Here is a 56,644-nt window from a genome sequence, read left to right on the forward strand (position 1 = left end):
CGCCGCGGGTGGGACTTCGTGTCCACCGGGCGGGGCGATGTGCCGTGGGAGGAGTGCTTCCGGGCGCTCAACCACATCGGCTACGACGGCCCGATCTCCATCGAGTGGGAGGACGCGGGCATGGACCGGCTGCACGGCGCACCCGAGGCCCTCGCCTACATCCGCTCGCTGAACGCCATCACCCCACCGGACGCCGCCTTCGACGCCGCCTTCTCCTCCGAGAGCTGACCTCTCTCCCCAGCACTCGAGAGGCCGGGGCCGGGCGCACCATCGGGTGCGCCCGGCCCTCCTGCATGCTCACCCCCACGCCGCGACCACGTCGCCGGCGCCCCACGTCAGGCCGATGCCCTCCACCGAGGGATGGACTCCGGACAGCGACACCACCGCGAGGCCGCCCGCCTCCGCGTCGAAGCCCGGCACCTGCACCGCGTCGCGGCGCAGCGCGGCCAGGTCGTGACCGTCGAACGGGGTGCCGAGCCACTTGATCGAGCCCGCGAACAGCACCCGCCGCGCCACCGGTGCCCGGTCGGCGCCGACCAGGTCCACCTCCGGGGAGAAGCGGCGGTTCCACCATCCGCCGACGGCCTCCGCGTCCGGCCAGGGCAGTTCCCCCGACGCGGCGGCCATGCCCAGCGCCTGTCTGACGATCGGTTCGACGGCCCGCCCCCGCAGGCTCGCCCAGCGTCGCCGTACGAGTCCGAAGGCGAGATCGGGCCGTCCTCGATTCGAGTGTTGCGCCGCGGCGCGCAGCACGCCCAGGTACATCCGCAGGTTGTGATCGCGGATGCGGTACAGCGCCGGTTTTCCGGGCTGGACGGACAACGGCTCGTCCATCGCCAGGACGCGCTTCTCGCCGGTGAGCCTGCGCAGGAGAGGGGAGAGCGAACCGGACTGCAGCGGTCCCTCGCGCCCGCCCGCCGTCGCCGCGACGGCGGCGTGCGTCCTGTCGCCGCGGCCGACCGCTTCCAGCACCCGGCGGGCCTGGTCGGGCGAGGGGAATTCCGCGAGAAGGACGGATTCGGGCACGCCGAACAGGGCGGACGCCGGATCCTCGCACTCCTGCCGGATGAACTCCAGCGGGGGAGTGCCGTGCGGCCAGGCGCGCAGGATCCCGGGCAGGCCTCCGCTGGCGAGGTACGCGTCGATCGCGTCACCTCCGGTCAGGCCCAGCGCGCCGGCGGTCTCCGCGGGGTCGAGCGGGTCGAGCGCCATGGTGTCGGCGCGCCCGTAGAACGGCCGGTCGTAGGCGGTCAGCCGCTCCATCATGTGCAAGTCGCTGCCCAGCAGGAGCAGGAGAACGGGCTTGGCCGACAGGAGCCGGTCCCAGGCCGTCTGCAGCGCGCCGTCGAACAGGTCGTCCTGTTCCGCCAGCCAGGGCATCTCGTCGATGACGACGATCGACGGGGTCGGCGGGATCGTCGAGTGCAGCACGCGGAAGGCCTCCGGCCAGCTTCCGCTGGTCACGCGGACGACCTGCTCGGGGTCGGCGGGCAGGCACGACTCCTTGAGATCGGCGCAGAACTCCTCGACCGCCTCGACCGGCGACATCCCTTTGGTCGCGGTGAAGAACAGATACGGCACCCCGGCCTTGTCGCAGAACTCCTGCACGAGCCGGGACTTGCCGACCTGCCGGCGTCCCCTGATGGCCATGGCAGCGCCGGCACCCGTCCGGCGAATTCGGTCGAGGCGCTTGGCCAGGGCGGCCAGCTCCCGCCGCCGGCCGATGAAAGGAACCGCGCCCACCCTGCCCCTTATGTAGATGACATCTATGTAGATGCAATCTACACGCCTGGCCGTCCTGCGACGGTCCTAAACGGTGCGGCGGGGTGGGAGCAGGGCGTTGACGCGGTCGGAGTCGGGCCAGACGTAGGGGAGGTCGTCGGGATCTCCGGGGAACTTCGGGCCGTAGAACTCCGGGTCCTTGCGCAGCAGGGCCGAGCGGTGACTGAGGTGGAGGGCGGGGTCGCCGAGCCAGGGCGGCAGCTCGCCCGCCTCCGCGAGGGCCGCCTGGACGCGGGGCGCCTCGATGCCCCGGCAGTCGAGCAGTTCCCTGGTCATCGTCCCGGCGCAGGTGTCGGCGCGGCCCAGGCCGCACCAGGCCGACACGATCTCCAGCCCGTAGCGGACCAGCGCCTCCTCGTACCCGGCCCACATGTGCGCCACCGGATGGTGCCGCCAGCCGTACCCCGGGACGGTGAGCGTACGCAGGACCTGGAGGGCCTCGACCCGCTGTTTCCCGAGGCGGAGCGGGTCGAGGACGCGGGCGGTGGCCGCGAAGTCCGGGTACGGCAGGAACGTCTGCATGTCGCCGCTCGGGTTACCCCGGCCCGCCGGAGATATCCCCCGCGCCGGGGAGATCTCCGGCGGCCCGGTGGCGTCAGTCGAACAGCACGATCTGCCGGAGCACCTCGCCGCCGCGCAGGGCGTCGACGGCGTCGTTCAGGTCGCCGATCCGGATGCGGGAGCTGATCATGCTGTCGAGGTCGAGCTTGCCCGCCTTGTAGAGGTTCACGAAGCGCGGGAAGTCCCTGCGGACGTCGGCGTCGCCGTACAGCGAGCTGAGGAGGTTCTTGCCCTCGAACAGCAGGTTGAAGGCGGACAGCGGCACCATGTCGTCCATGGCGCCCGCGCCGACGACGATGACGTCGCCGCCGCGCCGCGTCGCCTGCCAGGCGGTCATGATGGCGGCCGACTTGCCGACCACCTCGAAGCCGTGGTCGAAGCCCTGGCCGCCGGTCAGCGTGCCGATGGCGTCCATGAGCTGGTCGGGGGTGCAGGCGTGGGTGGCGCCGACCTTCTTCGCGAGCGCGTGCTTGGACTCCAGCGGGTCGATCGCGAGGATCGTGGTCGCGCCGGAGATGCGGGCGCCCTGGATCACCGACAGGCCGACGCCGCCGCAGCCGACGACCGCGACGGTCGCGCCGGGGCGAACCTTCGCGGTGTTGAGCACCGCGCCGACGCCCGTCGTGATGCCGCAGCCGATCAGGGCCGCCGCCTCGTACGGCACGTCGGGGTCGACCTTGATCGCCCCCTGCCACGGCACGATGATCTCCTCGGCCCAGGTGCCGCACCCGGCCATGCCGAACGCCGGGGTCTGGCCGGCGAACAGGAAGCGCGGCTCGGTGAAGCTCTTCATCATGTACGTCATGCAGAGGTTCGGCTGACCGCCCACACAGCTCGGGCAGTCGCCGCACGCGGGCGTCCAGTTGATGATGACGTGGTCGCCCGGCTGGACGGTGGTCACGCCGTCGCCCACCTCGACGACCTCGCCCGCGCCCTCGTGACCGGGAATGATCGGGAGCGGCATGGGGAGCACGCCGGTGAGCACCGAGAGATCGGAGTGGCAGACGCCGGTGGCCCTCACCCGCACGCGGACGTCGCCCGGGCCCACCGGCGTCAGCGTGAAGTCGTCTCTGATGTCGAGCTTTTCGTCGCCGACCGCGTGGAGAAGCGCGCCGCGCATGGGGGACCTCCCGGTCTTTCAGGCTGGTCTTTCATGGTTGGGTGCCGCGCGTCACTCGTCCTCGAGCGACAGCGCGGCCTTGGGGCAGGACCGGACCGCGTGGCGGACCCGGTCGAGCAGTTCGGCGGGCGGCTCCGGCATCAGCACGTGGAGGTTGTCCTCGTCGTCGACCTCGAAGACCTCGGGTGCCAGGCCCATGCAGACGGCGTTGGCCTCACACACGTCGTAGTCGACCTTGATCTTCATGGCGTGTCCTCCTCCTGTGCGTCACGTCGCGCTGGAGTTCACGTTAAGGCCTGTCCCTTGTCGTGACCGACCCGTCGCCGCCGAGCTTGCGGTGATCCCAGGAGACGACGCGGGCCGGCTCGACCACGTAGGCCACGCGCTTGCGCGCGGTGTGCTCGACGTAGGCCCGCGCCTCGGGGGAGTCGACGGGCACGCCGGTCATCCGCCGGGTGACGTCCAGGCCGACCTCCAGGACGGCCGCCGGGTCGTCGATCAGCCGCGCCTTGCCGTAGACGAGCACGCCGCGCAACCGCGCGTACTCGTCCCCGGTCTCGACCAGGCAGCTCACCCGCGGGTCGCGCTCGATGTTGCGGGCCTTCTGCGACTTGGCGTACGTCCAGAACGTGACGCGGCCGTCGTCGAGTCCGTAGAACATCGTGACCAGGTGCGGCGTGCCGTCGGGGTTGATCGTGCCGAGCTGGAGTTTGCGGGCGTCCCGCAGGAGCTCGGCGATCTCTTCCTCGCTCATCGCGATGCGGGCGCGCTGGTTCACGAAGCAAAGTAGAACATGTTGCATCAGGGGGGACAAGGGGCAGTTCCGAACCTCGTTCGGCTTGTTGGGTAGGGTGCCCGGCATGGTGACCCCGATGCCCGACGACCTGCGCCGCGCCGCCGAACAGGCGCGCGGGTTCATGCCGCCCGCCGAGGGCGAGGCGCTGTACGAGACCGCCTGCGCGTACGGCTCCCGCGGGCCGATCTGCGAGGTCGGCACCTACTGCGGCAAGTCGGCGATCTATCTGGGCGCCGGGGCGCGCCGGGCGGGCACGGTGGTCTTCACGGTGGACCACCACCGGGGCTCCGAGGAGATCCAGCCGGGCTGGCCGCACCACGACCCCGAGCTGGTGGACCCGGAGACCGGGCGGATGGACTCGCTGCCGTTCTTCCGCGCCACCATCGCCGCCGCCGGCCTGGAGGACGAGGTGATCGCGGTCGTGGGCGCGTCGGCCACGGTCGCCCGCCACTGGTCCACTCCGCTGGCCGTGCTGTTCATCGACGGCGGCCACTCGGAGGAGCCGGTGACGGCCGACTACGAGGGATGGGCGCCGCAGGTGATGAAGGGCGGCGCGCTGGTCTTCCACGACATCTATCCCGACCCCGCCGACGGCGGGCAGGCGCCCTACCGGGTCTACCTGCGCGCGCTGGAGTCGGGCGCCTTCCGCGAGGTGCGGGTCGTCGGGTCGCTCCGCGTGCTGGAGCGCGTCTGACGGCGGACCCCGGCCGGGAGCCCGGATCGGCCGTGCGCGCCGTCCGGTCAGGCGCGGGCGCGCTCGCAGCCGCACTCGCCGGTGATGCGGGCCTCCCGGCCGCCGGCGTCGCGGAAGATCCCCGAGCCGGGGGTGGCGCGGGCGAGGGCGTCCGCGGCGAGCACCACCGCGGCGGCCGTGTATCCCGACCGCTCGTTGGGGAAGTGCCGCTGGTTCACGAACTGCCAGCCGGTCCAGTAGGAGCCGTCCTCGTGGCGCAGGTGCTGCATGTCGGCGAACACCGCCAGCGCGCGCTCCCGCAGCCCGGCCGCGTCGAGCGCGAGCACCAGTTCGCACGACTCCGCGCCGGTGACCCAGGGCTGGTCGGAGACGCAGCGCGCGCCGAGGCCGGGCACGACGAAGGTGTCCCACTCCCCGTCGAACCGCCGAGCCGCCGCGTCCCCGCGTACGGCGCCGCCGAGCACGGGGTAGTACCAGTCCATCGAGAACCGGCTCTTGTCGGCGAACGCCTCCGGGTGGCCGGCGATCACGTGGCCGAGCTGGTCGGCGGCGAGCTCCCAGTCGGGCTGCGGGTCGCCCAGCCGCTCGGCGAGCAGGGCCCCGCACCGCAGGCCCTGGTGGATGGACGAGCACCCGGTGAGCAGGGCGTAGTCCGCCGGGCGGCCCTCGGCGTCACGCTGCCAGAGGATCTCGCCGCGCGCGGTCTGCAGGCCGACGACGAAGTCGAGCGCCCGCGCCACCACCGGCCACATCGACCGGGCGAAGTCCTCGTCGCCGGTCACCAGCAGGTCGTGCCAGACCCCCACCGCGATGTACGCGGCGTGGTTGGACTCGCCGGCCGCCTCGGCGGGCTCGCCGTCGCGGACCTTCATGGGCCAGGAGCCGTCCGGGCGCTGGTGCCGTACGAGCCAGTCGTAGCCCTTGCGGGCCTCCTCGCGCAGCCCGGCCACGGTCAGCGCCATCAGGCACTCGATGTGGTTCCACGCGTCGATGTGGCCCTCGGGCCAGGGGACGCCGCCCTGGTCGTCCTGGACGGCGGCGATGCTCTCTGCCGTACGGACGACCTGCTCGGTGGTGATGATCCCTGGAACGTCCGGCACCCGCGTCATGCGGGCTTCCGGACGTAGACCACGACGCTCTTGCCGATCAGGGGGTTGAGCACGGCCTCGGCCAGCCGGGTCGCGAGGGGGCGCTTCATGATGTCCCAGACGAGAAGCTCGTGATAGGCCTTGGCCAGCGGGTGCTGGTCGTCGTTCACCCCGACCGCGCACTTGATCCACCAGTACGGCGAGTGCAGGCCGTGGGCGTAGTGGTGGCCGCCGACATCGAGTCCGGAGGACTTGAGCTTCGCCTGGAGCTCCGCCAACGTATAAATCCGGATATGTCCGCCGGGGGCGGTGTGGTAGTCCTCCGACAGGGCCCAGCAGATCCGCTCGGGCAGGAAGCTCGGCACCGTGATCGCGGCCCGGCCGCCCGGCTTCAGCACCCGTACGATCTCGCGCATCGCGGCCAAGTCGTCGGGGATGTGCTCCAGCACCTCGGCGGCGATGACGCGGTCGAACGACGCGTCGGGAAACGGCATGTGGAGGGCGTCGCCGACGACGGTGTCCCCGGTCGCGCCCGCCGGCACCTCGCCCTCCTTGTCCATCGCCGCGAACATGGCCGCCACGTTCTCCATCTCGGCGGCGTCCATGTCGAAGGCGACCACGTCGGCGCCCCGGCGCAGCACCTCGAAGGCGTGCCGGCCACCGCCGGCCCCGAGGTCGAGGACGCGGTCGCCCGGTCCGACGGGCAGCCGGTTGAAGTCGACGGTCAGCACTCGGTGCCTGCCTTTCGTGGGTTCTGGGAAGTCACCGCGAGGGGGTGTGGGCGGCGATGGCCTCGTGATAGGCCTCCACCGTGCGGCGGGCGACGACCGGCCACGCGTAGCGCTCCATGACGCGGTCGTAGCCGCGCCGGCCGAACTCCGCGCGCTCTCCGGGGGAGTCGAGCAGGCGGCGCAGCACGGCGGCCAGTTCCTCGGGGTCGCCCGGCGTGACCTGCACGGCCGCGTCGCCGACCACCTCGGGCAGGGCGCCCGTACGCGAGGCGACCAGCGGAGTGCCGCACGCCATGTGCTCGACGGCGGGCAGCGAGAACCCCTCGTAGAGCGAGGGGACCACCGCGACCTCGGAGGTGGCGATCAGCGTGGCCAGCTCCTCGTCCGGGATGCCGTGCACGAAACGCACACGGTCGTGCAGCGAGAGCTCGTTGACGAGCTGTTCCGTGGGTCCTCCGGGGGTGGGCCTGCTCACCACGGTGAGGTTGACCTCGCGCTCGGTGGCGAGCTTGGCGACCGCCCGCAGCAGGGTCGCCACGCCCTTCATGGGGGAGTCGGCGCTGGCCACGGCCACGATCGAGTTCTCCCGCTTCGGCAGTTCCGGCCGGGGGTGGAAGAACCGCGTGTCGACGCCGAGCGGGATCAGCCGCATGTTGGACTGCGGCACGTTGAAGTCGCGGTGGATATCGGCGAGCGACGACTCGCTGACGGTCAGGATCGGGCTCAGCCGGGGCGCCACGATGCTCTGCATGCGCACGAAGCCGTACCAGCGGCGCATCGACAGCCGCTTCCAGCCCTTGGCGGCCTTCAGCTCGATCCGCCGGTCCACGCTGATCGGGTGATGGATGGTGCCGACCACCGGGAACAGCCGCTGGATGCCGAGCAGTCCGTAGCCCAGGGTCTGGTTGTCCTGGACGACGTCGAAGTCGCCGCGCCGCCTCTTCAGCTCGCGGTAGGCCCGCAGGCTGAACGTCAGCGGCTCGGGGAAGCCGGCCGTCCACATCGTGGCGACCTCGAGCGCGTCGATCCAGTCGCGGTATTCGTCGCGCTTCGGCGTCCGGAACGGGTCCTCGTCGCGGTAGAGGTCCAGGCTCGGCACCTTGTTGAGGATCACGCCCTCGTCCAGCTCCGGGTAGGGCTGACCGGAGAAGACCTCCACGTGGTGGCCCAGAGCGACGAGCTCGCGGCTGATATGGCGCAGGTACACCCCCTGGCCGCCACAGGTTGGCTTGCTGCGGTAGGACAGCAGCGCGACTCGCAGCCTCTCCGCCAAGAGGCACCCCTTTCCAGCCGGTTTCCCGCCGTGCCCCCGTGGGGCTGCTGCCAGGAACACTACCATTTGACCTTAGATGGGGTAGGTGAGGTGGAAAGGGTCCTCGCGCGACTCTCACCCTGCCCGACCTGGGGTGTTAGCTTACCCGAACGAGATTCGGTGTAACCCGTTCTAGTGGTGCATCTATAGGCACGGCCGGGCAGGGCGGTACATTCGCCTCTCATAGGCCAAGTTGGGCGCTACGAGGAGGATCCGTTGGCCAGGCGTGCGCTGATCACCGGCATCACCGGTCAGGACGGCTCCTATCTCGCAGAACACCTGCTGAGCGAGGGATACGAGGTCTGGGGCCTGGTCCGGGGGCAGGCGAACCCCCGCGTCCCGCGCGTGCGCAGGCTCCTGCAGGACGTGCGGCTGGTCCGCGGCGACCTGCTCGACCAGGGATCGCTGATCTCGGCGGTGGAGAAGGTGCAGCCGGACGAGGTCTACAACCTCGGGGCCATCTCGTTCGTGCCCATGTCGTGGGAGCAGGCCGAGCTGACCGCCGAGGTGACCGGCATGGGCGTGCTCCGCGTGCTGGAGGCCATCCGCGTCTGCTCGGGGATCACCGCCTCGCGCGGCTCGTCGGCCGGGCAGATCCGCTTCTACCAGGCGTCGTCCTCGGAGATGTTCGGCCAGGTCAGGGAGACGCCGCAGACCGAGCGCACCCCCTTCCACCCGAGGTCGCCGTACGGCGTGGCCAAGGCGTACGGGCACTTCCTCACGCAGAACTACCGCGAGTCGTACGGGATGTTCGCGGTGTCGGGCATCCTGTTCAACCATGAGTCGCCCCGGCGGGGGGCCGAGTTCGTCACCCGCAAGGTCTCGCTCGGCGTCGCGCGGATCAAGCTGGGCATGGCCGCGGAACTGCGCCTGGGCAACCTGGAGGCGCGCCGCGACTGGGGGTACGCCGGCGACTTCGTCCGGGCGATGCACATGATGCTGTCGGCCGCCGAGCCCGAGGACTACGTCATCGGCACCGGGCGCACGCACTCGGTGCGCGAGCTGGTCGAGGCGGCGTTCGCCGCGGCCGGGCTGGACTGGGAGCAGTACGTCGTCTGCGACGCGTCCCTGCACCGGCCGGCGGAGGTCGACCTGCTGTGCGCGGACCCGAAGAAGGCCCGCACCCAGCTCGGCTGGGAGCCGACGGTGTCGTTCGAGGAACTCGTGGCCATGATGGTCGAGGCCGACCTGCGCCTGCTCGCCGACGGAGGCGACCCGGAACAGGACTCCTCCTGGGCCTGACCGGAGAAGGCCTACGGCGGATCGAGCGCCAGGCCGACCGCCTCCGCGACCTTGCCGATGCCATATTCCAGGCGGCGGAAATAGGTGGCCCTGGACAGGTGGAGGCGATGCGCGAGGAGGTCGTGGCCTCCGGCACGGCTGAAGTAGTAGAGGCGCAGGATCTCCCCGGCCTCGGCGTCCATGGCGGACGCCGACGACGCGAGCGCCTCCACGGCCTCCCGCAGGAGGACGGCCAGCGCGGGCGCCGGCCGAGGGCCTGAGGCGGCGGTTCGGGCCCGCGTGCGCAGGTCCCGCAACGCGGTGCGGACGAGTTCGGCCGCCTGGCCCGGTCCCTCGGCGCACGGGTCCCGCATCCGGAGCAGCCACGCGGGCAGGTTGCGTTCGGTGAACGTGCGGGCATAGAGGGCGCTCGGCCGGCCGCACCGGTAGAGGTCGTGCCGCGTGTCGCCCACGCGGCGCAGGCCGAAGCGCGCCGACATCTCCTGGTAGGGGATCCACGGCGTGGACACGACGAGCCGCCCGCCGGCGATTCCCGTAGTGAGGATGTGGCGGACGAGCGCGGGCTGGGCCCGGGCGGAGCGCGGCTCGACCGCCATCATGCCGACGACCGATCCTCCGAGGTTCAGCAGCATGTCCGCGTGCTGCTGGAGCAGCGGCTCCAGCGCCGGTGCTCCGCCGGGATCCAGCGGCATGAGGTTGACCATTCCCACCGCGTGGTCGTCGGTGTCCACCGCGAGATGGAAACCGTGGTCGGCGCCGGAGAGCCACAGCTCGCGCATCCGCTCGACCTGGCGTTCCGCCAGCCCCTCGTGCTCGCCCCACAACCGCATCAGGCGGCCGATCGCCTCGTCGTCGCCGTCGCCGGCGCGCCGGATCGAGAACTCGGCGCGCTCGTCGGCGTACAGGTCGCGGCGCGCGCGCCGGCTCCCCGACAGATAGAGGACCTGGTCGGCGAGCCGGGCCCGCAGCGGCGGATCGGCGGTGCGGGCCAGCTGGCGGTGCCGATGCTCGGCGGCCCGGGCGGCCAGCTCGTCGCGGCGGACCGGATGACGCCAGCGATAGGCGAGGTCGAAGAGCGTGCGGTAGGGCTCGGCGACGGTCAGCCCGTGACGGTCCGGGCGGATCACGCTCAGCCGCCTCAGCCGCGTGAATGCCTTGGGCGGCAGCCGGGTCAGGGCGGTGAGGAGATCCTCGTCCGCCCCGTCGACGACGGCCACGATCGGCAGCGCCTCGGGAGGGATGCCCCGGGACTCCACGCCCAGGCGGCGCAGCACCTCGGTGGCTGCCGCGTCGGCCAGCGCGCCCTCCGGCCCCGGTTCGCCGTCTCTGCGGATCGCCCGGCACAGCGAGTCGGCGACGAGCGGGATCCCGCCGCTGAGCCGTGCGACGAGGTCGGCGTGCGCCGGGCCGGTCACGCCGAGCGCGGCGGCCAGCCCGCGGATGTCCGCGGGCGACCACGGCCCGAGCTCGACCGTGACGAGCGGCCGGTGCGCCCATCCGGGCCGCGCGGCCAGGGGCAGCCGGCCGGCGATCACGAACCGGCCGTGACCGGCCCGGTCGACGAATCGCGCCGCCGCGCTCGCCCGGTGGTCGGTGTCGACCCCGTCGATGGCGAGCGGCGCGCGCCCACCACGACCGGTCTCGGGCGGTGTCCGGATCTCGGGCGGTTCGCGGTCGAGGTCCACGAATCCGCACGCCAGCGTCGCGAGCAGCCGGCTCTTGCCGGCCCCGAGCGGGCCCACGACGTTGACGATCGCCGCCCCGGGCCCGCCGTCCGCCTCGTCCAGCGCCCTGACGACACCACGGGCGGCCTCCTCGACGCCGCCCCGTACGGTGAGCCGGCGGGCGGGACCGAGGGGGTTGAGACCCGGTTGAGACTCCGCCGGGGACGAGCGCGGATACGTTCGGATCACATCGAACACGGAGAGGTGACCATGTTCAGTGTCCTCCGCGCACGTGCCGGTGCCGCCGCCGTCGCCATCGGCGCGATGAGCGTCCTCACGGTGACCGCCGGGCCCGCCCAGGCCGCCGTGAACCCGGCCAACTGCCAGTTCAGCTACAACCTGTCCATCGGGCGCGTTGCCGCCGACTGCTGGAACCCCACCGAGTCGGGGTGGTATATCCAGCTCACCTGCGAGCGCTTCAGGAACGGCAGCCATTACTACGCCAGGGGATCGATCGTCTACGGCAGCGGCGTGTCGGCCGCGCAGTGCGACGCGCACACGTCGGAGATCGCCGGCGTCGACATCGTCAACATCTGAGCCGGGGCTCACCTGGTCGCAGGCCCGCGGCTCTTCGGGCGACCGGGGGCCGCGGCGGACGACGTGCGGGAAGAGCGCATGAATCCCCCTTCGGGACACACACCCGCGATGCGGGGAGATGGGGCGGGAAGGGTGGTTCCAGCGCATCGTGAGCCGCCTGACACGCGCTGTCAAGATCTCCCGCCGCGCCACGCCGGGTCGAACCGGCCGGAGACGCGGTCAGGAGGGTGGCCGGGCCAGCAGGATTCCGGCGCCGAGGGGAACGGCGACGGATGGGATGCGGATCGGCATCTTCCTCTCGCCGATCTTGAATCCCTCCATTCCCCAGCTCACCGCGACCTCGCAGTCCCCGCCGGGACGGAGGGTCACCAGCCGCCCGTCGCGGATCGCCGCGCTCAGCAGCCCGATCGTGAACGTCAGGTCGACGGAGAACGTGATCGTGAGCACTTTGCGCTCGTCGGCGTAGACCTCGACATACGGGCGGTGCTCCGAGGTGATCGAGTGCGCGGCCAGGGAGACCGGCTCGATCTTCCCCTGGCGGCCGTTCTCGTGACTGCGCACCGCGGCGGCCCGCAGTTCGTGAGACTTCTGCCACCCGGCCGCCAGGACCGTCCCGAGAGTGATCCCATGGAGCAGGCCGGCGCCGGCCTCGGGCAGCTGAGCGACGAGTTGCCCGGCGAGGACCGGGGCGTCGCGGCAGATCGTGCTCATCACCTGGGGGTCGCGGACGACGCTTGCCGCCGCCGCCACCGCGCCGCGCGCGCTGTCGTAGAGCGCGAGGGCGGCCGTACCCGGATTCGGGTCGATGGTCAGGTTCATGACAGGCCTTCCCGGATCTCCTGCCGGCCCGGGTCCGGGACGACGTGAAGACGTACGGCCGGGCGGGGGCCGCGGCTCTCGTGGATCCGCACGTTCGGGGACGGGTCGGCGCGGGAGACGAGACGCACCTCCCGGCGGCGGTCGTGGTCCCGGTCAGGCGCGCGCCGGCCGCCCCGGGCCTTCCATCCGGCGAGGCCGAGGAGCGCGGCGGCGACCACGACGAGGGCGAGCCCTGGCGGCACACCGAAGTCGGAGCCCGTCTCCTCGCCGGAGAGCGCGGCCGTCGGCACCGCCTCAGGGCTCTCTTCGGGCGACTCCTCCGGCCGCGGCGACTCCGGTGGACTCGGTGAGGGGCTGTCGTCCGGGCTCGCCGATGGACTCACGGGTGGGCTCACCGGTGGGCTCACGAGGGACACGTCGCTCAGGACGACGTCGATGGCATCGCCGATGGTCAGCTCGCCTCCGCCGGGAGGGTTCTGGTCCTCGACGATCTGGTCGTCGCGCGCGTCGTCCGCTCCTCTGAGTGTCAGCCCCCGGTCCGCCGCCGTCTGCCGCGCCTCCTCGACCGTACGGCCGATGAGGTACGGCACCTCGGTCGAGCCGTCGAGGAGCAGGCTGACGGCCTGCCCGTAGGCGAGCCGCCCGCCGGGCGCGGGAGTCTGCTCGGAGACCTTCCACTCGCCGGTGGCCTCCGGCTGCCCGGTGGTCACGCCGAACCCGGCCTTCTCCGCTTCGGCGGTGGCCGCGGTCAGCGTCATCCCGGTCAGGTCGGGCACCTGCCCTTCCAGGTAAACGCGGACCCCCGTGATTTTGAATTCGATGCACGACAGCGTCTCCGCGCTGCTCACGAAACTCGTCCCGGGAGGAACGGGGTCGGGCACGGTCACGACCCCATAGCCGAAATGGTTGTGGAGCGTCTCGTACGCCTGCTCGTACGTCTGACCGGTCACGTTGGGCGGGGGTGGGCATTTCGCGGCCTGCGCCGGCGTGGCCCAGAACGCGGCGGCGGCCATGGCGAGGGCCACGATCAGGCGTACCGGCATCATCGTCTCCGGAACGAGTCGGGGTTGTCCGAAGGGAACGGATCTGGGTCGCCCGGACGGGACGCGCCAGGTTGTCCGAAGGGAACGGGGGCGGGTTTCCCGAATGACGGGCTTCTCTAAGAAATGTTGCGAAGAACCGCGGTCAGCTCGCCTGAGTATCCCCCTACTCATATGTGCAAGCGCAATTCCCCGGTCCGATGAGCGGACCGGGGGGTGCAGGTCCACGCCCAGCGCGAGGGCCGACCTCAGGACGTTGTGGTCACCGGGCACGTGCCGGGCGAGGTCGGCCACTCCACCTCGTGCGGCGCCTCGTCCGTGGTGATCTTCGTGACCGGCACGAGCAGCCATGGGGCGGGAAGGGTGGTTCCAGCGCATCGTGAGCCGCCTGACACGCGCTGCCGAGATCTCCCGCACCCTCGTCCGGCCGCTCGCGATTTGACATAAAACCTACCAATTGTGCATGCTTTCTCGCATGCGGCAATTCACGCCAGAGGTCGTGCTACCGGCGCGACGCGGGCACGAGCAGGCCGTGCTGGGCCTGCTGCGCGCGTACGGCCCGCTCAACCGGGGCGAGCTCAGCCGGCGGTGCGGCCTGTCGCGGACGACCCTGCACGACACGCTCAGCGGACTGCTGGCCGCGGGTGCGGTGGTCACCGCGACGCCGGACGAGGCGCCGCGCGGCCGGGGACGTCCCGCCGAGCGGCTGGCCCTCAACCCCGCGGCCGGTCAGGCCCTCGGCATCGACTTCTCCCGCCGCGCGGTGTACGTCGCGGCCGTCGGCGTGACGTACGAGATCGTGGGCACGGCGGGGGAGGCGCACGCGCCCGGCCTGCCGTGGCCCGACCGGGTGGCGCTCGCCGAGCGGCTCGTCCGCGGGCTGCTCGGCGGCGGGTTGTGGCGCAGGGCGCTCAAGGGCGTCGGCGTGGGCGTCGTGGGCCCGCTGACCGGGGCATGGGATGGGTCTCGGGACGGCGCCCTCTCCGGCGTCGCGGCTCTGCTCGGAGAGCGCTTCGGCGGGCCGGTGCTGCTGGACAACAACACCAGGCTCGCGGCGCTCGCCGAGTCGACGTTGGGCGCGGCCGCCGGTGACCAGGACGCGCTCTATCTGCGGCTGTCGTACGGCGTCGGCGGCGGCGTGGTGGCCGGAGGGGTGTTGCACCGCGGGGCCGACGGGGTGTCCGGGGAGATCGGGCACGTTCCGGTGGACCCGGCCGGGAGGTCCTGCGAGTGCGGCGGCACGGGATGCCTGGAGACCGTCGCCTCGATCAGGGCGGTGCTCGACGCGTATCGCGCCAGGGGCGGCCGGGGCGACGACCTGCCCGCGCTGAAGGCTGCGGTGGAGGCGCGCGACCCGATCGCCCTCGGCCTGCTGTCCGAGGTGGGCGGCCAGATCGGACGGGTGCTCGCCGCGCTGTCCAACGCGATCGGGCCCAGGGTGATCGTCGTCGGCGGCGAGCTGGCCGAGCTCGGCGCCCCGCTCCTGGAGCCCGTCCGAAAGGCCCTGGACGCGGGCGCGGTGCCGATCTCGCGCCATCGGCTGACCCTGCGCCGGGCGGCGCTCGGCGGCGTCGCGGGCGCGCTCGGCGGCGTCGCGTTGGCGCTCGGGGAGTCTCCGCTGCTGTCGCGCTACCCGGCCCCGGAGCCCGAGCCGGAGCCCGGCCCCGCGGCTTCACCCGCCGATTCACGGGCAGGCGGCCCTGCGGATTCGCCGGTCGGCCGGCGCGGCGGGCGGGGCGGGCCCTCACCTCGCCCCGCCGCCGGGTGGGGCGCGGCACAGGCCCGGCCGCGCCGGCCCCTGACTCCGCTGCCGTCGTTGCCGACCCTGCCGGTCAGTCGAGGGCGACGGGCAGCGTCTTGATGCCGTTGATGAAGTAGGACCTCAGCCGGCTGGCCTCGCCGGTCTGCCGGATGCCGGGCAGGCGCTCGGCCAGCACCTCGAAGAGCACCCGAAGCTCCAGCTTGGCCAGATGGTTGCCGAGGCAGAAGTGCGCGCCGCCGCCGCCGAAGCCGATCTGCGGGTTGGGGTCGCGGCCGATGTCGAACTCCTCGGGCCGCTCGAAGACCTCCTCGTCCCGGTTGGCCGCCGCGTAGAAGACCACCACCTTGTCGCCCTCGGCGATCTTCTGGCCGCGGATCTCGGTGTCCGCCGTGGCCGTACGCCGGAACAGGTTGACCGGGGACACCCAGCGGACGATCTCGTCGGCGGCCGTCCTGGCGAGAGAGGGGTCGTCCACCAGGCGCTTCCACTGGTCCGGGTGCTCGAAGAGGGTCAGCATGCCTCCGGACGCCGCGTTCCTCGTGGTCTCGTTGCCCGCCACGATCAGCAGCAGGACGAACAGGTCGAACTCGTCCTCGGTCAGCGTCTGCCCGTCCTCGTCGGGCTGCAGGAGCCTGGTGACGATGTCGTCGCGCGGCTCCTGCCTGCGTGCCGCGGCCAGCGTGTGGGCGTACGAGTAGACCTCGATGGCGGCGGCCTGCCCCTCGTCAGGGCTGGTGGAGTAGTCGGGGTCGTCGCTGCCGATCATGCGGTTGGACCACTCGAAGATCTTGTCCCGGTCCTCGACCGGCGCGCCGAGCAGCTCGCAGATCACGTACAGCGGGAGCGGCGCGGCGATGTCGCGTACGAAGTCGACCTCGGGCTTGTTCTGGACCTCGTCCACCAGAGCGTGGCAGATGTCCCTGATGTGCTCCTCCAGCCGCCCGATCTGGCGGGGGGTGAAGCCGCGGTTGACCAGCGAGCGGCGCCGGGTGTGGTCGGGCGGGTCCTGGTTGAGCATCATCAGCCGCTGGAACTCGCGCTGCTCCTCGGGCATCTCGTCGAACAGCGCCAGTTTCCGCGCCGAGGAGAAGAGGTCGGAGTGACGGGAGACGTGGACGACGTCCGCGTGCTTGGTGAGCGCCCAGAAGCCGGGCCAGTCGCCCTGTCCCTCGTGCCAGTAAACGGGCGCGTTGTCCCTGAGCCAGCGGAGCTGGTCGTGCGGCACTCCGCTGCGCGCGTAGCGGTCCTTGTCGACGAGGTCGATTTCCATGACATCACCTAATCGGGTTTGGCTGCCCTTGGTAAGAGGGACGATCGCCCTGCCGGCGCTCGGCGAGAGTGCGGTCACGCGTCAGTGATACTGAAACGTGTTCTATTACGGAGCCTTCGGCCCGTCAAGCGGCCCGCGGGTGACGGATCGCTGTGGCGGCCTTGTCGGTGGGCTCTGGTACGACTGGGCGCATGGGTGTGAGCGTCGAGGAGTTCCTGTCCATGCTGGACCGGTTGCCCGAGGTCGGCCAGGGCGAGGGCGGCGACTGGGTCTCGTTCAAGGTGCGCGGCAAGGGTTTCGCCTACCTGTGGGAGCGCACCGAGACGGTGGGCCTCAAGGCGACGATCGAGGAGCAGATCGCGCTGGTGGCCGAGCGGCCCGAGGTGTTCGAGCCGCAGTTCACCGCCGGGCGTTTCGGCTGGGTCGTGGTCCATCTGCCGAAGATCGACCCTGACGAGCTGTTCGAGCTGGTGACCGAGGCGTGGTGCCTGACGGCGCCGAAGTCCCTCGTCGAGGCGCACGAAGCCCGGCCGTGAGGCCGGCGGGCCACCGGCCGAGCAGGGGCCCTACGCCTCCTGGCCGTGCCATTCCCCCCGGCCGTGCCGTTCCTCCTGGCCGCGCCGCTCCTCCTCGCCGGCGCGGGGGCGGGTCTCGGCCGGGCGCTCGCCGAGCCGCCTGACGACCTCCGCGAGCTCGGCGCGGGTGTGGATGCCGAGCTTGCGGTAGATGCGGGCGAGGTGGGTGTCCACGGTCCGCTTGCTGATGGACAGCTCGGTCGCGACCTGGAGGTTGCTCATGCCGCGCAGGACCAGGTCGGTGACCCGTCTCTCCCCGGCCGTCAGGGGTGACGGGCCGTCGGCCTGCCCGCCGCGGGCCCGGCTGCCGATCGTGGCGAGGTTGCGCTCGGCGAGCGTGGCGAGCCGTACGGCGCCGCAGCCGTCGGCCAGGTCGTACGCCTCGCTGAGGGTGTCGTGGGCACGGCGCGTGTCCCCGGCGGCCCGCAGGGCGATGCCCAGGCGCACCATCGCCCGGATGCGCTCGATGCCACCGGGCCCGTCGAGCACGGACAGCGCCTCGACGAGCAGGTCGAGCCGGCGGGTGCCCTCGGCGGTCGTGCTCGCGGTGCTCAGCGCGCGGCCGATGCCGTCGGGCGCGCCCCAGGCCCGGGCCAGCTCGAGCTCCTCCTCGGCCAGGCGGTGGGCCGGCCCGCGCTGGCCGAGCCGCAGGTAGGCCAGCGCCGCCTGGCCGCGCCAGCCCGCGCACGCCGGGTTCACCACCCCCGCCGACAGCAGCTGCCGCCCGGCCTCGAGCAGGGCCGGCAGCCCCTCGCGCACGTCGCCCCTGGCGACCGCCACCCGGCCCTGAACCTCCAGCAGGGCCGCCTGCAGGAGGGGGTGCACCGGTTCGCGCGCGGTGACCTCGTCGAACAGCGCGTCGGCGACGTCGAGTTCGTCGCGTTCGAGGAGCACGCGGGCCATGCAGGACACGGCGGCGACGTGCAGCCCGGAGGCCTGCGAGCCGCGCGCGAAGTGGACGGCGTCGCGGGCGTGCGCCAGCGACGCGCGCAGCTCCCCCCTGCGATAGGCGATGTCCGACAGCAGCGTGACGGCGAGGGCCTGCCCGGTCATCGAGGCCCGCGCCCGCGCCTCCAAGGCCACCTGCTCCGACCAGTACGCCGCCTCGTCCACGCGGCCCGCCCACACCAGCGCCATGACCAGCGTCGGCGGGATCGGCCCGCCCCCGTCGAGGCAGCGCCGGACCAGGGTCAGCGTGCGGTCGAGGTGCCTGCCCCTGGCCGCGCCGGACAGCGCGGCGGAGGCGAGGTAGTCCTGCGCCCCCGCGCTGGTGGCGGCGCCGGGTTCGGCGTTGAGCTGCCGCATCGCCGCGCGCGAGCCGTATGACTGGCCGGTCAGCAGCGCCTGCGCGCCGAGCCGCAGCAGCACCTCGCGGTCGGGGAGTCCGCCGGGCGGATCGTCGTCGAAGCCCCGGGCGATGTCGCAGAAGTTCGCGGCGGCCTCGGGGGAGTTGAGCGTGAGCAGGGCTGAGGCGAAGGGGGCCAGGAAGTCCGCCCGCTCGCCGGTGTCGCCGGCGAGGGCGGTCACGGTGCGGAAGTGCCGCAGGCAGGCGGGGATGTCGAGGTGCACCTCGACGGCGCCCAGCTCGGCCGTCACCTGCAGGACGGCATGGTCCTTGGCCGTGGCGAGCGCGCGGTGGAGATAGCGGGTCGCGTCCTCCCAGGCGTTCTCGGAGACCGCCTCCCGCGCGGCCTCGCGCAGCACCGACACGGCCCACGGGTCGCCGGTGGGGCTCGCCGACAGCAGGTGCCGGGCCGACCGCTTGGGCGGCGAGCCGAGGCGGTGCAGCAGCGAGGCCGCCCGCCGGTGCATGTCGTCGCGCGTCCGGGGGTCCATGCGCGCGAGGATCGTCGACTGGACGAGGTCGTGGGTGAACCGCTGCGGGGGGCTGCCCTCCAGCAGGCCCGCCCCCGCGAGCGCGTGCCCCGCCTCCTCGGCCGCGACCGCGCCGTAGCCGGCCAGCATCGCCGCGGTCTCCAGCCCGGCGTACGGCGCGATGATGGCCAGGCTCTGCAGGAGAGCGAGGAGGGACGGATATCTGGCGCCGAGCCATTCCAGGACGGTCTCCGACAGGGCCGTCGCGCCGATCCGCATCACCCGGGGCAGCTCGGACCGGTGCGGCAGGACGTCGGCGGCGGCCAGCCGTCCCGCCGTCTCCAGCAGGAGCAGCGGATTGCCCTTGGTCAGCCGGTGGCAGGCCGCGACGATCTCGTCGTCCACCGGGGCGCCCAGCGCCGACTCCATGAGGGTGGCGGCGCATCTCCGGCACAGCGCAGAGGGCCGCAGCGACCGCGCGTACGGCAGTGCCAGGATGTCCCGGACCGCGTCGCCGGCGCTGCGGTCCTCCACGTCGCAGGTCAGGATCATCACGATGGGCAGGCCGTCGAGCCGCCTGGCGATGTAGGAGCACCACTGCGCCGACTGCGGGTCGGCGTGGTTGAGATCGTCGACCGCGATGACCAGCGGCTGTCCCGCGGTCAGCGAGCGGGTGGCCCGATAGAGGTCGTCGAGCAGCGTGGCGGGCACGGCGGGCGCGTTCCCGTCGTACGGCACCGCCGTCAGCGCGGGCGCGCGCACGCCTCCGTCGAGGACGGCGGCGGGGGCGCCGGGCTCGGCCCGTCCCGAGCCGCTCATCATCGGGTCGAACAACTGCCGGACGATGCCGAACGCGAAGCCGCGCTCGTCGGCGTGGCCCCGGGCGCTCAGCACGACCCCGCCCGGCCTGCGGGCCAGCGCCGCGTGCAGCAGCCGGGTCTTCCCGATCCCTCGCGTGCCCTGAATCACCAGTACGGCGGGCCTTCCTTCGCGAAGCCCCGCCAGTACCTCGTCGACGACCTCTAGCTCCTTGTCCCGGTGCAGTAGTACCGGCCGCCCTGAGGCCATCCCTACCCCCGGACCATGTACCGATTTTTCTCGACATACGGATCATGCCGGACAGGGCCAGCGGGTTGTCAATACTTGAAATCGGGATGAGTAAACACAATGGTACTGACCGGTGAAAGCAACATATCGTCATGATTTCCTGTCCGCCGGATAGGAAGATCGCCCTTCCGTTCCGGAACCCCTATGGCGTAGGGGATCCGGGCGACCGAATCATCACCGCAGGCCGGCGGTCAAGGCTCTGCGGGGCGATGCGCATACGTATTCCGCCGCGCCGCCCGCGATACGCATCACCGTACGCACAGGTCGTGATCCCGCTTTGTGCGCGCCCGTTGTACGTATGCGTCCGCGGGGAGATAAATACGTCTTTACTTTTTCCGTAAGGCAATGGAATTCTCCGCTCATCGGCTTAATCACGGAGTGAATGGCGGGGGGCATGGAACGGCCACGGCTCAAGGCGCACTTCACCACCGAAGTCCTCGACGACGCGAAAGTCTTCCTATTGGCGGAAGGCCAGCACTATCTCGTACGCGGCGCGGGCTCGGGCCGCGTACTTCCCTATCTCGACGGCCGGCACACGGTGATGGACATCGTCCAGGCCCTCGCCGGCGAACTGTCCCCGGCCCAGGCGGTGCTCGCCGTCCGGCGTTATGAGGTCGCCGGGCACCTGGTCGAGGGCCGACCGCCCCTGACCGACCCGGTGCTCGCTTTCTGGGACGCGCAGGGCGTCGATCCCGCGGCCGTCGTCACGGCCCTGGAGCAGACGACCTTCCGGATTTTCGCGGGCGCGGGCGTCGACCCCGGCCCGGTCGAGGCGCTGCTGCGCGAGCACGGGCTGCGCACCGCTCCGGACGGCGACGGCCCGGTCGTGGCGGTGGTGGACGACTACCTCGACCCGGGCCTGGAGAAGCTCAACGCCGAGTGCCTGGCGGCCGGCCGGCCCTGGGTGCTGGTCAGGCCGACCGGCACGGTGGCCTGGCTGGGACCGCTGTTCCAGCCGGGGGAGACGGGCTGCTGGGCCTGCATGTCCCAGCGGATCGAGGGCAACCGGCAGGTCGAGCGCTACCTCGCGGGCAAGCGGGGCGACGGGCGGCCGACGCATCCGGTCCGCGAGTCCCTGCCGGGCGGCGCGGCGGCGGTGGGCGGGCTGCTCGCGGCCGAGCTCGCGCGGGCCGCCGCCACCGGCAGTCCCTCGACCCTGCAGGGCAAGATGATCACCATCGACCTGCGCGCGCTCACCAGCGCCGAGCACCAGCTGATCCGGCTGCCGCAGTGCCCGGTGTGCGGCGACCCGTCGCTGATCCGCGATCGCGAGCCGAAGGTGGCGCTGGCCGCGCGGACCGCCCGGCACGCGACCGACGGCGGCTACCGGGTCGAGCAGCCCTCGGCGACGTACGCCCGGCTGGAGCGGCACATCAGCCCCTACCTGGGCGCGGTCACCCGGCTGCGGCCGTGGGCCGACGAGGACAACGGCGTGACCTACAGCTTCACCGCCGGTCACAACTTCGCCATGCTCGGCGACAACATGGACCTGCTGCGCCGCAACCTGCGCGGACAGAGCGGCGGCAAGGGCCGGACCGAGATCCAGGCCAAGGTCAGCGCCCTGTGCGAGGCGATCGAGCGCTACTCGGGCGTGTGGCGAGGCGAGGAGCCGGTGCTCAAGGCGGCCTACGCCGACCTCGACGAGGGTCTCGCGGTCCACCCGGCCGACCTGCTGCTGTTCTCCGACACGCAGTACGGCCACCGGGACGCCTGGAACAGCGACCCCTCGCACCGGCTGCACCTGGTGCCCGAGAGGTTCCGCACGGACCTGCCGCTCGACTGGTCGCGGGCCTGGTCGCTGACCGCCGACGAGGAGCGGCTGATCCCCGCCGGCTACGCCTGGTACGGACATCCCGACCTGGAACGCCACTTCTACTGCGTCGGCGACTCCAACGGCAACGCCTCCGGCAACACGCTGGAGGAGGCGATCCTCCAGGGGTTCTGCGAGGTCGTGGAGCGGGACGCCGTCGCGCTGTGGTGGTACAACCGGGCCCGGCGGCCCGCCTTCGACCTCGACTCGCTCAACGACCCGTACATCGACACGTTGCGCGAGTTCTACGCCGACATGGGCCGCAGCCTGTGGCTGCTCGACCTGACCAGCGACCTCGGCGTCCCGGCCTTCGCCGGCGTCTCCCACCGCCTCGACCACCCGGTGCAGGACATCATCGTGGGCTTCGGCGCCCACCTCGATCCCCGGATCGCCGCGCTGCGGACGCTGACCGAGGTCAACCAGTTCCTCCCGTCCGTACGCCGCAGGGACGAGAACGGCGAGACGATCTACCACGACGACGACATCGCGACGCTCCGCTGGTGGAAGGAGACCACGCTCGACAGCGACCCCTGGCTGCTGCCCGACCCCGCGCAGCGCCCCCGCACGCTCGCGGACTACCGGGTGCCCGAGGGCGCCGACCTCGCGGCGGACGTCGAGACCTGCGTCGCCAGGGCCGCCGGGTGCGGCCTGGAGGTGATCGTCCTCGACCAGACGCGGCCGGATCTGGAGCTCAGCGTCGCCCGGGTGCTGGTCCCGGGCATGCGGCACTTCTGGCGCCGGCTTGGCCCGGGCCGCCTGTACGACGTCCCCGTGGCCCTCGGCTGGCGGACGGAACCGGCTCTGGAGGAGGAGCTCAACCCCACCAGCGTCTTCTTCTGACCCGATAGGGGGAGCAATGCACACCGTTCAGGTGCGGCTGCGCCGCGACGCCGGCCTGTCCGAACCGGAGAAGACGCCGGGGGCGGTCACCCTGGCCACGCCGTTCGGCCCCGCCACGCTGCGGGGCCTGCCACCGGGCGCGGTCGCCGCGCTGCGCGTCCTCGCCCGCGGCGGCGCGACCGAGGACGAGCTGGCCGAAACCGTCACCGAGCACGACGGCGAGGGCGGGCTGCTGCGCTGGCACCTGCTGCTGCGCAAGCTGTCGGCCGGGGCGTTGCTGGAGCGGGCCGTCCTGGTGCCGTTCGGCGGGAAGGTGGTGCCGTCCGGCGGGGAGGTGGTGCCGTCCGGCGGCGAGCCGGTGGCCGTGCTGCGCCCGTACGGCGGCGGCCCGCTGCGCCCGGCCGCGCCGCTCGCCGCCGACGCCCGCGTGCGCCTGTCGAGGTTCGCCGTCGCGGCGCCTGAGGACGGCAGGCTCGTGGTGCGCGCACCCCGCAGCCCCCTCGGGGTCGAACTCGCCCCGGCCGCCGCACCGCTGCTCGGCCTGCTCGCGGACTGGACGGTCCCGGCCGGCCTCGCCTGCCCGGGCCTGCCGGACGAGACCACGGCGGCGGTGCTCGGCCTGTTCGCCGACGCCGGGCTGCTGGTGCGGCCGACGCCGGAGGGGGAGGACCCCGAGCGCGGCGCCGCCCCGCTCGCCCAGTGGTCGCCGGCCGACCTGTGGCTGCACACCCGCACCAGGGAACCCCGGACGACCGGGCGCTACGGCGGCACCTATCCCCTGCGGGGCGTGCAGGATCCGCTGCCGGTGGCGCCGCCGGCCTTCGCCGGTGACCGGATCGCCCTGGAGCCGCCGGACCTGGACGCGATCGCGAAGACCGAGGCGAGCCTGACCGAGGTGCTCGAGGCCCGCCGCTCGATCCGCGAGCACGACGCCGCCGACCCGATCACCCTCGATCGCCTGGGCGAGCTCCTCTACCGCACGATGCGCCAGCGGCGCACCTTCACGGGGGAGGACGGCCAGGAGCTGGCCGACCGGCCCTACCCGTCCGGCGGCGCCGTCCACGAGCTGGAGGTCTACCCCCTCGTCGTCTCCTGCGAGGGCCTGGAACCCGGCTTATGGCACTACGCCGCCCACGCGCACGTGCTGGAACGGGTGGCCGATCCCGGCCCGGCGACCCGCACGCTGCTCGACCGCGCCAAGGCGGCGGCCATGATGACCGAGGACCCCCAGGTCCTGCTGATCGTGACCGCCCGCTTCGGGCGGGTGATGTGGAAGTACGAGACCATCGCGTACTCGCTGATCCTCAAGCACGTGGGCGTGCTCTACCAGACCTTCTACCTGGTGGCCACGGCCATGGGCCTGGCGGTCTGCGGGCTCGGCGGCGGGGACGCCGCGGAGTTCGCCGCGGCCAGCGGGCTCGACCCGCACGCGGAGGGCAGCGTGGGCGAGCTCCTGCTCGGCAGCAGGCGGGGCGGCGCGGCGGGGACGCCGCCGGGATGGTCTCCGGAGGTGCCGGCATGAAGTTCCGGCTGAAGGCCCTGCAGCGGATGCGGGAGCCCGACGAGCTCGACTCCCCGACCTTGCTCGCCTCCCCGCGCGGCTGGATCGCCACGTTCGTCGTGCTCATCGTGGTCGTCGCCGCGGGGGTGTGGTCGTTCGTCGGCCGGCTGCCGGTCACCGTCACCGCCAAGGGGCTGCTGACCCATCCTGCGGGCACCGCCCAGCTGCAGAGCCCGTACACCGGGACCGTGCGGAACCTGATGGTGAGTCCCGGCCTGCGGGTGGTGCGCGGGCAGGCGGTCGCGGAGGTCCTGCGGGCCGACGGCACCGTGCGCACCGTGAGCAGCCCGTTCAGCGGCGAGGTCGTCACCACCTCGGCGAGCGAGGGCGCGATGGTCCGCGAGGGCGACAGGCTGCTCGCGATGGAGAGGACCGACGCCCCCCGCGACCGCCTGGTCGCGATGCTGTTCGTGCCGGGCGACCACGCGCTCGGCATCGCCCCCGGCCGTACGGTCGACCTCGCGGTCTCCAACGCCCCGCCCGGCGTGTTCGGGCTGCTGCGCGGCAGGGTGACCTCGATCAGCCCCTACCCGCTGATGGCGGAGGGCGTCTCCGCCCTGGTCGGCGGGGACCTCGCGGCGCGCGGCTACCTCACCGCGGAGCCGCCCCGCCTGGTGATCGTCGACCTCCTCTCCGACCCCAGGACCACCTCCGGATACTCCTGGACGACCGAGACCGGCCCCCCGATGGAGCTGCAGTCGCAGGTCACGGTGACGGGCACCGTCACGCTCAGCAGCCAGACGCCCTTCAACCTGCTCCTCGGACGCTGAGAAGGAGACGGATGAGCCAGGTCACGGCCCCCCGCGCCGACGCCGCACCGTCCGGCGCCCCGCGCCGGAGCGCTCCCCGCAAACGGGGCGGCCGGCGCGGGAGCACGCCGACCGTCATCCAGATGGAGGCCGTCGAGTGCGGAGCCGCCGCCCTCGCCATGGTCCTCGGCCACTACGGCAAGTTCGTGCCTCTGGAGGAGCTGCGGGCGGCCTGCGCGGTGTCCAGGGACGGCGCGAAGGCGTCCAGCGTGATCGCCGCCGCCCGCAAGTACGGTCTGGAGGCCAAGGGCTTCCAGATGGAGCTGGACGACCTGCGCGACATCGTCAAACCGGCGATCATCTTCTGGGCGTTCCAGCACTTCATGGTCGTCGAGGGCATCCGCACCCGCTTCGGCAGGCCGGTGGTGGCGGTCAACGACCCCGCGAGCGGCCCGCGCGTGCTCGACTGGGACGAGTTCGACTCGGGCTTCACCGGCATCGTGCTGACCTTCGAGCCCGGGCCCGGGTTCCGGCCCGGCGGCCGGCCCACCCGGGTGGCCGAGGCGCTGCTGTCGCGCCGCATGCCCTCCGGCCGGGCGCTGCCGCTGGTGCTGCTGGCCAGCCTGCTGCTGGTCGTGCCCGGGATCATCGCGCCGGCGTTCAGCCGGGTGTTCATCGACCACATCCTCACCGGCCGCGACCCGGGATTCATCCTGCCGCTGCTGCTGGCGATGTCGGTGACCGCCCTGGCGATGTTCGTGCTGACCTCGGTCCAGCGGCACTACCTGCTGCGGATGGAGATACGGCTGGGGCTGGTCAGCTCCGCCCGGTTCTTCCGCCATCTGTTACGCCTGCCGGTGGAGTTCTTCCTGCAACGCAGGCCCGCCGAGGTCGCGAGGCGGGTGTCGGCCAACGACATGGTCGCCGAGATCCTGTCCAGGGACCTGGCGATCACCGTCGTCAACCTCGTGCTCGTGCTCTTCTACGCGGTCGTCCTGATCCGCTACGACCTGCTGCTCGGCCTCATCGGCGTGGGCATGGCGCTGCTCAACATCCTCGTGCTGCGGCAGGTGTCCAGAGCCAGGACCGACGCGGTGGCCGCGCTGCGGGCCGATCTCGGCAACCTCACGTCGGCCACCTTCAACACCCTGCAGCTCGTGGAGACCGTCAAGGCCACCGGCGCCGAGCCCAGCGCGTTCCAGCGATGGGCGGGCTTCCTGGCCAAGGCCGTGACCGCCCGGCAGCGGCTGGGCGTGCCCAGCGCGGTCATCACGGTCGTGCCCCCGCTGCTCGCCGGGGTCAACAGCGGGCTCATCCTGCTCGTCGGCGGCCTGAGGGTGGTGGACGGCGCGGTCAGCGTCGGCCTGCTTGTGGCCTTCCAGAGCCTGCTCGGCTCGCTGTCGCGGCCGGTCACCCAGCTCACGAACCTCGGCGGGCGTCTGCAGGACATCTCGGCCGACATCACCCGGCTGTACGACGTGGAACGCCACCCCCGCTCGCCCGTCTTCGACCGGCCGGACAGGCCCGCGGGCAGCCGGCTCGACGGGGCGATCACCTTCGAGCAGGTGACGTTCGGGTACAACCCGCTGGCCAAGGCGGTCATCAAGGACGTGTCGTTCTCGGTGGTGCCCGGCCGGCGGGTGGCGATCGTCGGGAGCTCGGGGAGCGGGAAGTCGACCGTCGGCCGGCTCGTGGCGGGGCTCTACCGGCCGGCGTCGGGCCGGGTGCTGCTCGACGGGCGCGACCGCGAGGAGATCTCCAGGACCGAGCTGGCGGCCTCGGTCGCGTACGTGGACCAGGACATCTCGCTGTTCGAGGGCACAGTGCGCGACAACCTCACGCTGTGGAGCGACGACGTCTCCGACGAGGTCGTCACCGCCGCGCTGCACGACGCGGCCATCTTCGACGTCATCTCCGCCCGGCCCGGCGGGCTCAACAGCCGGGTGCGCGAGGGCGGGCGCAACTTCAGCGGCGGGCAGCGCCAGCGGCTGGAGCTGGCCAGGGCGCTCGCCGGGCAGCCGACCCTGCTCGTCCTCGACGAGGCGACCAGCGCGCTCGACCCGGAGACCGAGCGGGTGATCGCCGACAACCTGCGCCGCCGGGGATGCGCCTGCCTGATCATCGCCCATCGGCTGTCGACCGTACGGGACGCCGACGAGATCCTCGTGCTGCACCAGGGCGAGGTGGTGGAGCGCGGCACGCACGAGGACCTCGTGCGCCTCGGCGGCCACTACGCGCGGCTGATAGAGAACGCCCAGCCGGGCGGTGAGGGGATGGACCAATGAGCGTCCCGACAGTGACGCCGGCCTCGACGTTCTCGCCGTTCTTCACCGACGCGGCCACGCCCATCGACTACTCCGCCGACCGCTTGCTCGTGCTGGCCGACCTGCGCGAGGTGCTGCTGGTCGAGCGCGGCGCGGTCGACCTGTTCGCCGTACGCCTCGAGAACGGCAGGCCGGTCGGCAGATGGAACTACCTGTGCCGGGTGCGGCAGGGCGCGCTGGTGCTCGGCTCGCCGCGCGGCCCCAGGCACAGCATCGTCGGGCGGCCGGTGCTCGGCGCCCGCGTGTCGAGCCTGCCGCTGGCCCGGCTTGAGGGCCTGTCGGCCCGGCGCGTCGACGGCCCGTCCGAGTCGGGGAAGGTGGTCCGCGGCCTGCCCACCCGCGAGTACGGCATGGCGGTGCGCGAGTTCGTGCGGGGCCTGGAGGCCGGTGTGGTGGCGCTCGCCGCGTCGATGCGCGACACGCTGCCCCCGCGCGACTTCGTCCCGCTGTCGCCGAACGAGCCCACCGTCGTCCGCGAGGGCGAGGCCGTCCGGTCCGTCGACGGACTCCGGTGGATCACCGTCGAGGACGGTGTCGTCGAGATGCCGGAGGGCGTCGCCGGTCAGCTCAGCGCCGGCGCCGAGGTCTGCGTCACCGAGCGGGACTGGCTGATGGCGCTGGGCCCGGCCCGGCTGCGCGCCCGGTCGACCCTCGACCTGCTGGGCGCGGGCGAGCTGTGGCACCGGTGGGTCGAGTACACCACCCGCTTCCTCTACATGATCGACCGGCGGATCGAACGCCGGAACTCGACCGAGTTGAGGGCACTGACGAGCCGGGCCGAGCGGGGCGGGGACGTGCTGCGCAGCACCGCCCGCGGGTTCGACACGCTGGTGCGCGACACCGAGGCGCGGGTCCGCCTCGCCGACGTGGCGGGCGACCCGCCGGCGCTGGCCGCCGCGCGCCTGGTGGCCTCGCACGCCGGCTTCTCGGTGGTCGCGCCCCCGCCGGGAGGGGCGCACGGCGGCCGGACCGACCCGCTCCAGGCCATCGCGCTCGCCTCGGGCGTGCGCACCCGCCGGATCAGGCTCGACGATCGCTGGTGGCGGCGGGACATCGGGCCGATGGTGGGCTACCGCTCCTCCGACGGGGAGCCGGTGGCGCTGCTGCCCATCGGGTCGCACTACGTCATGGCCGCGCCGGGGGAGGAACGCGTCACCCCGGTCACCCCGGCGGTGGCCGCCACGCTGACCCGGCACGCCGACGTGCTGTACGAGCCGCTGCCGCCGGCCGTCACCGGGGTGGGCGGGCTGTTGCGGTTCGGCCTGGCCAAGAACCGCAAGGACCTGTGGACCCTGCTCAGCCTTGGGACGCTGGTGGCCTGCATCGGCCTGCTGGTGCCCGCCATGACCGGTCTCGTGCTCGGCACGTACGTGGCCAGGGCCGAGCGCGAGATGATCGTGCAGGGCGCGCTGCTGGTGATCGCGGGCTCGCTCGTGGCGGCCTCGCTCTCCGTGGTGCAGAACTTCGCCGCGCTGCGCATCGAGGGCAGATCGTCGGCCCGCCTGCAGGCGGGCGCCTGGATGCGGCTGCTGTCGCTGCCGGCGACGTTCTTCACCAACTACTCCACGGCAGAGCTGGGCACCACGGTCCTCGGCGTCAGCGTGGTGCAGGAGACGCTGTCCGGCGTCATGACGACGGCGGCCCTCGGCCTGTTCGCCGGCCTGGCCAACCTCGTGCTCGTCTACTTCTACGACGTGCGGCTGGCGCTGATCGCGACGGCGCTCGTGCTGGTGGGGGTGCTCGTGTGCGCGGTCGCGGGCTACTTCGAGGTGCGGCTGCAACGCCGGCTCTACACCCATGAGCAGCGGCTGTCGTCGCGGGTCTTCCAGCTCCTGACGGCCGTGCCGAAGCTGCGGGTGGCGGCGGCCGAGGAGCGGGGCTTCGGGGTCTGGGCGGCGGAGTTCCTCAAGGCGCGCAGCATCGGCGTGTCGGCCCGCCGGGTGCAGAACCTCGTCACGACCTTCAACGCCGGATTCCCGCTGGTCGCGTCGGTCATCGTGTTCGCCGTGGTGGCCGGGCCGATGCTCGGGGACGTGACCGTTCCCGCGTTCCTGGCGTTCTTCGCCGCGTTCAACCTGCTGCTGGCCTCGGTGCTGCAGTTCACCGGCGCGGCGATCACCGCGATGAGCGTGGTGCCCATGTTGGAGCGGCTGCGGCCGATCCTTGCGGCCGAGCCGGAGGAGCACACGGGCAAGGCCGACCCCGGCGAGCTATCGGGCCGGATCGAGCTGTCGCGGGTGTCGTTCCGGTACGGCGAGGACGGGCCGCTCGTGCTGGACGGGGTGGACCTGTCGGTCGAGCCCGGCGAGTTCGTCGCGATCGTCGGCCCGACCGGCAGCGGCAAGTCGACGATCCTGCGGCTGCTGCTGGGCTTCGAGTCGCCGAGCTCGGGAACGGTGCTGTACGACGGCCAGGACCTGGGCGAGCTGGACATCGGCGCGGTGCGCCGCCAGTGCGGGGTCGTCCTGCAGAACAGCTCGCTGCTCGCCGGTGACATCAAGGCCAACATCACCGGCAGCACCGACCACACGATCGACGACGCCTGGGACGCCGCCGCCATGGCGGGGATCGCCGACGACATCGCGAACATGCCGATGGGCATGCACACGGTGCTGTCGGAGGGCACCAACACGTTGTCGGGCGGGCAGCGGCAGCGCATCATGATCGCGCGCGCCCTCGTCTCGCATCCCCGCATCGTGCTGTTCGACGAGGCGACCAGCGCGCTGGACAACCCCACCCAGAAGATCGTCACGGAGAGCACCCGCCAGCTCAACGCCACCCGGATCGTGATCGCCCACCGGCTTTCGACGATCACGGACGCCGACAAGATCGTGGTGCTCGAGCGCGGGCGCATCGTCCAGCAGGGCAGATACCACGAGCTGCTGGAGGACGCCGACGGGCTGTTCGCCCGCCTGGCCCGCCGCCAGATCTGAGGGCCTCTGCTGCGGATCAGGCGGATCAGAGAGCACGGAAACGAGAACCGCCGGCGGACCGTCTCCCGGTCCGCCGGCGGTTCTCGCGTGCTCAGTAGCGCGGTCTGCGGCTCAGCACGATTCCGGCGATGAGGAACACCAGGCCGAGCCCGCCGTACACGAAGGCGTGGGTGGTGGCGGGCGGCTTCACGCTGGCGTTGGCGACGGCCAGCCCGAGGCCCACGATGCCGCTGATGTAACAGAAGATCGCGACGAAGATCTTCCAGAAGGGGCTCATGACGTACTCCGTTCGGATGCGGCGGAACCGCCCGGTGCGGTCCCGGCGACGACGAGGCCGAGCAACATGACCCAGGCGTCGGGGTCGGCGCGGAAACGCCGCCACCGGTCGGCCGCCAGGGCGAGCTCGGGCAGGGTCAGGGCCCCGGCGGCGACCAGCGGCGCCAGCCGCTCCGGGCCCAGGTGGGCGGCGAACGCCTCGGTGGGGCGGTCGTCGTTGGTCGTGGCGAACGGGCGCAGCACCACGTCGCCGAAGCCCGCCCGGCGCAGGAGCCGGGTGAGCTTGCGCCCGATCAGCCGGTCGCCGCCGGCCTGCTGCTGCGCGCCGGTCATGCGGTTGTGGACGCCGGCCATCTCGGGATACATCGGGTCGGCCAGGCCCCACAGCATCGCGTCCACCTCGATCACGACCAGCCGCCCGCCCGGCCGCAGCACCCGCAGCGCCTCGGCCACCACGGCGGCCGGGTCGGCCACGTGCTGCAGTACGTAGCGGAGCAGGACCGTGCCCACGGATCCGTCCGCCAGCGGCAGCCGTACGGCGTCGCAGCCGAGCAGGGGGACCCGGGCGTCCGCCGCGTGCGCCAGCAGCGCGGCGTCGATGTCGGCGGACACCATGGGCAGGTCCGGCAGGGCGGCCCGCAGCCGCCGCGTGACGGCGCCCGAGCCCGCCCCGAGCTCCAGCAGGGGCGCCGGGACGCCGACGTCGAGCAGGACCCGCAGCTCCTCGTCGAAGGAGAGCTCCGCCTGGGCCTCCAGACGCGCCAGCTCGCCGTGCAGGCCCCCGGCGGTCGTCGTGGCCGGGTCGTACGACCCGGCGCCCGTCACGGCGGTCACGGCTCCCTCCGGGCGTCACCGGGCCGCGTCTCCCCGGGGCGCGTCTCCCTGGGGCCCGTCTCCCTGGGGCGGGGGACCATGAGCATGCCGTGCCGGGGGCGCAGCGTGACCAGGGCCTCGGGCTCGACCGGGAAACCGGGGACGAGCTCGGGGCGCACGGCGCGCAGCAGCACGGCCAGCACGAGGGTGGCCTCGACCAGCGCGAAGTGGCGGCCGACGCACACCCGCGGGCCGCCGCCGAAGGGGAGGTACTGGTGCCCGGCGTGGGTGTGCTCGGCCGCGAACCGGTCCGGCGCGTACGTCTCAGGGTCGGGCCAGTACCGGGGATCCCGGTGGAGTACGTACGGGCTTACGCACACGAGCGTGCCCGGAGGTATGGCGTAGCCGCCGACGATGTCGGCCTCGACGGAGCGCCGGGAGATGAGCCACACGGGCGGGTACAGCCGCATGGCCTCCTTGATCGCCCGCTGGCAGGCGGTCAGCCGGGGCAGGTCGGCGGCGGTGGGGGTCCGGTCCCCGCCCAGCACCTCGTCCACCTCCGCGCGCACCGCGCGCGCCGCGTCGGGATGACGGTCGAGGAGGTAGAGCGTCCAGGTCAGGGCCTTGGCCGTGGTCTCGTGCCCGGCCATGACGATCGTCAGCACCTGGTCGCGCAGGTCGGTCGCGCTCATCGCGTGCCCCGAGGCCAGCATCGCGCCGAGCAGGTCGTCGTTCTCCTGGCCGGTGGCCCGGCGGGCGGCCACGATCGTCCGGGTGACGGCGTCGAGGAACGCCTTCGCCCGGCGGAACCCCTCCCGCCCGCCTCCCTCGGAGGCGGGGTCGAAGTGCCCGATGAAGCGGTTGACCTCGTCCACCGCCCGCCCGAAGCCGTCGCCGACGCCCGCGATGTCGGCGCCGAGCATGGCCCGCGCGATGACGGTGAGCGTGAGCGCGGTCAGGTCGTGGTCGACGCGCACGGCCTCGCCGTCCTCGCCGGCCCGCCGCCACCGGGCGGCCAGGTGGGCCGCGGCGTCGGTCATGACCTGGGCGAACCGCTCGACCTCCGTCGGGCGGAAGGCCGGGGCGATCATCTTGCGCTGCCTGGCCCACTCCTCGCCGCCGCTGGTCAGCAGGCCGTTGCCGAGCAGGGGTCGCAGCATGTCGTCGTCGGGCGTGCGGTCCTTGGTGTAGTTGGCGCCGTTGTCCTTCAGCACGTGCCGGGCCAGATCGGGCCGGTGCAGCATGTAGACGGGCGCGCCCTCGGCCTCGTGCCTCGTCACGTCGCCCCAGGCGGCCATTTCCGTGACGAAGCGCAGCGGGTCCTCCCGCATGCTGCTCAGGCTCTGGGCGCCGTCAGGACCCGGCGGCAGGGATACGTAACCGCTGTGCGTATCGGCCATGCCCACCCTCACTTTTTTTGAATACGTATTCGCCCGTGAATTGCGCATGCGATTGGGTGTGAATACGTACTCGGTGATATTTCCTGTTCGGAGCATAGTCCGTGCCGTTCGAGGCCTCAATACTTATGTCGCCGGCCGGAAAATTAAGTCTGTGCCGTTCCCGCCCCGCCGTGTAAGACTTCATTTCGAAAGCGGCGGACAACGCCGTGAAAAAAAGCCGGGAGGCAGGCAATGTCTTTGGACCCGAGACAGCGCGCGGAATTCGTGAACGCGTACACCCGCGTCCTGATCACCGCGTGGTCGAGTGAGGAATACTCGGCGCGGCTGGACTCCGACCCCCGTTCGGCTCTCGCCGAGTCCGGGCTGGAGCTGCCGGCCGGAGCCGAAGTCGTCCTCGTCCGCAACATTCCCGAAGGCCACCACGACAGCAACATCGAGGTGCAGGTCGCCCTCTGGGAGAGGGGCCTCGAGACCGGCCGCTTCGAGCTGCACATCCCCGAGACGCCCCAGGTCGACATGGCCGAGCTGAGCGAGGGCGACCTCGACTCCATCGCCGCCGGCGCGTCCGCGGCCGAGGCGATCGACATCAACTGCTGCTGCTGCCCCTGCTGCTGCTGCACCTGACCGTCACTACCAACTCGGAGGGCTAGGCCATGTCCACGGTCGCCGAGCAGGCGAACCCCGTCCACGTGCGCTCCCTGCGCAAGCGGTACGGCCCGGTGAACGCGGTCGAGGAGGTGGACCTCGACGTTCGGAGCGGCGAGGTGTTCGCCCTCCTCGGGCCGAACGGCGCCGGCAAGACCACCACGGTCGAGATCCTGGTGGGGGTTCGCCGGCGGACATCCGGCGACGTGCGCGTCCTCGGCCGCGATCCGGCCGAGGACGCGCCCGAGTGGCGCGCCAGGATCGGCGTCGTCCCCCAGACGACGGGGGCGTACACCGACCTGACCGTGCGCGAGGTGGTCGAGCACTTCGCGGCGTTCTACCCCGCGCCGCTGCCGGTGGCCGAGGTGATCGACATGGTCGGCCTCGGCAAGCAGGCGCGCAAGCAGACACAGGCGCTCTCCGGCGGGCAGGCACGGCGGCTCGACGTCGCGGTCGGTGTCGTCGGAGACCCCGATCTGATCTTCCTGGACGAGCCGACGACGGGTCTCGACCCCGTCGCCCGCAGGGAGGCGTGGGACCTCGTCCGCTACTTCGCCGACCGGGGCAAGACGACCGTGCTCACCACCCACTACCTCGACGAGGTCGAGGCGCTGGCGCAGCGGGCGGCCGTCATCGTCGGGGGGCGGGTCGTCGAGTCGGGCCCGGTCGCCGAGCTGGGCGGCCGGCGCGCGACACCCGCCGCCGTGAGCTTCACCCGGACGGACGGGCTCGCCACGAGCCTGCCCGCGCTGCCGGGCGACGCCGTGGTGGAGGAGGCCGAGGGCCTGGTGGTCGTGCGCACGCACCACCCGACCGAGGCCATGGCCGCGCTGCTGCCCTGGGCGGCCGCCTCCGGGGTGCGCGAACTGCCGGACCTGCGCATCCATCGGCCGTCGCTCGAGGAGATCTACCTGGACCTCATCCGGAGCAACCAGGAAGGCGGTGTCGTGTGATGAGCGCTCCCGACGCGGTCCTCACCCAGGAGAGCGGCGCGGTGGTCCTCGACCCCGCCCGGTCGATCGTGTGGCGGGCGGCCGTCGCACGGTCGTCGGTCGAGCTCAAGTCGTTCTTCCGCAACAGGCAGTCGCTGGTCTTCACGCTGCTGCTGCCCATCGTGCTGCTGGTCGTGCTCGGCTCCATCTTCTCGGGGACCGTGCCCGGCACCCACACCGACTTCAAGCAGATGTTCATCGCGGGCATCATCGCCTGCGGCGTGATGAGCGTCAGCTTCAACGGGCTGGCCATCAGCGTCGCCATCGAGCGCGACACCGGGATGATCCGCCGGCTGGCCTCCAGCCCCATGCCGAAGTCCGCCTACTTCATCGGCAAGGTGGTCAGGGTGGCCGTGACCGGCACCCTGGAGACGCTCCTGCTGCTCGCCGTGGCCGTGCCGGCGTTCGGGCTGCCGCTGCCCTCGACCGCCGCCCGCTGGGAGACGCTCGTGTGGGTGCTGCTGCTCGGTGCGGTGGCCTGCACGCTGCTTGCCGTGGCGTTCAGCTCGATCATCCCCAACGCCCGGTCGGCCTCGGCCATCGTCACGCTGCCGTTCCTGGTGCTGCAGTTCATCTCGGGGGTGTTCTTTCCCTACAGCCAGCTGCCGGCGTGGATGCAGACGGTCGCGGCCCTGTTCCCGCTCAAGTGGATGACCCAGGGGCTGCGCTCGGTGTTCCTGCCCGGCGACTTCGCCCGCGTCGAGCCCGCGGGCGTCTGGGAGCTCGACCGCGTGGCGCTCGTGCTGGCCGCGTGGTGCCTCGCCGGGCTCGTGCTGAGCTTCCTGACCTTCCGGTGGCGCGGGCCCAACGTGCGCTGACCGTCAGGACAGCCGGATCCGGAACTCGCCCAGCCGGCGCGGCACGAGCACGGGCGCCCAGGCGGGCGGGGCGCCGTCCGCGCGGATCGCGGGGAAACGCTCGGCCAGGCCGCGCAGCAGCAGCGCGCCGGCCTGCCGGACGAGGGGTGCGCCCAGGCAGAAGTGGGTGCCGGCGCCGAAGGCGAGGTGGGGATTGGGAGACCGGGTCAGCACCAGGTCGCCGGGACGGTCGAAGACGGCCGGGTCCCGGTTGGCCGCCGCGACCACGGCGAGCACCCGCGCCCCCGCGGGAATGACCGCGTCCCCGAAGGACACCTCCGCGGTCGTCACCCTCGCGGTGAAGGGGATCGGCGCCTCCAGCCGCAGCAGCTCGTCGACCGCCGTACGGGCGAGTTCGTCGCCGCCCTCGCGCAGGGCCGCCAGGGCCTCGGGGCGCGGCAGCAGCCAGAACAGCGCGTTGCCCACCATCTCGGCCAGCGGGCGCCAGCCGCCGACGACGGCCAGTGAGAGGATGCCGAGCATCTCGGGCCGCGTCAGCCGCTCGTCCTCGGCCAGCCGCGCGATCGCCCCTCCGGGCTCGCGCGCCACGTGCGCGTCGAGGAACCGGGTCAGCTCGCCCATCGCCACGCGGCCCTCCCGCGCGGCCTGGGGCCCCGCCAGCGGGTCCAGGTTGACCGAGGCCCGCCGGGCCAGGTCCGCGAAGGCCGCCTCGTCCTCGCGCGGCACGAGCAGCGTCCGCGCGAGCACGCCGGTCGCGAACGGCTCGCCCAGGTCTCGCGTGACCTCGGCCGCGTCCGCCAGCCCGTCGAGCAGGCCGTCCACGACAGCGGTGAGGGCGGCGGCGAGCTCGCGCACCGCGGCGGGGCCGAGCAGGGCCATGCCGGGGGCGCGCAGCCGGTTGTGGTCGGGCGGGTCGGTGGTCAGCATCGAGGCGGGCAGGTCGTCGTCGCGCACCCGCTCGCGCTGTCCCAGGGCGGCCGAGAACCGGGGGTCCTTGAGCGCGCTCGCACAGTGCTCGTGCGCCGTGAGCAGCCACATCCGGGTCGTGACGTCGAAGTGGACCGGGTCGTTGGCCCGCAGCCAGTCGTACGCCGGATACGGGTCGGACCTGCCGACCGGCGAGAACGGGTGGGCCAGACCGGCCGGAAGCCGGCGGAGAGCGGTCATCGGCGATCCCTCGGGGCTCAGCTCACACGATCACGGGTCACAAGATCACGGCACGGCCACGCTACTACAGCGCGGCCGCCGCCGGAATGAATGCGGACAACTGCGGACCGGACGGACCCATGGGAGGCAGCGATGCGAGTCGATGTAGTGGTTGTGGGCGCGGGCGTCAGCGGCCTGACCGCCGCACGGCGGCTGCACGCCGCGGGTCTGGCCGTCACGGTGCTGGAAGCCAGGGACCGCGTCGGCGGGCGGGTGCGCACCCACCGGCCCTCCGACGGCGGTCCGGCGATGGAGCTGGGGGCTCAGGTCGTCCACGGCGACCGCAACCCCGTCTGGGACGTGCTCGAACCCGGCGCGGCCGAGCCGGTGCAGCCGGGCAACGCCCTCGTGGCCGCGGCGGGGCGGGTGCTGCCGCTGGGCGTGCTCGCCCGGCGGGGACAGCCGCCGTGGGCCGTGGAGCAGAGCCTGCTGCGGGACCCGAGGGAGGACGTGCCCGTCGCGGAGCGGCTCACCTCCGGCGACCAGGCCGAATGGCTGCGGCAGAACTGGGCGGCCGACCCCGGGTCCCTCAGCGCGGCGGGAATGGCCGCGGGACGCCGCGCCGACGACGTCGGCGAGGGCCGCTACGCCATACGTGGGGGCTTCGACCGGCTGCCCGGCGTGCTCGCCCGCGGGCTCGACGTGCGGCCGGGCAGCCCGGCCAGGAGCATCGCCTGGTCGCCGGGGCGGGTGGAGGCCCGTCTCGACGAGGGCGCGGTGACGGCCGCGGCTGTGGTGGTGACCGTGCCGCCGCCCGTGGTCGCGGGCGGGGCGCTCGCGATCGCGGACATGCCGGCCCGCAAGCGGGCGGCGGCCGAGTCGCTGCGCCTCGGCGACGCCTGGTGCGGGGTGGTGACGCTGTCGCGGCCGGCCCCGGAGTCGGCCGTCGTGTTCGACGCCGAGGGCGGGCTGGGCTTCGTCACCTGCACCGCCGGCAGCACGCGCGTCCTGGTGGTGGCCAAGGCGGGGGCCGCCGCGCGGGCGCGCGAGGCGGCCCGCGGAGGGCCGCCCCCGCTGGGCCGGGTGCTGCCCTGGGCCGGGGACGCCCGGCCCGAGCACGTCGAGGCGGCCGACTGGGGAGCGGACGCCTGGGCGACCGGCGCGTTCACCTATCCCCGGGTCGGCGGCCTGTGGGCGCGGGCGGCGTGGGCGGAGCCGATGGGCGGCACGGTGTTCTTCGCGGGCGAGGCCACGGCGGCCGGTGTCCCGATGGTTCAGGCGGCCATGGCCAGCGGCGACCGCGTGGCCGGAGAGGTCCTGGAGGCGGTAGGGCGATGATCGGGAAAGTGCACACGGGCTGGTATCTGCTGGCGTTCGAGGAGGAACTCGCCGAGGGGCTGAACCCCTTGATGCTCGGCGGGCGGAGGCTGCTCGCCGTACGGGAGGGGTCGCGCGTCCGCGTGTTCGACGGGTTGTGCCCGCACCGGGGTGCGGCCCTGGGCCACGGCGGCACCTTGGACGGCGACTGCGTCATCTGCCCCTTCCACGGCAAGCGGGTGGCACTCGGGGACACGGCGCGGCGCTGGTCGGTCGCCGAGCACGCGGTCGAGCGGGCGGGCGCGGCGGTGTTCGTACGGCTGTCCTCCGACGACGACCGCGGCTTCCAGCGGGCCATCAAGGAGGTGGCCGACGGCAACATCGTCGTGAGCGCTGTGATCCAGCCGGTGGCGGTCCCTTCGGAGTACGTCGTGGAGAACGCCTTCGACGCCGAGCACTTCCACCAGGTGCACCTCGTGCCCCGGGTGATCGGCATGCGGGTGTCGCCGGGTCCCGACGGGGAGATGGCGATCGAGGGGGAGTTCCGCACCAAGGCCCCGCCATGGGAGCGGGAGCGCCGGCTCGACTTCGCCTCCCGGTTCTACGCCCGTGCCTTCAGCCCCAACCTCGTCATGACGGAGCTGGGCACGGCGGACGCGCCGTACACGATCATCACGGGCGCCGTGCCCACCCCGGACGGCTGCGTGGGGCGGGTCGCCATCGCACTGCCGCCGGAGCGGGCCGATGCGCTCGACGCGCTGGTCCACGGCGCGCGGTACGCCTTCGAGCAGGACCGCGTCGTCTGGGATCACCTCGATCCGGACGCACCGCAGCGCTACGACGCCGCAGACCGGCCCGTGCTGGCCTTCCGGCGGTTCTGCGCCACCTTCGGCGCCGTTCCGCCCGCCGGAACCGCTTCCGCGGCGGTGACGGGGGAGCCGGCGTGATGCGGGTGCACGCGAGCGGGAGCGGCCCGGCCGTGCTGTGGCTCCACGGCTACACCATGGACTCCACGACCTGGCGCGACCTGTGGGCGCTGCTGCCCGGCCGGCGGCACGTCGGCGTCGACCTGCCGGGCCACGGAGGGTCCGGCCCGATGCGGCCCGGCACGACCCTGCCGGACCTGGCGGCCGAGATCGCGGCTATCGCGCGGGCGGAGGGGGTGCACGACGTCGTCGCCCTGTCCTTCGGGTCGCTGGCGGGGATCCAGCTCGCCGTGGACGCGCCCGACGTCGTACGGCGTCTCGTCGTGGCGGCCCCCACCATCGCGGGCGCGCCCAGCGAGCCGGGGACGGCCCCGCGCTACCGCGAGCTGATGGCGCTGCGGCGGGCCGGCGCGGACGGCGCCGCGCTGGCGGACGTCTGGATGTCCTCCCCGCCCGACATCTTCCGTGGCACCGAGGCGCACCCCCGGCTGCGGGCGAGCCTGCGGACGGTCATCGCCCGGCACGGCTGGGACGAGCTGCGCACCGGCGCGATGGCGGCGTTCCACCGGCACATCCACACCGACGAGGCGCTCGGCGCGATCAGGGCCGACACCCTGGTCCTCGTCGGGGACGCCGAGATGCCGACGTTCGCGGCCAACGCCGACCGGCTGGGCGCGCTCGTCCCCCGCTGCCGGGTCGTGGAGATGGCGGACGCCGGTCACCTGTGCCTGATCGAGCGCCCGGAGGCCGCCGCGCCGCTCATCTGGTCCCATCTGGAAAGGAGCCGGGTGGATGCCCAGGCGTGAGACGTACGCGCAGGGCTCGCCCTGCTGGGTGGACTACATGGCGGCCGACCCGGAGGGTGCGCGGGACTTCTACGCGACCCTGTTCGGCTGGACCTTCGGCGAGCCCGAGGAGTACGGCTACCGCCTGGCGCGGCAGGCCGGGGAGGTCGTCGGAGGATTCGGCCAGGTGCCGCCGGGGCGGGGGCTGACCGCCACCTGGAACACCTACCTGGCGGCGAAGGACGCCGACGCGGTGGCCGGGCGGGTGAAGGCGCTCGGCGGCGCGGTGGTGCTCGGGCCGCTCGCGGCCGGCGAGAACGGGCGGTTCCTGTTCGCGATCGACACGACGGGCGCGGCGGTCGGCTTCTGGCAGGGGCACTGGGCGGAGGGCATCGTCCTGGTCGACGAGCACGGCGCGACCTGCGGCCACGAGCTGAGGGCGGCCGATCCCGGCGGCGCCCGCGCCTTCTACGCCGGGATCTTCGGGGAGGAGACGGCGCCAGGACGGGAGGTGCGCGGCGTGCCGGACGGCATGTCCCCTCAGTGGGTGTCCTACTTCTTCGTGGACGACGTGCCCTCGGCGGCCCTGGCCGCGCGACGGGCGGGCGGCGGGGTCGCCGAGGCGGGGGACGACGGGCGGGAGGCGGTGTTGCGCGACCCGTGGGGCGCGCTGTTCGGCGTCAGGGACGGCCGGTCCCGCTCCGGGGGCGGAACCAGATGAAGAACGCGGCCACGAGGAGCGCTCCGACGATCACGACGACCGTGCCCACGGTCTTGTCGATCATCAGCGACACGACGACCGCGATCGCGTAGACCAGCGGCACGATGAGGCGGATGTTGCTCAGTCCCATGACGGCTCCCCGGAAGAAAAGAATTCGCCGTAGGCATCATCGGCCATCTTTCCGGGGGCCGTCCAGCGCGCTTCCGGTTATTACGTATCCGGATTGCGGTGCGTACGTATGCGTATTCCGGGCGGTCAGATATTCAGGCCGGGCCGCAGCACGAGCAGATAGAACGCGACCACGGCGGCGTAGCCGAGAAACGCCCACACGGGAAGCCGCCAACCGGCGTCGGTCTTCTCCTTGCGTTCGTACGGCCGGCCCGCGTTGAGCGTCATGAATCCGACCAGCGCCATTCCCGGCCCCCAGCAGCCGAGGATGCCGTAGAAGACCACCTCGGGGTCGCCGCCGAGCCCGGCGGGCACCAGCAGCGCCAGGCCGATCAGGTAGGGGATCCACAGGCGGGTCACGGACGCCTTGCGGTCGCGCGGGGTGTCCAGTGGCACGCTCGCGGGCAGCGAGTCGAGATACATCCGGCTCAGCGGCCGGGTGACCAGGTAGAGCAGCGCCATGCCGGCGGCGGTGACGAGGAACTGGACGGCGACGGGCACGTGGTAGAGACGGGCCAGGACGCCGGTGTCGCCCACCGTGAGCAGCGGCATGACCACCAGATATCCGAGGAACGCCGTGATGCCGGTCATCGCCAGCCACATCAGCAGCAGGCGCGGATAGGACGGCCCGCGCCGGCGGTACAGCGCCCAGCAGACGAGGCCGGTGACGAGGCTGCCTATCGGGCCGCCGGCCGCCACCAGGGCCTCCTGCGCCCGTTCGGGCGAGGGCACGTGCAACTCGACGAACTGGCCGATGGCGGGGTGGAACCCCACCGCGCGGGCGGCCAGCGCGTGCGCCCCCTCGTGCAGGAACACCTCGACGAGTTGTGCCGTCGCGTAGGACAGGGCGAGCGGTCCCCAGGCCGCGCGGAGGGAGGGGATGGGCGGAGAGGCGGTGTCCCGCCGGGCCGGGATCTCGGGGGGGCTCGTCACCCTGTCATGGAACCAGAACCCGCAGAGGCGGTCCAAGCGCTTTCCCGCAATTGGAATTTAATTCCAATAGGAGTGGAACTCGTTCTAGCAGGAGACGACGGCCCGTCCATCTCGCATATCCGTCTTACCCGGGGGTGCGGACCTCGTGTCTCGGAGGGTCGCGGTGATTTCACCGGGTGGCGAGAGGAAAGTCTAGAAACCCGCCAGCAGCCGCTCGGCCGCGATCTCGATGCGGTGCTGGATCTGCTCGTACGTGCGCCGCCCGCGCAGCATCTCCAGCAACTCCTGCACCCATACTCCCGCGAGGGAGCCGGTGAGCGCGAGCTGGTCCTCCGGGGGAAGGCTCACCGTGCGGCCGTCGGTGGCGACGCGCAGGAGCAGGCTCGCCATCCTGTCGCCGAACGGCGCCTCCACCTCCGCCATGATCAGGGAGCGGATGAGCGCGTCGGCGAGCTCCGGCTCGCGCATCAGGCCCCGGGTGGCCCGCATCAGCACGTCGACCGCGCGGCCCGCGGGGTGGGCGGCGTGCGGCGGGCGCCGCTCGATGCTGGACTCCAGCAGGTCGATCTCCTCGCCGACCACCGCCACGACCAGGTCCATCTTGGAGGGGAAGTAGCGGTAAAGCGTTCCCAGGGCGACGCCGGCGCGCTCGGCGACCGTGCGCATCTGCATCGCCTCGACGCCTCCGCGGGAGGCGAGGGCGGCCGCCGCCTGGACGATGCGCCGGCGCCGTTGGTGCTGGCTCCGGGTGCGAGCCCCCGGGGTGGCCGGGGCCGGATGGGCGCCCGTGGCGGAAGGGCCTTCGGGAAGCGGTGGTGGAGCGTCGGCGACTGCATGCGAAGTGCGCATAGGAACACGTTATCTGATTCCCGTCCACTCCGGATGGTTACCCGTCAGTCACAGAAGTGCTGGCGGCTATATGACTTTCCTGTTTCGGCCGCATGTCGTCGCCGGTTCGGGAGCATCCCTCTGGACAGAGATTAGAATCCGTTCTAGTTTGCGGTCCTGGGCGGGGATCTCGCCCCGCAGTCAGGTCCGTGGAACACGCGGGAGGTCCGGTGGACTTCGATCTCGACGAGACCCATGCGGAGTTGCGCGCGCTGGCCGCGTCGGTGCTGGACCGGGAGGCGGACCAGGCCAGGATCGAGGCGCACGAGCGCGGCGGCAGGCCGTACGACGCGGGGGCGTGGAAGGCGCTGGCACAGGCGGGCCTGCTCGGCGCGTGCCTGCCTCCGGAGGCGGGCGGCGCCGGGCTCGGCCCGCTCGCGATGGCGGTGATCCTGCGTGAGGCGGGGAGCCGCGTGGCGCCCGTTCCCGCGTTGCCCGGCCTGATCGCCGCGCTGACCGTCGCCGGGCACGGCACGGACGCCCAGCGCCGGGCGCTCGCGTCGTTCGCCGAGGGGGAGGAGGTGCTCGCCGTCGCCTTCCGCGAGGCCGGGGCGGGCCCGGGCGACCCGCCTTCCGCCATCGCCAGGGACGGAAGGATCACCGGGCGGCCCGGCGTCGTCCCGTACGCCGCCGAGGCGTCGGCCATCCTCGTGCCGGCGCGGTCCGGGGACGGGGCCGCGCTGTTCCTCGTGCGGCCCGCGGACGCGCGGTTGCGGCCGGTCCCGACGGCGACCGGGGAACCCGCGGCCGCGGTCGTCCTGGAGGACGCGCCGGGCGAGATGGTGGGGGAGCGGGACGGCGCGGCCGTCGCCGCGCTGCGGCTGAACACCCTGGCCGCGGTGACCGCGACCGCCTCCGGAGTCCTCGCGGGCGCGCTCGCGCTGACCAGGGGACACATCGCCGCGCGCAGGCAGTTCGACCGGGTGCTCGCCGAGTTCCAGGCCGTGACCATGCAGATCGCCGACGTCTACATCGCCGCACGCGCGCTCGACGTCGCCATGTGGACGGGAGTGTGGCGGCTGGGCGAAGGGCTGCCCGCGGAGCGGGATCTGGCCGTCGCCGCCTACAACGCCACCGCGGACGCCGTACGCGCGCTCTACACCTGCCAGCACCTGCACGGCGGCATCGGCCTCGACCTGACCTATCCGCTGCATCGGCACTTCGGCCTGGGCAAGCACCTCGCCCATCTGCTGGGCGGCGAGCAGGCCCAGCTCGACCTGATCGGAGCCCTGGTCTGATGTTCATCGAGTTGACGGCGGAGCAGCGGCGGCTCCGCGACGACCTGCGGGAGTACTTCGCGTCCTGCCTGACCGCCGAGCAGCGCGCCGAGATCGCCCGCGACCCGTTCGGCGAGGCGTACATGACGCACTGCCGCAGGCTGGGCCGCGACGGCAAGCTCGGCCTCGGATGGCCGAAGGAGTACGGCGGGGACGGATACGGCCCAGTGGAGCAGCAGATCTTCGCCAACGAGGTCGCCCGGGCGGAGGTGCCCTACCCCCTGATCACGCTGCAGACGGTCGGCCCGACGCTGATGCGGTACGGCACGGACGCGCAGAAGGAGTTCTTCCTGCCCCGCATCCTCGCCGGGGAGTGTCACTTCGCGATCGGCTACAGCGAGCCGGAGGCGGGCACCGACCTGGCCTCGCTGCGGACGACGGCGGTGCGCGACGGCGACCACTACGTGGTCAACGGCCAGAAGGTGTTCACCTCGGGCGCGCACCACGCCGACTACATCTGGCTGGCGGCGCGCACCGATCCGGCGGCCCGGAAGCACCGCGGGATCACCATGATGATCGTCGACTGCGGGGACCCCGGGTTCTCCTGGACACCGATCTTCACGATGGACGGCCGCCACCACACCAACGCGACGTACTACTCGGACGTGCGCGTCCCGCTCGACATGGTCGTCGGCGAGGTGGACAAGGGCTGGGACCTGATCGTCAACCAGCTCAACTACGAGCGCGTCACGCTTGGCCCCGCCGGCAACATCGGGCACACCCTCGACCGATTCGCGCGCTGGGCGAAGACCGGCAGGGGACGCGACGGCGCGCCGCTGTGGGAGCACCCCGACGTACGGCGGGCCGTCGCCGAGGTGTACGCGTACTTCCGCACGAACGAGCTGCTGAACTGGCAGGTCGCGGCGTCGATGGATCTCGGCTGGCTGGGCGCGCCCGACGCGTCGGCCACCAAGATCTACGCCTCGGAGCGGGCGCAGGACATCGGCCGGATCGTCGGCGACACGCTGGCCCGCTTCGGCGACCCGTACGACGAGGAGACGCGTGACCTGATCGAGCGGGTCGACCGGGGCGTCAAGGGCGCGCTCGTGCTCACCTTCGGAGGCGGCGTCAACGAGGTCCAGCGGGAGCTGATCGCCATGCTCGGGCTCGGGCTGCCCAAACCGCCACGATGAGCACGCGCCCGGCGGTGCGGGCGTCGCGGGCTCAGGGCGTGAAGACCGTCGGCACGTTGAAGAAGACGATCAGCGCGATGATCAGGCAGATCAGGATGCCGACGGCCTCCCACAGCCAGTCGTAGTGCCGGTCGCCCTTGACCCGCCGGCCCTTGCGCGTGCCGTTGCTCGCGCCCCTGCCGGCACCGCTGCTCGCGCCCCTGCTCGCCCCGCTGCCGGCGCCGGACGGCTTGCCGGCGTGCTTGCGGGCAGGGCGGCGGGAGGCGGCGGCCGGAGGCGCGGAGATCGCCGCGACGGCCGGGTGGACCAGGGCGTCGGTCTCCGTCCCGGACGCCGTGACGGCACGCGCGCCGGAGGTTCCCCCCGGCGGCTCCTCGGCCGGGAGGAGGGAGGACCCGGCCGGTCGCCCGGCCTCCCGCGGCGCGGGAGTGAACGCGTCCACGGGGGGAGCGGCCGGGAAGAGCGCCTCGGAGGGCGGCGTCAGCGGGGGTTCGCCGGACGGCTCCTCGATCCGCGGGAAGCCGGACGGTTCCCCGGTCTGCGGGAAGGCGCCGGTGGGCTCGGCCTGCCGCGAGGCGTCCGCGGGCTCGGCCGTACGGAACGCGTCGAAGGGCACGGCGAAGCGGAGCGTGTCGAACAACGCGTCCAGCGGCTCCGCGGGTCGGGACGTGCCGGAAGTCCCGAAGGCGTCGAAGGGCTCCGCGGGGTGCGGGGTGGCTTCGAACGCGTCACGAGGTTCCGCGGGGCGCGGAGCGCCGGACGTGCCCGCGAAGGCGTCGAAGGATTCCGCGGGGTGCGGCGTGGCGCCGAAGGCGTCGAAGGGCTCCGCGGGGCGGAGTGTGCCGGAAGTCCCGAAGGCGTCGAGGGGTTCCGGGGTGCGCGGTGGGGCGCCGAAGGCGTCGAGGGGTTCCGCGAGGCGCGGTGTGCCGGAAGTGCCGAAGGCGTCGAAGGGACGCGCGGCGGTGCCGAAGGCGTCGAACGGGTCCGTACGGGGAGAGGCGGCGGCGCCGAAGGCGTCGAACGACTCGGGGGCGGCCGCGACGTCCGGGGCAGGTGGCGGCGTTGTCGACGTTGTCGACGTTGTGGACGTGGCGGGCGCCGGTTCCTGCGGGGGTGCCTGCGGCTCCACGGGCGCGGCCAGGGCCTCCGGCCGCTCCGGGGTCTCCGGCCGCTCCGCGGGCGCGGGCCGAGCGGTGCGCTTCCTGCGCAGACGGCCCTCGCCGAGCGAGTTGAGCAGCGCACCGCGCAGCCGGGGCATCGGCTCGGTCGTCGCCTCGTGCTTCGCCCTGCGCCGGGAGCCCTGCGGCTGCGCGATCGCGTCGGCCTTGACCACGCACGTGTTGGTGACCTGGTCGGGGTCGCTCAGCGGCAGCGGCCACGTCGGAGTGGTCGGCCACAGCCTCTTGGTGATCAGCCCGGAGGACTGCTCCCCTCCCGCGGTGGCGCTCCCCGGCTCGTCGTACGGCAGCGCCGCCAGCACCCGGTCGCGTACGGTCGCGGCCGGCCGGCGCCAGGGCAGCCGGGCCAGCACGTCGCCGAGGGGGGAGACGCAGATGGCGTCGTAGACCTCCGCGACGGAGGCGGGCACGAACGGCGCCGATCTCGCGGCGGTCACCGCCGTCTCCAGCGTCTGGGCGAAGCGGCGCGTCGCTCCGGCGATCAGCTCCTCGGCGGTGTCGGCCGCCACGTCGAGGACCAGCGACAGTTCCGGCGCCGGCAGGCCGCACACCTCCGACAGGAGCAGGACCTCACGCTGGTGTGGCCGGATGTCCCGGAACACCCGCTCGATCAAGGAGGTGGCGGGGTCGGCGACGGAGTCGACCGCGGGCAGCGCGTAGCTGACGTCCCGGCGGTAGATCTCCCGGCGCGCCAGCGCGTAGAGCGCGCCGCGCGAGGGCGGCTCGGCGGCCGGAGCGGTGGTGAAGACGGCCACCACGGCGTCGGCGGCGGACGCGGTCTCACCGAGCTGGTCGTGGCAGTACGCGAACAACCCCGCCGCGTGACGCTCGTAGAGCTCGGCGATCAGCTCGCTCCTGGAGCGCAGACCGGTGAGCGGTGCAGTCACGACCGGCTCCTCTGAGGTTCTTGGCTGGTCCGTTCTGAGGGACGCGGCGGAGGGACGGGAGAGGCGTGAGAGTAATCATGCCAACACATCACCGCGTCACGCATCATGAGATGCCCTATTGATAGATATCTAGGCCCGGATTTCGGGTGTTCCCGCCGTAGGCTGGCCGCTGGGTGTTGTGTCCGGAACGGGTCGCGTTGGATATCCAGGGGGTTCGGAGGGAAGAGTGAGGGGCCTCCCGCTGTTGGCTTGATCGCACACTCTTTCGAAGGGCGAGATGGCGTGATCACGTTCGAAGACGTCACCAAGCGCTACCGGGACGGGACGGTGGCCGTGGCCGACCTCAGTCTGGAGGTGCCCACCGGTGCGATCACCGTGTTCGTGGGCCCCTCGGGCTGTGGCAAGACCACGTCGCTGCGGATGATCAATCGCATGATCGACGCCACCTCCGGCCGCATCACCCTGGACGGCCAGGACGTGCGCGAGATCGACCCGCCCACGCTCCGGCGCGGCATCGGGTACGTGATCCAGCAGGCGGGCCTGTTCCCGCACCGCAAGATCGTGGACAACGTCGCGACGGTGCCGTACCTGCTGGGCTGGAGCAAGAGGAAGGCGCGCGCCCGCGCGATGGACCTGCTCGAACTGGTCGGGCTCGACCCCGGCCTGGCGGGCCGCTATCCCTTCCAGCTCTCGGGCGGGCAGCAGCAGCGCGTCGGCGTGGCCCGGGCGCTCGCGGCCGACCCTCCGGTGCTGCTCATGGACGAGCCGTTCAGCGCCGTCGACCCGATCGTGCGGGCCAGTCTCCAGGACGAGCTGCTGCGGCTGCAGTCGGAGCTGCGCAAGACGATCGTGTTCGTCACCCACGACATCGACGAGGCGGTCAAGCTCGGCGACACGGTGGCCGTCATGCGCGTCGGCGGGCGGCTGGCCCAGATGGCCGGCCCGGCCACGCTGCTCACCGAGCCCGCCGACGACTTCGTTCGCGAGTTCCTCGGCCGCGACCGCGGCATCCGGCGGCTGTCGTTCATCTCGGCCAAGGAGGTGCGCCTGCGCCCGGCGCCGTCCGATCTGGCGACCGACGAGGACGGCAGGCCGCTCGGCTGGCGCACCGCGAACGGGCTCGCGGCGTACGGCACCTTCACCCCCGAGACCGACTCGCTGCGCGCGGCGCTCGACGCGGCGCTGCTGTCGGCCAACGGCACCGCGGTCGCCGTGGACGAGGAGGGCCGCGTGCGCGGCGTGGCCGGCCGGGACGCGATCGACGAACTGCTCGCCGAGTACGCGCCGCCCGCGTCGGGCGGCTCAGGCGAGGGCTCCTCCGGCGACGGCTCCTCCGAGGAGGCGCCCGCGTGACCGACGAGCCCCTGGTCCGCTGGGACTGGATCGCGCGCAACTGGGCCAACGGAGGCCCCACCGCGATCAGCGCCCTGCTGGAGAACCATGTCGTGATGGCCTTCCTGCCCGTGCTGTTCGGGCTGGTCGTGGCCCTGCCGCTCGGCCTCGCCTGTGTGCGCTGGCGCTGGCTCTACCAGCCGACCGCCGCGCTGATGAACGTCACCTACTCGCTGCCGTCCCTGGTGCTGTTCTCGATCTTCCTGTCGATCACCGGGCTCACCCGGTCGACCGTGGTCATCCCGCTGACGTTCTTCGCGCTCGCGGTGCTGATCCCCGCCGTGGTGGACGGCCTGGCCTCGGTGCCCGATGCCGTACGGCAGTCGGCGGTGGCGATGGGGTTCCGGCCCGCGCGCCGGCTGCTCCGGGTCGAGCTGCCGGTCGCGGTGCCGGTGGTCCTGGCCGGGCTGCGGGTCGCGACCGTCTCCAGCATCAGCCTGGTCAGCGTGGGCGCGCTCATCGGCCAGGGCGGGCTGGGCAACCTGTTCATCGACGGCTGGCAGCGGCAGTTCTACACGCCGATCACGGTCGGGATCGTGCTCATCGTCCTGCTCGCCGTGCTCGCCGACGGGCTGCTCGTGCTCGCCCAGCGGCTGCTGACCCCCTGGTCCCGGGCGAGGAGGACGGCGTGAACTGGCTGGCCGGCTTCTTCGGCGACCCGGCGCACTGGTCGGGCCCGGACGGCATCCCGGTCCGGCTGCTCGAGCACCTGGAGTTCTCGGCCGGGGCCTTCCTCGTCGCGGCGCTGATCGCCGTGCCGCTCGGACTGCTCATCGGCCACACGGGCCGCGGCGCGCTGCTCGTCGTGGTCGCGGCGAACGCCGCCCGGGCGCTGCCGACGCTCGGCCTGCTCGTGCTCGTGGTGCTGCTGGCGGGCGTGGGGACCGTCCTGCCGGTATTGATCCCGCTGATCGTGCTGGCGGTGCCGCCCATCCTGGTGAACACGTACGAGGGCGTGCGGGGGGTGGACGCCGACCTGCGCGACGCGGCGTACGGCATGGGCCTGCGCGGGCGTCAGGTGCTGTTCCAGACGCTGACCCCGGTCGCGCTGCCGCTGATCCTGCTGGGCCTGCGCCTCGCCGCCATCCAGGTCGTCTCCACCGCCACCGTCGCGGCGTTCGTCGGGCTGGGCGGGCTCGGCCGGTTCATCATCGACGGCCTGGCGACCAAGACCTACGCGGACGTGGTCGGGGGAGCGGTCCTGGTGGCCGCGCTCGCCCTGGCCGTTCAGCTCGGCTTCGTCCTGCTCGACCGGGTGGCCGTCTCGCCCGGTGTCCGCCAGGTCCGCTAATCTCGATTTTATCCCCCTATAATGAAGGGATTTTCTGTTATGAGGCGTATCTTCGGCGTCGCGGCGGTCGCCCTGACCGCGGCGCTCACGTTATCGGCCTGCGGGGGCTCCGACCCCCTCTCCACGACCGCGTCCGCCGCCCCGTCGGCGTCGGGCTCGGGGGACGCCGCCGCCACGAAGGTCGTCGTCGGCTCCTTCAACTTCCCCGAGAGCGTCCTGCTCGCCTCGATGTACGCCCAGGCCCTCCAGGCCAAGGGGGTCACGGTCGAGGAGAAGCCCAACATCGGCAGCCGCGAGGTCGTCTACGACCAGGTCAAGAGCGGCGGCCTGACCGTGCTGCCCGAGTACGCCGGGTCGCTGCTGGCGTTCGTCGACAAGTCGAGCACGGCCAGGACCAAGGACGAGATCCTCGCGGGCCTGAAGGCCAAGCTGCCCCCGGAGCTGGAGATCCTGGAACCGGCGGCGGCCGAGGACAACAACTCGCTCACGGTCACCAAGGCCACGGCCGACAAATACCAGCTCAGCACCATCGAGGACCTCGTCAAGGTGGCGAAGGACTTCGTGGTCGGCGGCCCGCCGGAGTTCAAGCAGCGTCAGGAGGAGAACTTCAAGAACGTCTACGGCCTGGAGTTCAAGCAGTGGAAGCCCACCGGCGACACCACCGCTGACGCGATCAAGAGCGGCACGGTCCAGGTGGGCAACGTGTTCACCACCGACCCCAAGATCGTGCTGAACGACCTCGTGCCGCTGCAGGACAGCAAGAACGCCTTCGGCTCGGAGAACGTGACGCCCCTCGTCTACAAGGCCGGGGTGAACGACACCGTGACCTCCACGCTGAACGCGGTCTCCGCCAAGCTCGACACCCAGACGCTGGTCACCCTGATGAAGCGGATCGCCGTCGACAAGGACGACCCGCCCGTGGTGGCCAAGGACTGGCTCACGCAGAGCGGCCTGCTCTGACGGCGAGGACATAGACGCGAGGGCATAGACGAACGCCTCCCGGCGGAGCACGGCTCGTGCTCCGGACCGGGAGGCGTTCGTCTGTGTTCACCGGACGGCGATCGGCCCGGCGCGGTGTCGTGTCAGCGGCCGCGTCAGCACGGCGACGGCCCGGTGTCAGCGCGACCGGCGACGGTGGATGCCATGAACGGCTCAGTGCACGCGGCCCCGGGGCCGCGGAAGGCTTCCGCAGACGACACCGTGCTCGGCGGCTGACGAGGGGAATGGCCATGGAACACACCGTCACCACGCTGCCGGCCGCGCGTAAGCCCGGCTGTCCCTTCGACCCGCCGGCGGAGCTGATCGACGCCCGCCGGCACGGCCCGATCAGCCGCTACCGCTTCCCGGACGGACACGAGGGCTGGCTGATCACCGGATACGACCTGGTCCGGTCGGTCCTGGCCGACCCCCGGTTCAGCTCGCGCAAGGAACTCATGCGCCACCACCCGCTGATCGACTTCGGCGAGATCGAGGTCCCCCCGGCGCCGCCCGGCGAGTTCCTCCTCATGGACGACCCCCAGCACAGCCGCTATCGCAAACCGCTGGTGGGCAGGTTCACCGTACGCCGGATGCGACTGCTCACCGAGCGCGTCGAGCAGGTCACCGCCGACCACCTGGACGCCATGGAGAAGGCCGGGCCGCCCGCGGACCTGGTGACCGCGTTCGCCAAGCCCATCCCCTCCGTCATCATCTGCGAGCTGCTGGGCGTGCCGTACGAGGACCGGGGCTTCTTCCAGGACAACATCGACGCGTTCCTCGGCGGGGAGGCCGGCGACGAGGAGCTGTTCGCGGCCTACACCGCGACCCAGCGGTACCTCGCGGAACTGGTGGCCGCCAAGCGCGTCACCCCAACCGACGACGTGCTCAGCGACCTCACCGACAGCGACCTGACCGACGAGGAGCTGCAGGGGATCGCCCTCATCCTGTTGTCGGCCGGGTTCGACACCACCGCGAACATGCTGGCGCTGGGCACCTTCGCGCTGCTGCGTCACCCGGAGCAACTGGCCGCCTGGCGGGCCGATCCCGCGCTCACCGACCGGGCCGTGGAGGAGCTGCTGCGCTACCTGAGCGTCGCCAAGACGTTCATGCGGACGGCGCTGGAGGACGTCGAGCTGGGCGGCCGGACCATCGCCGCCGGGACGGCCGTCATCCTGTCGTACAACACCGCCAACCGCGACCCCGGGCGCTTCACCGATCCCCACGTGCTCGACCTCGGCAGGCAGGACGGCGGGCACCTGGCCTTCGGCCACGGCATCCACCAGTGCCTGGGTCAGCAGCTGGCCCGCGTCGAGATGCGGGTCGCCCTCCCCGCGCTGCTCAGCCGCTTCCCCACGCTGCGCCTGGCCGTACCGGCCGAGGAGGTCGGCCTGCGGCCGGAGACCGCGGACGTCTACGGGGTGAAGAGCCTCCCGGTCACCTGGGACGCGTGACCGCGAGACACGGCTGACCGCGGCTGACCGCCGCTGACCCGCGGCGGCGGTTAGCCGATATCGCCACGGCTCGGCACAATTGCTCACGTGCGAGTCGAACTGCTCGGACCGTTCGAGGTCCGCGACCACGACGGGGCCGTGGTGGAGGTTCCCGGGATTCGGCTGCGCGCACTGCTCGCCGCGCTCGCCCTCGAACCCGGCCGGATCGTCACGCGGACGAGGCTGGTGGACTGGATCTGGGGGCGACGGCCGCCCGCGGACGAGGCCAACGCCCTGCAGGCGCTGGTGTCCCGGCTGCGCAGGGTGATGCCGGGTGGTGTGATCGAGGCGGACGCCGGCGGCTATCGGCTGGCCCTGGCTCCCGACGCCGTGGACGTGTGCCGGTTCGAGCACCTGGTCGGCCGGGCCCGTGCCGCCGGCCCCGCGGCACGGGCCGATCTGCTGCGATCGGCCCTGGCCCTGTGGCGCGGCCCGGCCATGGCGGACATCGCGCTGCGCGACAGCGACGCGTTCGACGCCGCGGTCGCGCGGCTGGACGAACTCCACGTCGCCGCGCTCGGCGACCGGGTGGCTGCGGATATTCGCCTCGGCCGCGGGGCCGAGCTGGTCTCCGAGCTGACCGAGCTGGTCGCCGCCCACCCGCTGCGGGAGGGGTTCGTCGCGGCCCTGATGCGGGCGCTCGCCGAAGCGGGGCGTACGGCCGAGGCGCTGACCGTGTACCAGCGGACGCGGGAGCGGCTCGCCGAGGAGCTGGGCGCCGATCCGTCGGCCGAGCTGTCCGCACTGCACACCGCGGTGCTGCGGGGCGAGCTGGGCCGGCGGGCGGACGACCACAGGACGAATCTGCGGGCCGAGCTGACGAGTTTCGTCGGCAAGGACGACGAGGTCTCCGCGGTCGCCGATCTGGTCGTCAGGCACCGGCTGGTCACCTTGGCGGGGGCGGGCGGCTCCGGCAAGACGAGGCTGGCCGCGGAGACCGCGCGGACGATGCTCGCCGGGCTGCCGGACGGGGCGTGGCTGGTCGAACTGGCCCCGGTGCGGGCGGGCGGCGACCTGGCGCAGGCCGCCCTCACCGCGATCGGCCTGCGTGACCAGGCGTTGCTCGGCGCCGCGCGGGGCGGGGAACCGATGGACCAGCTGATCGCCGCGGTCCGGGAGCGCGCGATCCTGCTGATCCTGGACAACTGCGAGCACGTGATCGAGGCGGCCGCCGCTTTCGCCGATCGGCTGCTGGGAGAGTGCCGGAGCCTGCGGATCCTGGCCACAAGCAGAGAACCGCTCGGCATCACCGGGGAGGTCCTGTGGCAGGTCGAGCCGCTCGCGCTGCCCGCGAAGGGAGCCGGCCCCGCCGAGGCCGGGGCCTCGCCCGCGGTGCGGCTGCTGCGCGACCGCGCGGCTCTGGTGCGCAAGGACGTCGGCTCCGACGCGCGCACCCTGTCGGCCATGGCGCGGATCTGCCGGGCGCTCGACGGGATCCCGCTGGCGATCGAACTGGCCGCGGCGCGGCTGCGCACCATGTCCGTCGACCAGCTGGCCCGCCGGCTCGACGACCGGTTCCTTCTGCTGACCGGCGGCAGCCGTACGGCGCTGCCCCGGCACAAGACCCTGCGCGCGGTCGTGGACTGGAGCTGGGATCTGCTGTCCGAGGCCGAACGCCGCGTGCTCCGGCGGCTGTCGGTGTTCTCCGGCGGAGCGAGCCTGGAGGCGGCCGAGCGGGTGTGCGGGGACGAGGCGTCGCCCGGGGAGCAGGTGCTCGACGTGCTGACCGCGTTGATCGAGAAATCGCTGCTGCTCGCCGACGGCGAGGACACGCCGCGCTACCGGATGCTCGGCACCATCAGGGAGTACGCGGCGCACCGGCTCGCCGAAGCCGGGGAGACCGAGCAGGCGCGCCGGGCGCACCTCGCCTACTTCGCCGAGCTGGCCGAGACGGCCGATCCGCACCTGCGCCGGGCCGGGCAGCTGGAATGGCTGGCCAGGATCGAGGCCGAGCACGACAACATCGGCGCGGCCGTGCGGGGGGCGATCGCCGAGGGATGGGCCCAGGAGGCGATGCGGCTGGTCGGGGCCGCGGGCTGGTACTGGTTCCTCAGCGGGCACAGGGCCGAGGGCACCGAGTTGAGCATCGCGGCGGCCTCGATGCACAGTGAGATGGCCAGTGAGATGCCCAGTGAGATGCCCAGTGAGATGCCCAGTGAGATGCCCAGTGAGATGCCCGGTGAGGCGCACGGTGAGGTGTCCGACGAGGTGCGCGCGATGGCGTACACCATCGTGGCGATGTTCGTGACCTCCAGGGTCGGCGGCGATCAGTACCAGGCGCGGGAGTGGATCCAAGGGGCGTACCGGCTCACCAGGGGCAGCGGGTACCGCAACCCCCTGCTCGGGTTCGTCGCTCCGCTGGAGCGGATGCTGCGCGAGCGGACGGATTTCCTGCCCGCGTTCGAGCCGCTCATCGCCGACGACGACCCGTGGGTGCGCGCGCAGGCCAGGCTCGCTCGTGGCCGGCTGCGGCTCACGCTCGGCGGCGACGAGACCGACGTGGACACCGACGCCGGGATCGCCCTCGGCGAGTTCCGCGCGCTGGGCGACCGGTGGGGGATCTCGCTGGCGCTGGCCTTCGTGGCCGATCGGCTCGCCATGCGCGGCGAGTTCGCACGCGCGTGCGAGCACTACGAGGAGGCGGTCGTGGCGCTGACCGAGGTGGGCGCGACCGAGGACGTGGTCGGCCTGCGGGCGCGGCAGGCGCAGCTGTACTGGCTGCTCGGCGACGAGCGGTCCAGCGCTCGCGCCATGGCGGAGGCGCAGCGGTGCGCGGGCGGGATCACCTGGCCGGCAGTGCTGGGCGAGCTGGCGTTCTCGCAGGCGCAGCTGGCGCGCTGGCGCGGCGAGCCGGATCAGGCGCGCCGGCATCTGGCCAGGGTGGGAATGGAGCCGGACAGTGCGGTGCAGGACCAGGCCGCCCGCGCCGCGGCCATGAACCTGTACGGCTACCTCGCCGAGGATCTCGGCACGGCTTGCGCCTGTCGGGCCGAGGCCTTCCGCGCGGCCGTGGAGTACGGATATCCGCCGACGATCGCCGAGGTGCTGGTCGGGATCGCGGATCTCGCGCTGCGCCGGGGAGACCACGAGCAGGCCGTGCGACTGCTCGCGGCGAGCGACGTCGTGCGCGGCACGCCGGATCGTTCGCACCCGGACGTTTCCAGGATCGCCGCGGACGCGCGGAACCGCCTCGGCGAAACCGTGTTCACCGAGGCGGTCCGTGACGGCCGGGGGCGGGACTGGCGCGAGCTGGCCGAGATCACGCTCGCTTCTTGAACGACGCGCGCGCCCACAGGTAGCCGATCAACGCCAGCCCCGCACACCAGGCGATCGCCGTGATTGCCGGGCCCGCCGACGGCGCGCCGGTCAGCAACCCGCGCAGGGTTTCGATGATCGGGGTGAACGGCTGATACTCGGCGAGCTGCCGCGCACCGGGACCCATCGTGTCGGCCGGCACGAACGCGCTGCTCAGGAAGGGAAGGAGCATCAGCGGGACGGCGGCGAAGCCCGCGCTCTCCGGCGTCTTCGCCGCGAGACCGAACGCGACGGTCAGCCAGCCGATCGCCAGCACCGTCAGCACGACGATGCCGATCACGCCGAGCCATTCCGCGAAGCTCGCCGACGGCCGGAATCCCATCAGGAACGCGACCCCGGTGACGAACGCGATGGCGACCAGGCTCCGCAGCATGGTGACGATCACGTACGCGTTCAGCACGGCGGCACGGGACACGTCCATGACGCGAAGCCGGTTGATGAACCCGGTCGTCATGTCGGAGTTCACCGCGACCGCGGTGGCGCCGACGCCGTAGCAGATGGTCGTCAGCATCAATCCGGGCGTCGCGTAGTCGGCGTAGCCGACGCCGACGCTGAACGCGCCGCCGAACACGTAGACCATCAGGAACATCAGAAAGACCGGCATGACGATGCCGTTGAACAGCGCCACCGGATTCCGCATCGTGTGCCGGAGGTTGCGCCGCAGCAGGGTCCTGGAGTCTGCGATGACGTTCATCGGGCGTCGGCCTCCTTGTTCGCGGTACCGGTGAGGGCGAGGAAGACGTCATCCAGGTCCGGGGTGTGCACCGACAGCTCCTCGACGTCGACGGAGTGCGCGTCGAGCTGTTCGAGCAGCGCGCGGAGCGACCGCACCCCGCCGTCGCCGGGCACCCGCACGGTCAGCTCTTCGTCGTCCCTCGTGGCCCCGGGCAGGATCCGGGCCGCGGCGTCGAGTTCGTCGCGGCTGGTGAACCGCAGGCGGATATGGCTGCCGGGGATCCGGCGCTTGAGCTCGCCGGCGGTGCCCTCCGCGACCAGCCGGCCCTGGTCGAGCACCGCGATGCGGTCGGCGAGCTGGTCGGCCTCCTCCAGATACTGGGTGGTGAGGAAGATGGTCGTACCGCCGGCGACCAACTCCCGGATGATCTCCCACATGGTGCGGCGGCTGCGCGGGTCGAGTCCCGTCGTGGGCTCGTCCAGGAAGATGATCTGCGGCTCGCCGACGAGCGTCATGGCGAGGTCCAGCTTGCGGCGCATGCCGCCGGAGTAGGACGCCGCCGGCCTGCTCGCCGCTTCCGCCAGGTCGAACCGGTCCAGCAACCGGCCGGCGATCCGTCTGCCCTCCGCCTTGGGCAGGTGCAGGAGATCCGCCATCAGCAGCAGGTTCTCCTCGCCGGTGAGCAGGTCGTCCACCGAGGCGAACTGCCCGGTGACCCCGATCGCCGCGCGCACCGCCCTGGTCTCCGTCGCCACGTCGTGCCCGGCGACGACCGCCGTGCCGGCGTCGGGGGCCAGCAGCGTGGTCAGCACGTTCACCGTCGTGGTCTTGCCGGCGCCGTTGGGCCCGAGCAGGGCGAAGATGGTGCCGGCTCTGACGTCCAGGTCGACGCCGTCGAGCACGACCTTGTCCTTGTATGCCTTTCGCAGCCCCGAGGCGGCGATCGCTGACCCGTTCATGGCATTCACGATCGCCGGGCGCTCTGATACCGGGCCGTCGCCGTGCTG

General features: G+C 72.6%; 49 protein-coding genes. 26 read left to right on the top strand and 23 right to left on the bottom strand.

Translation table 11 applies throughout. The features are described 5' to 3' along the window. On the top strand, positions 1-228 hold a 228-nt coding region (locus BXA11_RS20040; RefSeq protein WP_244303587.1), incomplete at its 5' end, for a sugar phosphate isomerase/epimerase family protein. Between the two features lie 69 nt (positions 229-297). Here the strand turns inward: BXA11_RS20040 and BXA11_RS20045 are convergent. From BXA11_RS20045 to BXA11_RS20065, 5 genes are all read right to left on the bottom strand, one after another. Then, entirely contained in the window at positions 298-1,743 is a 1,446-nt protein-coding gene (locus BXA11_RS20045) for an AAA family ATPase (RefSeq protein ID WP_076436729.1), read from the bottom strand. Positions 1,744-1,809: 66 nt separating this feature from the next. Beyond that, a complete protein-coding gene (locus BXA11_RS20050) occupies positions 1,810-2,304 on the bottom strand; it encodes an MSMEG_6728 family protein (RefSeq protein WP_076436731.1) in 495 nt (164 codons plus the stop codon). Between the two features lie 73 nt (positions 2,305-2,377). Beyond that, positions 2,378-3,463: a Zn-dependent alcohol dehydrogenase gene (locus tag BXA11_RS20055; protein ID WP_030506198.1), complete on the bottom strand. Its 1,086-nt coding sequence runs from the start codon at positions 3,461-3,463 to the stop codon at positions 2,378-2,380. 51 nt (positions 3,464-3,514) lie between these two features. After that, the gene (locus tag BXA11_RS20060; protein ID WP_030506197.1) at positions 3,515-3,709 is read right to left on the bottom strand and encodes a ferredoxin; all 195 of its coding nucleotides are present in this window, start codon (positions 3,707-3,709) and stop codon (positions 3,515-3,517) included. Positions 3,710-3,752: 43 nt separating this feature from the next. Continuing rightward, positions 3,753-4,241, bottom strand: coding sequence for a pyridoxamine 5'-phosphate oxidase family protein (locus tag BXA11_RS20065; RefSeq protein WP_076436733.1), 489 nt, complete (start codon positions 4,239-4,241; stop codon positions 3,753-3,755). An 82-nt stretch (positions 4,242-4,323) separates the two neighbouring features. On the opposite strand from BXA11_RS20065, the gene BXA11_RS20070 reads away from it, so the two are divergent. Beyond that, positions 4,324-4,953 carry a class I SAM-dependent methyltransferase gene (locus tag BXA11_RS20070; protein ID WP_204053774.1) on the top strand — a complete coding sequence of 210 codons (630 nt, stop codon included), beginning with the start codon at positions 4,324-4,326 and terminating at the stop codon, positions 4,951-4,953. A 47-nt stretch (positions 4,954-5,000) separates the two neighbouring features. Here BXA11_RS20070 and BXA11_RS20075 read toward each other — a convergent pair whose 3' ends face one another. From BXA11_RS20075 to BXA11_RS20085, 3 genes are read right to left on the bottom strand one after another with little or no spacing between them, the layout of a single operon-like run. After that, positions 5,001-6,062 carry a glucosidase family protein gene (locus BXA11_RS20075; RefSeq protein ID WP_076436735.1) on the bottom strand — a complete coding sequence of 354 codons (1,062 nt, stop codon included), beginning with the start codon at positions 6,060-6,062 and terminating at the stop codon, positions 5,001-5,003. Next, on the bottom strand, positions 6,059-6,772 hold the full coding sequence (locus BXA11_RS20080; RefSeq protein ID WP_030506193.1) for a class I SAM-dependent methyltransferase: 714 nt from the start codon (positions 6,770-6,772) through the stop codon (positions 6,059-6,061). The genes BXA11_RS20075 and BXA11_RS20080 overlap by 4 nt, the downstream gene beginning before the upstream one ends. Positions 6,773-6,803: 31 nt before the next feature. After that, positions 6,804-8,045 (bottom strand): glycosyltransferase family 4 protein, encoded by a 1,242-nt coding sequence (locus BXA11_RS20085; RefSeq protein WP_030506192.1) that lies wholly within the window; start codon positions 8,043-8,045, stop codon positions 6,804-6,806. 255 nt (positions 8,046-8,300) lie between these two features. On the opposite strand from BXA11_RS20085, the gene BXA11_RS20090 reads away from it, so the two are divergent. Then, the gene (locus tag BXA11_RS20090) at positions 8,301-9,326 is read left to right on the top strand and encodes a GDP-mannose 4,6-dehydratase (RefSeq protein ID WP_076436737.1); all 1,026 of its coding nucleotides are present in this window, start codon (positions 8,301-8,303) and stop codon (positions 9,324-9,326) included. Between the two features lie 11 nt (positions 9,327-9,337). Here the strand turns inward: BXA11_RS20090 and BXA11_RS20095 are convergent, their stop codons facing one another. Beyond that, the gene (locus tag BXA11_RS20095; RefSeq protein ID WP_143734408.1) at positions 9,338-11,239 is read right to left on the bottom strand and encodes a hypothetical protein; all 1,902 of its coding nucleotides are present in this window, start codon (positions 11,237-11,239) and stop codon (positions 9,338-9,340) included. 21 nt (positions 11,240-11,260) lie between these two features. On the opposite strand from BXA11_RS20095, the gene BXA11_RS20100 reads away from it, so the two are divergent. Beyond that, entirely contained in the window at positions 11,261-11,587 is a 327-nt protein-coding gene (locus BXA11_RS20100; RefSeq protein ID WP_143734409.1) for a hypothetical protein, read from the top strand. A gap of 219 nt (positions 11,588-11,806) precedes the next feature. Here the strand turns inward: BXA11_RS20100 and BXA11_RS20105 are convergent, their stop codons facing one another. Further along, positions 11,807-12,406, bottom strand: coding sequence for a hypothetical protein (locus BXA11_RS20105; protein ID WP_076436743.1), 600 nt, complete (start codon positions 12,404-12,406; stop codon positions 11,807-11,809). Then, positions 12,403-13,449 (bottom strand): PASTA domain-containing protein, encoded by a 1,047-nt coding sequence (locus tag BXA11_RS20110; RefSeq protein WP_159454812.1) that lies wholly within the window; start codon positions 13,447-13,449, stop codon positions 12,403-12,405. The genes BXA11_RS20105 and BXA11_RS20110 overlap by 4 nt, the downstream gene beginning before the upstream one ends. 472 nt (positions 13,450-13,921) lie before the next feature. On the opposite strand from BXA11_RS20110, the gene BXA11_RS20115 reads away from it, so the two are divergent. Beyond that, the gene (locus BXA11_RS20115) at positions 13,922-15,307 is read left to right on the top strand and encodes an ROK family transcriptional regulator (protein WP_143734411.1); all 1,386 of its coding nucleotides are present in this window, start codon (positions 13,922-13,924) and stop codon (positions 15,305-15,307) included. On the opposite strand, the gene BXA11_RS20120 is transcribed toward BXA11_RS20115, so the two are convergent. After that, positions 15,279-16,478, bottom strand: a complete 1,200-nt coding sequence (locus tag BXA11_RS20120) for a cytochrome P450 (protein WP_076436749.1) — start codon at positions 16,476-16,478, stop codon at positions 15,279-15,281. The two genes, BXA11_RS20115 and BXA11_RS20120, sit on opposite strands and share 29 nt — an antisense overlap. 191 nt (positions 16,479-16,669) lie before the next feature. On the opposite strand from BXA11_RS20120, the gene BXA11_RS20125 reads away from it, so the two are divergent. Then, positions 16,670-17,014 carry an MmcQ/YjbR family DNA-binding protein gene (locus BXA11_RS20125; protein ID WP_030506186.1) on the top strand — a complete coding sequence of 115 codons (345 nt, stop codon included), beginning with the start codon at positions 16,670-16,672 and terminating at the stop codon, positions 17,012-17,014. A gap of 30 nt (positions 17,015-17,044) precedes the next feature. Here BXA11_RS20125 and BXA11_RS45410 read toward each other — a convergent pair whose 3' ends face one another. Further along, a complete protein-coding gene (locus BXA11_RS45410) occupies positions 17,045-19,936 on the bottom strand; it encodes an ATP-binding protein (protein ID WP_076436751.1) in 2,892 nt (963 codons plus the stop codon). Positions 19,937-20,369: 433 nt separating this feature from the next. Between BXA11_RS45410 and BXA11_RS20135 the strand changes: the two genes are divergently transcribed. From BXA11_RS20135 to BXA11_RS20155, 5 genes are read left to right on the top strand one after another with little or no spacing between them, the layout of a single operon-like run. Continuing rightward, entirely contained in the window at positions 20,370-22,625 is a 2,256-nt protein-coding gene (locus tag BXA11_RS20135) for a TOMM precursor leader peptide-binding protein (RefSeq protein WP_076436753.1), read from the top strand. A gap of 16 nt (positions 22,626-22,641) precedes the next feature. Next, positions 22,642-24,147 carry a SagB/ThcOx family dehydrogenase gene (locus tag BXA11_RS20140; RefSeq protein WP_076436755.1) on the top strand — a complete coding sequence of 502 codons (1,506 nt, stop codon included), beginning with the start codon at positions 22,642-22,644 and terminating at the stop codon, positions 24,145-24,147. Continuing rightward, positions 24,144-24,956, top strand: coding sequence for a biotin/lipoyl-containing protein (locus BXA11_RS20145; protein WP_159454813.1), 813 nt, complete (start codon positions 24,144-24,146; stop codon positions 24,954-24,956). The genes BXA11_RS20140 and BXA11_RS20145 overlap by 4 nt, the downstream gene beginning before the upstream one ends. 11 nt (positions 24,957-24,967) lie before the next feature. Next, positions 24,968-27,220, top strand: a complete 2,253-nt coding sequence (locus BXA11_RS20150; protein ID WP_030506181.1) for an NHLP family bacteriocin export ABC transporter peptidase/permease/ATPase subunit — start codon at positions 24,968-24,970, stop codon at positions 27,218-27,220. Beyond that, entirely contained in the window at positions 27,217-30,192 is a 2,976-nt protein-coding gene (locus tag BXA11_RS20155) for an NHLP bacteriocin export ABC transporter permease/ATPase subunit (RefSeq protein ID WP_143734412.1), read from the top strand. Before BXA11_RS20150 ends, BXA11_RS20155 begins: the two co-directional genes overlap by 4 nt. 91 nt (positions 30,193-30,283) lie before the next feature. Here the strand turns inward: BXA11_RS20155 and BXA11_RS20160 are convergent, their stop codons facing one another. The 3 genes from BXA11_RS20160 to BXA11_RS20170 are packed head-to-tail and all read right to left on the bottom strand — an operon-like array spanning position 30,284 to position 32,681. Continuing rightward, positions 30,284-30,469 carry a hypothetical protein gene (locus BXA11_RS20160; RefSeq protein WP_030506179.1) on the bottom strand — a complete coding sequence of 62 codons (186 nt, stop codon included), beginning with the start codon at positions 30,467-30,469 and terminating at the stop codon, positions 30,284-30,286. Then, positions 30,466-31,302, bottom strand: a complete 837-nt coding sequence (locus tag BXA11_RS20165) for a class I SAM-dependent methyltransferase (RefSeq protein ID WP_076436762.1) — start codon at positions 31,300-31,302, stop codon at positions 30,466-30,468. Before BXA11_RS20165 ends, BXA11_RS20160 begins: the two co-directional genes overlap by 4 nt. Further along, positions 31,299-32,681 (bottom strand): cytochrome P450, encoded by a 1,383-nt coding sequence (locus BXA11_RS20170; RefSeq protein ID WP_159454814.1) that lies wholly within the window; start codon positions 32,679-32,681, stop codon positions 31,299-31,301. Before BXA11_RS20170 ends, BXA11_RS20165 begins: the two co-directional genes overlap by 4 nt. 231 nt (positions 32,682-32,912) lie before the next feature. On the opposite strand from BXA11_RS20170, the gene BXA11_RS20175 reads away from it, so the two are divergent. Genes BXA11_RS20175 through BXA11_RS20185 form a run of 3 tightly spaced genes read left to right on the top strand, consistent with a single transcriptional unit; the run spans position 32,913 to position 35,136 of the window. Further along, positions 32,913-33,305, top strand: a complete 393-nt coding sequence (locus BXA11_RS20175) for a hypothetical protein (protein ID WP_197042442.1) — start codon at positions 32,913-32,915, stop codon at positions 33,303-33,305. Between the two features lie 29 nt (positions 33,306-33,334). Beyond that, positions 33,335-34,279: an ABC transporter ATP-binding protein gene (locus BXA11_RS20180; RefSeq protein WP_030506175.1), complete on the top strand. Its 945-nt coding sequence runs from the start codon at positions 33,335-33,337 to the stop codon at positions 34,277-34,279. Beyond that, positions 34,279-35,136 carry an ABC transporter permease gene (locus BXA11_RS20185; protein ID WP_083744425.1) on the top strand — a complete coding sequence of 286 codons (858 nt, stop codon included), beginning with the start codon at positions 34,279-34,281 and terminating at the stop codon, positions 35,134-35,136. The genes BXA11_RS20180 and BXA11_RS20185 overlap by 1 nt, the downstream gene beginning before the upstream one ends. A 3-nt stretch (positions 35,137-35,139) precedes the next feature. On the opposite strand, the gene BXA11_RS20190 is transcribed toward BXA11_RS20185, so the two are convergent. Further along, positions 35,140-36,303: a cytochrome P450 gene (locus BXA11_RS20190; protein ID WP_076436766.1), complete on the bottom strand. Its 1,164-nt coding sequence runs from the start codon at positions 36,301-36,303 to the stop codon at positions 35,140-35,142. 90 nt (positions 36,304-36,393) lie between these two features. Here BXA11_RS20190 and BXA11_RS20195 point away from each other — a divergent pair, with 90 nt between their 5' ends. The 4 genes from BXA11_RS20195 to BXA11_RS20210 are packed head-to-tail and all read left to right on the top strand — an operon-like array spanning position 36,394 to position 40,031. Beyond that, positions 36,394-37,620 carry a flavin monoamine oxidase family protein gene (locus BXA11_RS20195; RefSeq protein WP_083744426.1) on the top strand — a complete coding sequence of 409 codons (1,227 nt, stop codon included), beginning with the start codon at positions 36,394-36,396 and terminating at the stop codon, positions 37,618-37,620. After that, the gene (locus BXA11_RS20200; protein WP_076436771.1) at positions 37,617-38,546 is read left to right on the top strand and encodes a Rieske 2Fe-2S domain-containing protein; all 930 of its coding nucleotides are present in this window, start codon (positions 37,617-37,619) and stop codon (positions 38,544-38,546) included. The genes BXA11_RS20195 and BXA11_RS20200 overlap by 4 nt, the downstream gene beginning before the upstream one ends. Next, on the top strand, positions 38,546-39,331 hold the full coding sequence (locus BXA11_RS20205; RefSeq protein WP_076436772.1) for an alpha/beta fold hydrolase: 786 nt from the start codon (positions 38,546-38,548) through the stop codon (positions 39,329-39,331). The genes BXA11_RS20200 and BXA11_RS20205 overlap by 1 nt, the downstream gene beginning before the upstream one ends. Then, the gene (locus BXA11_RS20210) at positions 39,318-40,031 is read left to right on the top strand and encodes a VOC family protein (protein WP_076436774.1); all 714 of its coding nucleotides are present in this window, start codon (positions 39,318-39,320) and stop codon (positions 40,029-40,031) included. The genes BXA11_RS20205 and BXA11_RS20210 overlap by 14 nt, the downstream gene beginning before the upstream one ends. Here BXA11_RS20210 and BXA11_RS43230 read toward each other — a convergent pair. From BXA11_RS43230 to BXA11_RS20220, 3 genes are all read right to left on the bottom strand, one after another. Continuing rightward, a complete protein-coding gene (locus BXA11_RS43230) occupies positions 39,991-40,161 on the bottom strand; it encodes a hypothetical protein (RefSeq protein ID WP_156080758.1) in 171 nt (56 codons plus the stop codon). The genes BXA11_RS20210 and BXA11_RS43230 overlap by 41 nt on opposite strands. 125 nt (positions 40,162-40,286) lie before the next feature. Beyond that, the gene (locus BXA11_RS20215; RefSeq protein ID WP_143734414.1) at positions 40,287-41,132 is read right to left on the bottom strand and encodes a zinc metalloprotease; all 846 of its coding nucleotides are present in this window, start codon (positions 41,130-41,132) and stop codon (positions 40,287-40,289) included. A 192-nt stretch (positions 41,133-41,324) separates the two neighbouring features. Then, positions 41,325-41,981 carry a TetR family transcriptional regulator gene (locus tag BXA11_RS20220; protein ID WP_076436777.1) on the bottom strand — a complete coding sequence of 219 codons (657 nt, stop codon included), beginning with the start codon at positions 41,979-41,981 and terminating at the stop codon, positions 41,325-41,327. 209 nt (positions 41,982-42,190) lie between these two features. Between BXA11_RS20220 and BXA11_RS20225 the strand changes: the two genes are divergently transcribed. Then, the gene (locus BXA11_RS20225) at positions 42,191-43,258 is read left to right on the top strand and encodes an acyl-CoA dehydrogenase family protein (RefSeq protein WP_076436779.1); all 1,068 of its coding nucleotides are present in this window, start codon (positions 42,191-42,193) and stop codon (positions 43,256-43,258) included. Then, positions 43,258-44,430, top strand: coding sequence for an acyl-CoA dehydrogenase family protein (locus BXA11_RS20230; protein ID WP_076436781.1), 1,173 nt, complete (start codon positions 43,258-43,260; stop codon positions 44,428-44,430). Before BXA11_RS20225 ends, BXA11_RS20230 begins: the two co-directional genes overlap by 1 nt. A gap of 31 nt (positions 44,431-44,461) precedes the next feature. Here BXA11_RS20230 and BXA11_RS45415 read toward each other — a convergent pair whose 3' ends face one another. Beyond that, positions 44,462-46,495 carry a hypothetical protein gene (locus tag BXA11_RS45415; protein WP_076436782.1) on the bottom strand — a complete coding sequence of 678 codons (2,034 nt, stop codon included), beginning with the start codon at positions 46,493-46,495 and terminating at the stop codon, positions 44,462-44,464. Positions 46,496-46,777: 282 nt separating this feature from the next. Between BXA11_RS45415 and BXA11_RS20240 the strand changes: the two genes are divergently transcribed. From BXA11_RS20240 to BXA11_RS20265, 6 genes are all read left to right on the top strand, one after another. Continuing rightward, entirely contained in the window at positions 46,778-47,848 is a 1,071-nt protein-coding gene (locus BXA11_RS20240; RefSeq protein WP_076436784.1) for an ABC transporter ATP-binding protein, read from the top strand. Beyond that, a complete protein-coding gene (locus BXA11_RS20245; protein WP_030506164.1) occupies positions 47,845-48,519 on the top strand; it encodes an ABC transporter permease in 675 nt (224 codons plus the stop codon). The genes BXA11_RS20240 and BXA11_RS20245 overlap by 4 nt, the downstream gene beginning before the upstream one ends. Then, the gene (locus BXA11_RS20250) at positions 48,516-49,178 is read left to right on the top strand and encodes an ABC transporter permease (protein WP_076436786.1); all 663 of its coding nucleotides are present in this window, start codon (positions 48,516-48,518) and stop codon (positions 49,176-49,178) included. Before BXA11_RS20245 ends, BXA11_RS20250 begins: the two co-directional genes overlap by 4 nt. A gap of 39 nt (positions 49,179-49,217) precedes the next feature. After that, positions 49,218-50,138 (top strand): ABC transporter substrate-binding protein, encoded by a 921-nt coding sequence (locus BXA11_RS20255; protein ID WP_030506162.1) that lies wholly within the window; start codon positions 49,218-49,220, stop codon positions 50,136-50,138. Positions 50,139-50,407: 269 nt separating this feature from the next. Next, positions 50,408-51,607, top strand: coding sequence for a cytochrome P450 (locus BXA11_RS20260; protein ID WP_204053775.1), 1,200 nt, complete (start codon positions 50,408-50,410; stop codon positions 51,605-51,607). Positions 51,608-51,694: 87 nt separating this feature from the next. Further along, a complete protein-coding gene (locus BXA11_RS20265; RefSeq protein ID WP_076436789.1) occupies positions 51,695-54,922 on the top strand; it encodes an AfsR/SARP family transcriptional regulator in 3,228 nt (1,075 codons plus the stop codon). On the opposite strand, the gene BXA11_RS20270 is transcribed toward BXA11_RS20265, so the two are convergent. Beyond that, positions 54,906-55,655: an ABC transporter permease gene (locus tag BXA11_RS20270; protein ID WP_076436791.1), complete on the bottom strand. Its 750-nt coding sequence runs from the start codon at positions 55,653-55,655 to the stop codon at positions 54,906-54,908. The genes BXA11_RS20265 and BXA11_RS20270 overlap by 17 nt on opposite strands. Continuing rightward, positions 55,652-56,596: an ATP-binding cassette domain-containing protein gene (locus tag BXA11_RS20275; RefSeq protein WP_076436792.1), complete on the bottom strand. Its 945-nt coding sequence runs from the start codon at positions 56,594-56,596 to the stop codon at positions 55,652-55,654. The genes BXA11_RS20270 and BXA11_RS20275 overlap by 4 nt, the downstream gene beginning before the upstream one ends. Positions 56,597-56,644: the final 48 nt, after the last annotated feature.

It is taken from the genome of Microbispora rosea, from assembly GCF_900156315.1.
GTDB classification, from domain to species: Bacteria; Actinomycetota; Actinomycetes; order Streptosporangiales; family Streptosporangiaceae; genus Microbispora; species Microbispora rosea.

What these genes read in the sequence shown, in the direction of transcription:
- BXA11_RS20050 (WP_076436731.1), bottom strand. Translation starts at nt 2,304, where the DNA reads ATGCAGACGTTCCTGCCGTACCCGGACTTCGCGGCCACCGCCCGCGTC.
- BXA11_RS20055 (WP_030506198.1), bottom strand. Translation starts at nt 3,463, where the DNA reads ATGCGCGGCGCGCTTCTCCACGCGGTCGGCGACGAAAAGCTCGACATC.
- BXA11_RS20060 (WP_030506197.1), bottom strand. Translation starts at nt 3,709, where the DNA reads ATGAAGATCAAGGTCGACTACGACGTGTGTGAGGCCAACGCCGTCTGC.
- BXA11_RS20070 (WP_204053774.1), top strand. Translation starts at nt 4,324, where the DNA reads ATGGTGACCCCGATGCCCGACGACCTGCGCCGCGCCGCCGAACAGGCG.
- BXA11_RS20075 (WP_076436735.1), bottom strand. Translation starts at nt 6,062, where the DNA reads ATGACGCGGGTGCCGGACGTTCCAGGGATCATCACCACCGAGCAGGTC.
- BXA11_RS20100 (WP_143734409.1), top strand. Translation starts at nt 11,261, where the DNA reads ATGTTCAGTGTCCTCCGCGCACGTGCCGGTGCCGCCGCCGTCGCCATC.
- BXA11_RS20105 (WP_076436743.1), bottom strand. Translation starts at nt 12,406, where the DNA reads ATGAACCTGACCATCGACCCGAATCCGGGTACGGCCGCCCTCGCGCTC.
- BXA11_RS20110 (WP_159454812.1), bottom strand. Translation starts at nt 13,449, where the DNA reads ATGCCGGTACGCCTGATCGTGGCCCTCGCCATGGCCGCCGCCGCGTTC.
- BXA11_RS20115 (WP_143734411.1), top strand. Translation starts at nt 13,922, where the DNA reads ATGCGGCAATTCACGCCAGAGGTCGTGCTACCGGCGCGACGCGGGCAC.
- BXA11_RS20120 (WP_076436749.1), bottom strand. Translation starts at nt 16,478, where the DNA reads ATGGAAATCGACCTCGTCGACAAGGACCGCTACGCGCGCAGCGGAGTG.
- BXA11_RS20125 (WP_030506186.1), top strand. Translation starts at nt 16,670, where the DNA reads ATGGGTGTGAGCGTCGAGGAGTTCCTGTCCATGCTGGACCGGTTGCCC.
- BXA11_RS45410 (WP_076436751.1), bottom strand. Translation starts at nt 19,936, where the DNA reads ATGGCCTCAGGGCGGCCGGTACTACTGCACCGGGACAAGGAGCTAGAG.
- BXA11_RS20135 (WP_076436753.1), top strand. Translation starts at nt 20,370, where the DNA reads ATGGAACGGCCACGGCTCAAGGCGCACTTCACCACCGAAGTCCTCGAC.
- BXA11_RS20140 (WP_076436755.1), top strand. Translation starts at nt 22,642, where the DNA reads ATGCACACCGTTCAGGTGCGGCTGCGCCGCGACGCCGGCCTGTCCGAA.
- BXA11_RS20145 (WP_159454813.1), top strand. Translation starts at nt 24,144, where the DNA reads ATGAAGTTCCGGCTGAAGGCCCTGCAGCGGATGCGGGAGCCCGACGAG.
- BXA11_RS20150 (WP_030506181.1), top strand. Translation starts at nt 24,968, where the DNA reads ATGAGCCAGGTCACGGCCCCCCGCGCCGACGCCGCACCGTCCGGCGCC.
- BXA11_RS20155 (WP_143734412.1), top strand. Translation starts at nt 27,217, where the DNA reads ATGAGCGTCCCGACAGTGACGCCGGCCTCGACGTTCTCGCCGTTCTTC.
- BXA11_RS20160 (WP_030506179.1), bottom strand. Translation starts at nt 30,469, where the DNA reads ATGAGCCCCTTCTGGAAGATCTTCGTCGCGATCTTCTGTTACATCAGC.
- BXA11_RS20170 (WP_159454814.1), bottom strand. Translation starts at nt 32,681, where the DNA reads ATGGCCGATACGCACAGCGGTTACGTATCCCTGCCGCCGGGTCCTGAC.
- BXA11_RS20175 (WP_197042442.1), top strand. Translation starts at nt 32,913, where the DNA reads ATGTCTTTGGACCCGAGACAGCGCGCGGAATTCGTGAACGCGTACACC.
- BXA11_RS20180 (WP_030506175.1), top strand. Translation starts at nt 33,335, where the DNA reads ATGTCCACGGTCGCCGAGCAGGCGAACCCCGTCCACGTGCGCTCCCTG.
- BXA11_RS20185 (WP_083744425.1), top strand. Translation starts at nt 34,279, where the DNA reads ATGAGCGCTCCCGACGCGGTCCTCACCCAGGAGAGCGGCGCGGTGGTC.
- BXA11_RS20190 (WP_076436766.1), bottom strand. Translation starts at nt 36,303, where the DNA reads ATGACCGCTCTCCGCCGGCTTCCGGCCGGTCTGGCCCACCCGTTCTCG.
- BXA11_RS20195 (WP_083744426.1), top strand. Translation starts at nt 36,394, where the DNA reads ATGCGGACAACTGCGGACCGGACGGACCCATGGGAGGCAGCGATGCGA.
- BXA11_RS20200 (WP_076436771.1), top strand. Translation starts at nt 37,617, where the DNA reads ATGATCGGGAAAGTGCACACGGGCTGGTATCTGCTGGCGTTCGAGGAG.
- BXA11_RS20205 (WP_076436772.1), top strand. Translation starts at nt 38,546, where the DNA reads ATGCGGGTGCACGCGAGCGGGAGCGGCCCGGCCGTGCTGTGGCTCCAC.
- BXA11_RS20210 (WP_076436774.1), top strand. Translation starts at nt 39,318, where the DNA reads ATGCCCAGGCGTGAGACGTACGCGCAGGGCTCGCCCTGCTGGGTGGAC.
- BXA11_RS43230 (WP_156080758.1), bottom strand. Translation starts at nt 40,161, where the DNA reads ATGGGACTGAGCAACATCCGCCTCATCGTGCCGCTGGTCTACGCGATC.
- BXA11_RS20220 (WP_076436777.1), bottom strand. Translation starts at nt 41,981, where the DNA reads ATGCGCACTTCGCATGCAGTCGCCGACGCTCCACCACCGCTTCCCGAA.
- BXA11_RS20230 (WP_076436781.1), top strand. Translation starts at nt 43,258, where the DNA reads ATGTTCATCGAGTTGACGGCGGAGCAGCGGCGGCTCCGCGACGACCTG.
- BXA11_RS20255 (WP_030506162.1), top strand. Translation starts at nt 49,218, where the DNA reads ATGAGGCGTATCTTCGGCGTCGCGGCGGTCGCCCTGACCGCGGCGCTC.
- BXA11_RS20260 (WP_204053775.1), top strand. Translation starts at nt 50,408, where the DNA reads ATGGAACACACCGTCACCACGCTGCCGGCCGCGCGTAAGCCCGGCTGT.
- BXA11_RS20270 (WP_076436791.1), bottom strand. Translation starts at nt 55,655, where the DNA reads ATGAACGTCATCGCAGACTCCAGGACCCTGCTGCGGCGCAACCTCCGG.
- BXA11_RS20275 (WP_076436792.1), bottom strand. Translation starts at nt 56,596, where the DNA reads ATGAACGGGTCAGCGATCGCCGCCTCGGGGCTGCGAAAGGCATACAAG.